The organism is Herbidospora galbida (assembly GCF_005233835.1).
Classification (GTDB): Bacteria; Actinomycetota; Actinomycetes; order Streptosporangiales; family Streptosporangiaceae; genus Herbidospora; species Herbidospora galbida.
Genome location: NZ_SZQA01000012.1, coordinates 55310 through 111551 on the forward strand (window position 1 = coordinate 55310; position 56242 = coordinate 111551).

Below are 56242 nucleotides of genomic sequence, written 5' to 3' on the forward strand. Positions count from 1 at the left end.
ACCAGCGGCGCGCGAGGGTCGCCTCGTCTTCGGCGGGCAGGTCGGGCAGCGGGCGGGGTGGGCGGCCGATGCCGACCGAGGTGAGGAAGCGGTCGACGGCCACGCAGCAGGCCGCCTGGTAGTGGACCTTGGGGGCGCGTCGCCTGTTTCGGCCCACGGGGCGGTCGAGGTCGCCCGGTTCGGCGGTGCGCGGGTCGAGGTGGCCGAAGCCGGCGTGCAGGAACAGGTGGGCGAAGACCCAGGCCCAGAGGTCCGATTCGGCCCGGATGCGCGGATTGAACCGGACCGCGTCCGGCTGGATGTCGGCCCAGACGCCGTTGGGCAGGTCTTCGTCGTCGGTCAGGCCGATGCGCAGGGTGCGGAACAGCGGGTGCTGCGCGGCGTCGCGCCAGCCTAGGTAAACGGCGACGCGCCACGGGTCGGGTTTGCGCTGCTTGGCCATCACGCCCGCGCCGCCGCCAGGCGAGGCAGGTCGCGGCCGACCTCGATGAGGAACCACGACGGCAGCACCGGGACGCCGTTGTCGTCGGTCGCGATGACCAACTGGGCGCATTCGAGACTGATCTCGGCCAGTTCGATGAGCAGGGCCTTGGCCCGGAACGCCAGCCTCTGCAGGGCGGGGGAGGCGTGCTTCTTGGACGCCGGCAGGTCTTTGGCCAGCCGGGCCCGGAACGCCTCCGACAGGAAGAACAGCAGGTCGCGGTCTTGCGGGTCGCGCGGCCAGGCGACCTCGCCCTTGAGGACGGCGTCGAGGTCGAAGGCGTGCCTGACCGTCTTCACGTAGGCGCGGAACGCCGACGCGTGCACCGGCGACAGGATGCCGTGGGCGAGCACGGCGAGCGTGTCGCCGTCGACGGCCTCGCCGTAGGCGTGCAGCGCGTCAGAGAGCATGTGCCACCCGCGCGGCGTGGAGAACGGCTCCTCGGTCTTCGGCGGCGGGCTCCACAGGTGATCGGGCCGCTGTACGAGATGGTCGACCACCCACCGGTGCACGCCGTTGGCCGAGGCCCAGACGAGCCAGTCGTCGACCGAAGCCCGCAGGTGAAGGTGGATCATGCGGTTGACCAGCGCCGACGGCATCGGCCGGGCGAGCGCGTTGTCGGTGGCCCGGTTGCCCGCGCCGATGACGACCGACCCCTTGGGCAGCTCGTAGGTGCCGATCCGCCGGTCGAGGATGAGCGAGTAGAACGCCTTCTGCACCTCGGCCGAGGAGGCGTTGAGTTCGTCGAGGAACAGGCAGTAGGGCTCGTCGCGGGCGATCGACTCGGGCGGCGCGAACCGGCTGCGGTCGCCGACGATCTGTGGCACGCCGATGAGGTCTTCGGGCGCGAGCTGGGTGCCGAGCAGCGTCACACATTCGAGCCCCAGCGACTCGGCGAACGCCCTGACCAGTGAACTCTTCCCGATGCCGGGGGCACCCCAGAGGAAGACGGGACGCACCAGGGCGACGTTGAGCAACACCTCGGGAAGCGCGGCCGGCGTGACGGTGACGGTGGCCTGCATACGCACCAGCTTCTCGAATCACCTGATCTCCGGCCATCGGTTTTATATGCGGTGTGGGCGACGCTGGGAGGCCTGAGGGCCGGCCTTGAATGGTTCGGGCCGTTCCCCCAGGCCGTCCGTCCCCGCGGGCGCCCTGGTCAGCCGCAGTTGGTGCCGCGCTTGCCGCCCTCGGTTCCGGTGATGCGGCCCATCCAGTCGACGCAGCGGCCCGCCGCCGAGATGTAGATCGGGCCCGCGTAGGAGGTGTAGTTGCCGCCGTCGTACTGCGGCCAGTGGGTGCCGACCGGGTGGAGGCCCAGCCCGGCCTCGACCAGGACCCGGGAGCCGACGCTGTTCCGTTTGGCGACGACGCAGTTCTTGCCCGTCGAGGAGTTGTAGGTCAGGAACACCGTCCCCTTGGTGCCGATCGGGGCCGAGTTGACGACGCCGTAGCCCGTGCCGCACTCGCCGCCGTAGGAGGCGGCCAGAGCCGGCTGGGCGGACGTGAGGGTCGCGGCGAGCACGGCGGTGGCGCACGCGGCGGTGACGGTGGCCTTCTTGACGAGTTTCATTGGTCCCCTTCCAATGGCTTCCGTTGCGCTTCACGCTGGCACGGGCTTTCGTCCAACCGGTAGCGATCTCCGTCCGGCATTTGTCCGTTGGACATTGGACAAATGAAACCGCAGGTCAGCTCACTCGGACGTCCAGGAAGATCGGGCGTTTGTCGGGGAACAGGAGACGGCCCTCGGCGTCCACCATCTTCCAGAAGATCTTGCAGGCGCCGGCCGTCTTCGGCGCCTCCACCGTCACCCGGATGTCGACCGAGCTCCCCGGCGGGGTGCGGGGGACTCCGACCTTTCTGGGTGCGGCGCACAGGGTGTCGTTCACGCGCATGAGGAAGCGCCCGGCCCACTCGACCTTGCCGGCGTTCTTGATCCGCCAGACCTTCTCGAACGACTCACCCTTCCCGACCAGGGTGCCGTCGGGAATCGTGACATCGGCCTCGAAGACCGACTCGTCGAGGGCGATGGGGGTCGCCACGGACGGCTCCGGCGACCGGCCGCTGAACAGGAACACCCCGGCCACGACGACCGCGCACGCCACGACGGCGGCGGCCAGAACCTTCGGCCGAAACCTCGAAACCGCTCGCGGGCCTGACGCCACCGGCTCCGGATCCCCGGCGCCGGGGCCTTCGGACGATGCACGCGCGGTCGGGCTTGTGGATGGTGACGGACTGCCCTGGGGAGCGGCGGATTCCGCGGGGGACGGTGCGAGATCGGTGGAAGGGACCGAGACTGCGGATGATGGCGCGACGCCTTCGGGAGCGGGCGGGTCGACCCCCTGATGGTGGGAGGCGAGGGCGGTCAGGTCGGTGAGCGCCTTTGTTCTCGTCCAGTGGGTTCGCCACTCCCGTTCGGTCGCCGCCTGATCCTGCCCCAGCCGCCCCACCGCGAGAACGCGGACGAACTCCCAAGTCACGGCCCAGCTTGGCAAGGTTCGCCCCTGGGCCGCCGCGGCGAGGGACGACTTCGAGGCGGCGGCGCCCTGGGCGCACATCTCGGCGAACGACGGGTCGCCGGCCGCGATCTTGAGCTGCCACAGTCGGTCGGCGAACGCCTCGACCGGGCCCGCGTCGGGATCGGGACGGTTGGGTCTGCGTCCGCGCCGGTCTCCCTGTGCGTCTCTCAACTGGCCCCCTGCCCGGTTGGATCATCGACTCGGCCGCCGACACTACCCAACACCGAACTTGACCGGTCGCGGTAAGAAGCGCCCTGTGGAAATCCGTGGCCGCGCCGCGATCGGGGACCGCCCCTGGGCTTCCTATGCTGCAATGGTGACTATCCGTGTTCGCATGGGCTGTGAACCTCACTCTCCGCAGCGGAAGTGGAGAGTGAGGTGAACGCCCAGGTGAGGCTGGCCGCGTCGATCACCCCGGCCGTCGCAGTGCTGGCGCTCGTCGCCGTCTGGGGGCGGGGGCTGCCCGCGCTCGTCGAAGTTGTGGTGGTACTGCTGCTGGCCGGGTGCGTGCTGGCCGCCGTCCACCACGCCGAGGTGGTCGCGCATCGGGTGGGGGAGCCGTTCGGGTCGCTGATCCTGGCGGTCGCGGTCACGGTCATCGAGGTCGGGCTGATCGTCACGCTGATGCTCTCGGGCGGTCCGGGGGTGGCCACGCTGGCCCGTGACACCGTCTTCGCCGCGGTGATGATCACCTGCAACGGCATCGTCGGCCTGTCGCTGCTGGTCTCGGCGCTGAAGCGGGGGACCGCGCCGTTCAAGCCCGAGGGGACCGCCGGGGCGCTGGCCACCGTCATCACGCTGGCGACGTTGTCGCTGGTGCTGCCGACGTTCACGACCAGCAACCCCGGGCCCGAGTTCTCGGGGCCGCAGCTCGTCTTCGCCGCCGTGGTGTCCTTCGGGCTGTACGTCTTGTTCGTCTTCGTCCAGAGCGTCCGGCACCGGGACTACTTCGTGCCCGAGGGCGACGACGACTTCCACTCCTACGTCCCGTCCGGGAAGACCGCCCTGACCAGTCTCGGGCTGCTGGTCCTGGCGCTGGTCGCGGTCGTCGGGCTGGCGAAGGTCGAGTCGAAGAGCATCGAGGACGCCGTCTTCGCCGCCGGGCTGCCCCCGTCGGTGGTCGGCGTGGTCATCGCGCTGCTGGTGCTGCTGCCCGAGACCCTCGCGGCCGCCCGCAACGCGCGGCGCGACCGCACGCAGATCAGCTTCAACCTCGCGCTGGGGTCGGCCATGGCCAGCATCGGGCTGACCATCCCGACGATCGCGGTGGCCTCGATCTGGCTCTCCGGGCCGCTCATGCTCGGGCTGGGCGCGGTGCACATCGTGCTGCTGATGCTCACCGCCGTCGTCGGCACGCTCACCGTCCTGCTGGGGCGGGCGACGCTGCTGCAGGCGGGGGTGCACCTCGCGCTGTGCGGCAGCTACCTGTTCCTGGCCGCAGTGCCCTGAGCGGTCAGCGCAGGGCGTCCATGTCGATGACGGTCACCGTGTCGCCCTGCCGGTAGTAGGTCGCCCGGTCACCGAGCACCAGGCTCGGGACGCCGCCGCTCGGGCCGGGATAGAGCATGATGTGCCCGGCCTTACCGCTGGCCAGGTCGTAGAGCGCCGAGCCGCGTTCGCCGTTCGGGTCGGGCTGGATGAGGTGGACGACGTGCCAGCCCCACAGCCGGGCCGACGGCCGGCCGGGGAACGGCCGGGCGGCCGTGCCGTCGCGTCGCCACGCCTCCAGCAGGTCGGCGCACCATTCGGGGCCGCAGCCGAACCAGACCGTCCGGCCGGGCGGCACGGACGCCGTCGGCCGGGAGCCGTCGCGGAGGTTGAGCAGTTCGTCGCGGCCCCGGCTCGCCCACGGCCACTCCATCAGGACGTATCCCGTCGAGTCCGGCACCTCGCTGACGCCGCCGCCGGACAGCGGGACCTGCCGGACGGGCGAGTCGACCGTCGACCAGACCACCATGCCGTTGGCGATGCCGAGACCGGTGAGCGACGACGGCGACGGCTCCAGGGCGGCCAGCTTCAGGGGTTCGCCGCCGGTCAGCGGCACCGACCACAGGGCGCCCCCGCTCCACCAGACGGCGTGCCCCTGGCCCGCGATCAGATTCGTCGTGTACGCGTTCACGGTCGCCAGCACGCTGAAGGCGCGGCGCGTCAGGTCGTACAGGAGGATCGTCTCCTGCTCGCCCTTGCCCACGACCAGGTCGCCGACGACGTCGGTGGGGGTGAACGCGAGCCCGCCGGGGCCGTCGGCCGGGACCTGGTGGACGGCCTGCGGCCACACCCGCTCGATGGGGGCGGCGGGCGGGGCGGCGTACGGCCCGGCGGGTGCGGGCCGGTCGGCGAGGCCGCGTACCGCGAGCATGATGCCGCTCGCCACGACGACGAGGGAGACCGCGACGGCGACCGGCGCGAGCCAGCGCAGTGAGAACGACCGGTGCGGCGGCGGCACGGGGTGGGTGAGGCCGTCGTCGGCGACGGTCGCGGCCTTCGCGGCGAAGGCGTCTTTCAGCAGGTCTTCGATGTCGCTCATCCCGACGCCCTCAGCTCTCGTTCGAGGCGGTTCAGCGCCCGCATGACAGTCGAGCGGACCGTGCTCTGGCGCAGGCCGGTCACGTCCGCGATCTCGGCGTCGGACAGGTCGAGGTAGTAGCGCAGCACCAGCGTCTCCCGCTGCCGGGCGGGCAGCCGGGTCACCGCGGTCAGCACCTCCTGGCGGGTCTCGCCCAAGAGCGCCGCCGTCTCGGCCGACTCGGCCGGCACGAGCGCCGGAGGCGGTTTGTGCAGGGCCACCCTGCGGCGGCGCAGCGCCGAGCGCGCCCCGTTGAGCACGCTCGACCGGACATAGGCCAAGGTCAGCACGCCCGGCCGGCGGCCGTGCAGCCGGGCGAAGACGTCTTGGACGATGTCTTCGGCGGTCTCCCGGTCGCCCACCAGCAGCAGCGCGAGCCGGATGAGGTCGAGCCTGTTCTCCCGATAGAGGGTGACCAGAACATCGCCCGACTCCTGGAGCATGTCACCCGTCATGTCTATAGAACGCCCGACCCCCCGCATCCGCTGCGCGGGATCAGGCGGTTATCTCAACCGAGCCCCGCATACTGCCGGGGCCGCAGGGCCTGGGTGCGCAGCGCCGACAGCGCCGCCGCCTGGCCCACCGGGGTGAGCTGCCAGGTCGACCGCCAGTCGCACGACACGCGCAGGTCGAGCGCGTCGAGGCGGCGCTGGAACTCGCCCATCGGGCCGCCCAGGTCGCGGGCGCTCACCTGCGCGCCGGCCGCCGAGCGCCAGCCCTCGCCGTTGACCACCTCGGCGACGCGTTCGCACAGGTCGGGATAGCTGTACGCGGCCCCGTCGGCCAGCAGCATCAGCGCCGACTCGCGGATGGAGACCTCGAAGTCGTGTTCGCCCTTGGCCGGGGTCAGCAGGGTCGCCGTAACGGCCGTCCACAGGAGGTCGGGGTTGTCGGCCAGCTTCCGGCCCGCCGAGGTCAGCACGAGTTTGCGGCCGGTCCGCCGGACCGCCTTCAGCTCGCTCATCATGATCTCGCGGAGCATCGTCAGGGTCGGCACGTCGGCCTCGCCCCGGACGGTGCCCGACGTCAGCGTGTCCCAGCCGAACAGCTCGACCGACTCGACCACGAGGGCGCGGGCGACGTTGAACTTCTGGGTCAGCGGCACCCCGCCGGTCTCGGCCCAGTCGAGCAGCCACCACAGCGAGGCCAGATGGGGCTCCTCGGGCGGCGGGACGGGCGCGTGCAGCCGCACCTCGAACGGCTGGGCGAGGTCTCGGCGGGCCCGGCCCCGGCCGAGGACCCACCGGTTGAGGCGTTCGCCGTGGACGCGGTGGAGCCAGCAGTCGCCGCCGAGTTCGGGGCGCGGGCTGTTCAGCCACCGCCGGGTGAGGTCGAGGCGGCCCTTCAGGAACGCCTTCGCGCCGGGCTGCGGCAGCTCGCCCGACACCAGGGCCAGTTCGAGGGCGGCCGCGCAGGCCACGTGGGCGCCGAGTTCCTCCGGACCCATGATGGAGCTCCAGCTGAGCTCCGGTACGTCGGGAGGGAGGACTCCGGTCGCCTCCACGGCGTCCTGGTAGGCGGCGGTGCCGGCCTCCTCGCCCTCGCGGGCGTAGACGCGCAGGATCCGGGTCGTGGTGGGCGAGTCGCAGAGGGCGGCGTATCTCTCCATGCCGCCCAGCTCGAACAGGCGCCCGAGGGCGCGGGCGATCCCGTGGCGGTCGCCCGTCACCTTGATCGGAAGGGCGTACCAGAGGAACTCGCAGACGTCGAGCTGGCTGATCGTCTCAAGGGCCTCACCGCCGGTGAGCCACTCCACGGCGACACGAGCCGAGTCGGCGACATCCGGCTCGGCTCGCTCCAGCTCGGCGAGGAGGGCCGCCACGTCAGGTGCGGGCATGACCCGCAGTCTGCCGTATGGCACCCACCGTTGACGACGACCGAGAGACACTCGGGACCACCCCCCTAGTGACTCACGATACGGACCGCCCCGCCAGAGGTCAGATCCAGCCCTTCTTGTACAACATCCGGTCATACCAGTCTTGGTACGGAAGGAGCTCCGCCGACAGCACCGGATAGAGCCACCAGAAGTTCAGCAGCGACAGCAGGGCGAACAGGCCGACCGCGATCGCGCCGGCGCGTCGCCGCTGCAGCGGAGCGGTGGCGGGGCCGATGAGCAGGCCCGCCGCCAGCACGATGGCCAAGATCATGAACGGCACCATCGGGATGGCGTAGAAGAGGAACATCGTGCGGTTGTCGGCCCAGGCGAAGTAGAACCAGGGCAGCCAGCCCGCCGCGTAGCCCAGCAGGATCGCCCCGGCCCGCCAGTCGCGGGTGGCGACGTACCAGGCGATCATGGCGATGAGGGCGGCGAGACCGGCGTACCAGATGATCGGGGTGCCGGTGCCGAGCACGGCCCACGAGCAGCTGTCGGCGCCGCAGCCCGAGGGCGACTCGTAGAAGAACGCGACCGGGCGGGTGAGCAGCGGCCACTGCCACGGCTGCGACTGGTAGGGGTGCGTGGTCTCCAGGCCGGTGTGGAACGACAGGATCTGGGTCTGGTAGTCGAGCCACGAGCGCATCGAGCTGAACACGAAGTTCTGCCAGCCGCCCGAGGTGGCCTCGGCCCAGTTGCGGCCGTAGCCGCGTTCACCCGCGAACCAGCCGACGAACGAGACGACGTACACGACCAGAGACAGGATCGCGACCCAGGCGAACGCGAGCGGCACGTCGAGCTTCAGCGTCGCCAGCACCGGACGGCGCAGCCCGACCGCGCGGCGGGCGCCCAGGTCCCACAGGACGGTCATGATGCCGAACGCGGCGATGAACAGGATGCCGGTCCACTTGGTGGCCAGCGCGGCGCCCAGGCACAGCCCGGCGGCCAGCCGCCACGGGCGCAGTCCCAGCTTGGGGCCCAGATCGCCGATGGGGGAGTTCTCGTACCAGTCGGCCAGCCGTTCGCGGGACTTGTCGCGGTCGACGACCAGGCAGGCGAACCCGGCCAGCAGCCAGAACATCAGGAAGATGTCGAGCAGCGCGGTGCGCGACAGCACGAAGTGGAGGCCGTCGACCGCCAGCAGGAACCCGGCCAGGCAGCCCAGCACGGTCGAGCGGGTCATCCGGCGGGCCAGCCGGGCCAGCAGGAAGATCGAGATCGTGCCGACCAGCGCGGCGGCGAACCGCCAGCCGAACGGGTTCAGCCCGAACATCCACTCGCCGAGGGCGATCATCCACTTGCCGAGCGGCGGGTGGACGACGTAGGAGCCGCAGTCGACGACGTTCTGACAGACCTTGAAGATGTTGTCGTCGCCGCGCAGCATCGCCTGGTTGGCCGCGTCGCCGTCGAGGAACTGGGTCTCCACGCCGTATTTCAGCGTCGACCAGGCGTCTTTGGCGTAGTAGGTCTCGTCGAAGACCACCGCCTTCGGCACCTCGAGGCGGTCGAACCGCAGGAAGCCGCCGAACAGGGCGATGAGCGCGGGGCCGAGCCAGGCCCACAGCCCGTCGGCCGGCATCGGCGGCAGCAGCCGCTCGCGTACGGAGAGCACGCGCTCCTCCGGCTCAGGCTGTTCGGGCGCCTTGTCAGCGAAATCTGTCACGGCCACGGCGACACACTACTGGCGACACGCCGTCACGAACACGACGAACACCCTGATTCCTGACCCCACCGCACGCCGACATCTGAACCGGCGAACCACCGAAAGTGCGGCGACCAGTGCGGAGGAGGGAGGGACCAGGACCGTCGCGCGCCACAACGCCGCAGCGCGCCGACGCCTGGACTGACGGAGCGCCGGGAGCGAAGCGACCAGAGCGGAGGACGGAAGGCGTCGGATGAGAGCGCGGGGACCGTCGCGCCGGAGGCGCGGCCGACACACACCAGCGTGAAGCTTTCATACTGAGGGGGTGACTGACTACGGGACCCTCGTGCTGGCCGGCGCCCCCATCGGGCAACCGGGCGACGCCTCGCCGCGACTGCGCGCCGCTCTGGAGAGCGCCGACGTGATCGCCGCCGAGGACACCCGGCGGCTGCGCCGGCTGGCCGGCGACCTGGAGGCCGAGATCACCGGGCGGATCGTGTCCTACTACGACCAGAACGAGGCCGCCCGCGCCCGAGAGCTGCTCGGCCACCTGCTCGAAGGCCAGAAGGTGCTGGTCATCACCGACGCCGGCATGCCGGGCGTGTCCGACCCCGGCTACCGGCTGACCCGGCTCGCCGTCGAGGCGGGGGTGCGGGTGACCGCCCTCGCCGGCCCGTCGGCCGTCACCACCGCCCTGGCCGTCTCGGGGCTGCCCAGCGACCGGTTCTGCTTCGAGGGCTTCCCGCCCCGCAAGGCCGGTGATCGCGGACGCCGGCTGGAGAAGCTGGCCGGCGAGGAACGCACCATGGTGTTCTTCGAGGCGCCCCACCGGCTGGAGGCCTCACTGCTGGCCATGGCCGAGGCGTTCGGCGCCGACCGGTCGGCCGCCGTCTGCCGCGAGCTGACCAAGACCTATGAAGAGGTGCGGCGCGGCACGCTCGCCGAACTCGCCGCGTGGGCCCCCGAGGCCAAGGGCGAGATCACGATCGTGGTCGCCGGGGCGGTCGCCCGGGAGGTCTCGGTGGACGACCTCCTCGGCGAGGTCGCCCGGCTGGAGGCGACCGGGGTCACCCGGAAGCAGGCCATCGCCGACGTGGCCAAGGAGGCCGGGGTGTCGAAGCGCGACCTCTACAACGCGGTGCACTCGGCCTAGGCCGCCACCGGTTCGTCTGCGAGGGGTTCCCGGGCGCGCCTTCTCGGCAGCCGCGCGTTCCGCAGCGCGATCGCCGCCGCGAGGCAGGCCAGCGGCACGGCCGGGAGCAGGTAGCGGTAGTCGAACTCGGCGGTGGCCGCCGGGGCCAGCACCAGGCCGGCCGCCCCCAGGAACGGCAGCAGCACCGGGCCGCCCAGGGTGCGCCAGCGCTGCACCACGCCCACCAGCCCGGCCAGCAGCAGCAGGCCGAGGATCGTGCCCGGCAGGCGTACCACCGACTGGTAGCTCATCATGAACGTCGAGAAGGGGGCGACCTTCACGGTGGCCGCCTCGCCGTTCTCGTAGCGCGTGGCGTCGCCGTTGGTCGTGCCCCGGTAGGAGCTCCACGCGGGGAGCTTCGTGGTGGTGTTGTTGCTGAACTCGTAGAGGCCGAAGGTCTTGTTGTCGGGGAAGACCGGGCGGCCCCACTGGAAGGCGCGGAAGAAGTCTTTGGCGATGGCGGCCAGGTAGTCGAGCGGCTGGGCCATGATCGCGCGTTTGGCGAACTCGCTCGCGATGCGGTTGGTCTCGGCGTCGAACTTCCGGCCCGCGCCGAAGACGTGGAGCTGGTTCTCGTTGTCCCACCAGAGGTAGGCCTGCGCCGACTTCTCACGCTCGGCCACCGGCGTGTTGATGCACAGCAGGGCCAGGTCGAGGTCTTCGCGCGGGTCGAGGCCCATCTTGTCGCAGTCGGCGAACAGGGCGGTGCGCATGTAGAGGATCACGCCGTCGCTCTGGGTCATCGCGAAAGGGCCGTTGACCGCCTTGAACCAGCCCATGTAGCCGATGACCGGGATCACGCAGGCGGTCAGCATGGCCGCGATCGGCTTCCAGCCGACCCGCTTGATCAGCATGAACGCCACCACGAGGGCCAGGATCGGCAGGCCGATGCTGCGGGTCAGCGCCGTCAGCGCGAGCAGCCCGCCGACCGCCGCGCCGACCTTCCAGGTCATCGACCGGTGCCAGAGCACCAGCACGATCACCCCGGTGACCAGCAGGGTGAACATGGCGTCGCTCATGATCAGCTGCTCGAGCTGGATCTGGTAGGCGTCGAACAGCACCGGCACGGTGGCCAGAGTCGCGGCCCACCCGGCCATGGCGAACCTTTTGACCAGCAGCGCATAGATCAACCCGGCCGTTGCCAGGCCCATCAGGTGTTGCGTGAGGACAACCAAGGTGAAGCTGTGAAAGGGTCGGAGCAGCAGCATCCAGAAGGCGTAGCCATCCGGTCTGATCGGGTGGGGCCTCGGGTGGAGCGCGACCGACACGTAGTCGTAGGAGTCGTTGAACCACATCGCCGGGCCGAAGCCGAGCATCGTGACGAGCCGCAGGAGCGCGCCGACCGCGAGCGCGGCGGCGAACCAGCGATGATTGCGCAGCGTGACGACGAGACGCTCCTTCCAGGTGACCTGGGGGGCGCCTGTGACGGCGGGTTCCGCGACCGCGACCATGGTTACAGAATGCCAGGGGTTTTCGGGACTTGACCCGCCCCCCTTGGGGCAGACGGCATCATGGTCTGATTACTGACCGGCGATCACAGGTGTAAACGGCAGGGGTAACGAACGTGGAACTGACAGTGGTCATGCCGTGCCTCAACGAGGCGGAGACCGTGGAGGTGTGCGTAACGAAGGCCCTGGCCTGCATGCGCGAGAACGGGATCGACGGCGAGGTGGTGATCGCCGACAACGGCAGCACCGACGGCTCGCAGCAGCTCGCCCGTGACGCCGGCGCGCGGGTCGTGCACATCGACCAGAAGGGCTACGGCAACGCCCTGATCGGCGGCATCCGCGCCGCGCGCGGCAAGTACGTGATCATGGGCGACGCCGACGACTCCTACGACTTCACCAATCTGATGCCGTTCGTCGAGGAGCTGCGCAAGGGCGGCGAACTCGTCATGGGCAACCGCTTCAAGGGCGGCATCGCCCCCGGCGCCATGCCCCCGCTGCACCGCTACCTGGGCAACCCGGTCCTGTCGTTCGTGGGCCGCCTGTTCTTCCCCAGCGCCATCCAGGACTTCCACTGCGGCCTGCGCGGCTTCCGCCGTGACTCGATCCTCAAGCTGGGCCTGCAGACCGGGGGCATGGAGTTCGCCTCCGAGATGGTCGTGAAGGCCACCCTGCAGGGCCTCGACGTGCGCGAGGTGCCGACCACCCTGGCGCCCGACGGCCGCTCCCGCCCGCCGCACCTGCGCTCCTGGCGCGACGGCTGGCGGCACCTGCGCTTCCTGCTCCTCTACAGCCCGCGCTGGCTGTTCTTCATCCCGGGCCTGGCCCTGATGATCTTCGGTCTGGTCGTCGGCGCCGCGCTGACCTTCGGCCCGGTCTACATCGGCCAGCTCGCCTTCGACGTCGACACCCTCGTCGGCGCCTCGGCGATGGTGGTGATCGGCTTCCAAGCGGTGCTGTTCGCCCTGTTCACCAAGGTGTACGCCGCCGAGGAGGGCTTCCTGCCCGAGTCTCCGCGCATCAGGAAGCTGATCGACATCGTCACCCTCGAACGCGGCCTCATCATCGGCGGCCTGCTGGCCCTCGCCGGTCTGCTCGGCCTGGTGGCCTCGCTGGCCCACTGGGGCGGCAAGGGCTTCGGCGAGCTGATCCCGGCCGAGTCGCTGCGTCTGGTCGTGCCGTCGGCGACCGCCTTCATCATGAGCTTCCAGACGATCTTCGCCTCGCTCTTCATCTCGATCCTGGGCATCCGCCGCTCGCGCGAGACCCCGGCCGACATCGCCGCCTCCGCCGCCGAGGAGGCCGCCGAGGCTGTGAATAAGCAGCCGACGCTGTAGTCGGATGCCTCTAGGCTTGGAGGCATGTCTCAGCACATCTTGACCGCCGTCGCGTGGCCCTACGCCAACGGGCCACGCCACATCGGGCACGTCTCAGGGTTCGGCGTGCCGTCCGACGTCTTCAGCCGCTACCAGCGGATGGCGGGCAACAAGGTGCTGATGGTCTCGGGCACCGACGAGCACGGCACGCCGATCCAGGTCCAGGCCGACAAGGAAGGCGTCTCCGCCCGGGAGCTCGCCGACCGCTACAACCGGGTCATCGCCGAAGACCTGACGGCCCTCGGCCTCTCCTACGACCTGTTCACCCGCACGACCACGCTCAACCACTACGCCGTCGCCCAGGAGATCTTCCTCGGGCTGCACAAGAACGGCTACATCTTCCCGAAGACCACGATGGGCGCGGTCTCCCCGTCCACCGGTCGCACCCTGCCCGACCGCTACATCGAGGGCACCTGCCCGATCTGCGGCTACGACGGCGCGCGTGGCGACCAGTGCGACAACTGCGGCAACCAGCTCGACCCGATCGACCTGATCAACCCCAAGTCGAAGATCAACGGCGAGACGCCGAAGTTCATCGAGACCGAGCACTTCATGCTCGACCTGCCCGCCTTCGCCGACGCGCTCGGCACCTGGCTGCAGGGCAAGCAGGGCGAGTGGCGGCCCAACGTGCTGAAGTTCTCGCTCAACCTGCTGGGCGACCTGCAGCCGCGCGCGATCAGCCGTGACCTCGACTGGGGCGTGCCGATCCCGCTCGACGGATGGAGCGACCGCAACGACAAGCGCCTCTACGTCTGGTTCGACGCGGTCATCGGCTACCTGAGCGCCTCGGTCGAGTGGGCCCGCCGGTCGGGCGACCCCGACGCGTGGCGGGCCTGGTGGCAGAACCCCGACGCCCGCGGCTACTACTTCATGGGGAAAGACAACATCGTCTTCCACTCCGAGATCTGGCCGGCGATGCTGCTCGGCTACAACGGAGAGGGCGCCCGGGGCGGCGCGGCCGGGTCGCTGGGGCGGCTCGACCTGCCCTCCGAGGTGGTGTCGAGCGAGTTCCTGACCATGGAGGGGCGCAAGTTCTCCTCCTCGCGGTCGGTCGTGATCTACGTCCGCGACTTCCTGGAGCGCTACTCCGCCGACGCGCTGCGCTACTACATCGCGGTGGCCGGCCCCGAGAACCAGGACACCGACTTCACCTGGTCGGAGTTCCTCAACCGCAACAACGGCGAGCTCGTCGCGGCCTGGGGCAACCTGGTCAACCGGTCGATCTCGATGGCGTCCAAGAACTTCGGGAAGATCCCCGACGCGGTCGACCTGACCGACGCCGACCGGGCGCTGCTGGCGCGGTCGAAGGCCGCCTTCCCGGCGGTCGGGGCCGAGCTCGGCCGCTCGCGGTTCAAGAACGCGGTGACCGAGGCGTTCGACGTGGTCCGCGACGCCAACCGCTACCTGGCCGAGCAGGAGCCCTGGAAGATCAAGGACGACGCGGTCCGCCAGGGCACCATCCTCCACGTGGCGCTCCAGGTCGTCGACGACGCCAAGACGCTGCTCACCCCGTTCCTGCCGAACTCCTCCAACAAGATCCACGAGATGCTGGGCGGCCAGGGCGTCTGGTCGGGCATGCCGGAGATCCGCGAGGTCGACGAGCCGGGCGGGCGCTCCTACCCGGTCATCACCGGCTCCTACGACGGCGCGGCGAAGTGGGAGCACAGGCCCGTCCAGTCGGGCACCCCGCTGGCCCCGCCGAAGCCGCTGTTCGCCAAGCTCGACTCGAAGATCGTCGACGAAGAACTGGCCAGACTGGAAAGCTGATGTCCGTTCCGCTCCCCGAGGCGCTCGGCGCCGAGGTGTTCGACAGCCACTGCCACCTCGACATCATGGTCGGGGAGCGCAAGGCGTCGTCCGGTGACCCCGTCGCCCTGGCCGCGCAGGCGGCCGGGGCGAGCGTCGACCGCATCCTCGACGAGGCCAGGTCGGTCGGGGTGACCCGCCTGGTCACGATCGGCTACGACCTGCGCTCCTCCGAGTGGGGCGCCGAGATCGCCCGCGACCACGAGGGCGTCTACGCCGGCGTGGCGATCCACCCCAACGAGGCCCACGCGGCGACGCCCGAGGTGCTCGACCAGATCGAGGCGCTGGCCCGGCTGCCGCACGTCCGCGCGGTCGGCGAGACCGGCCTCGACTTCTTCCGCGACTGGGCGTCCAAAGACGACCAGCACGCCTCGTTCCGGGCGCACATCGAGATCGCCAAGCGCACCGGCAAGGCGCTGGTGATCCACGACCGCGACGCCCACGATGCGGTCCTCGAGGTGCTCTCCTCCCAAGGTGCTCCCGACGTCGTGGTCTTCCACAGTTACTCGGGCGACGCCGAGATGGCCAAGCGCTGCGTCGAGGCGGGTTATCACCTGTCGTTCTCGGGCCCGGTCACCTACAAGAACGCCGCCTACCTGCGCGAGGCCGCGAAGGTCGCGCCCGCGGAGCTGATCCTGGTCGAGACCGACGCGCCCTATCTGCCGCCGACCCCCCACCGGGGCAAGCCCAACGCGCCCTACCTGATCCCGCTCACCCTGCGCTGCCTGGCGGAGGTGAAGGGCATGGCGCCGGAGGCGCTGGCGGAGATCATCAATGTGAACGGTCCGCGCGTTTTCGGTGATTGGTAATGGGATGTCACGGTACGGTGTGAGTTGACCATGGCGCTTCCGGAAGGACGCATCCGTGTATTCCCCGACGTTGGAGAGCCCCGCCACGGGCAGCCAATTGTCGGGCTGGGAACACCCGGTCGAGAAACCCGCTGAAACGCCGTCCCGGTTGAGGGCGCTGGTCCGTCCGTGGCTGGCCGTGCTGTGCGCCGCCGCGCTGGGGGCCTCGGTGGGCGTGGTCACCGGGGTCGGGCTGGCCCGCGAGATCACCCTCGACGTCGACGGCAAGCTGACCACCCACCGCTCGTTCGCGGCCGACGTGCGCGGCGCTCTGAAGGCCGCCGGGGTGCCCTACGAGACGGGCGACATGGTCTCGCCCCCGCCGTCGGCCGAGATCGGCGACGACATGACGATCGTGGTCAGGCACGCCCGCCCGCTGACGCTGAACCTCGACGGGACCTCCAGCACCCATCTGACCACGGCGCTGAACGTCCAGGACGCGCTCGAAGAGCTCAAGATGAACCCCAACAAGCTGCAGCTGTCGACGACCCGGCTGCGGCAGATCCCGGTCGAGGGGTTCCAGCTGAACGCGCGGTCCCAGCGCAAGGTGACGATCGTGGCCGGCAGCATGCGCATCGAGACCACGACGACCGGCCGGACCGTCGAAGAGGTCCTGGAGGAGTCGAGCGTCGAACTCGGCGAGGGCGACAAGGTGTCGCCCGGCCTGTCGACCTTCCCGCCCGAAGACACCGTGATCCGGGTGACCCCCGGCCTGCCGCCCCACACGATCCCGATCTCGCCCGACGTGGCCGCGCTGAACTGGGACGCCCTGGCGCGCTGCGAGTCGGGTCCCGACCCCAAGCTGGTCTCCGGCGGGCGGTTCGGGCTCTACCGGTTCAGCCTGGGGATGTGGCGGGCGGTCGGCGGCGAGAAGCGGCCGGTCGACTGGCCGAAGGCCGAGCAGACCTACCGGGCGCAGCTGCTCTACCAGCGCCTTGCGGGCGACTGGAAGCGCGCCTGGCCGGAGTGCGGCGACCGCCTCTGAGCTAGTGGACGGCATGGCCGTAGTCGACCGATCCCGCCGGCGCGGGGGCCGCCGCCGAGGTGAAGACCGCCCCGACGCCGTCGCGGTCGGGTGCGCCGATCAACAGCCCCGAGGCCCCGTCGGCCGCCAGCGACCAGCCGTAACGCTGGCCCGGCTGGGGCGGGACCGGCAGCGCGGCCACGGTTCCGTCGACGGTGCCGGTGTGTACGCCCCCCGTCGCCCCCTTCGTATAAGGGTGGCCCATGGCGAGCCTCCCGTCGCCGGTGAACGCCAGGGCCCAGCCCAGCCCCGTCGTGCCGGGCACGGTGATCGCCCTGACGGGGGAGAGGCCGGCCCAGAGCTGGACCATGCCGGCGTCCTTCGGCCCGGCGAGCGGGGCGCCCGCGGCCAGGTAGTCGGTGCCGCCGATCCGGGTGGTCGCCAGCGTCCAGCCGAAGCGGTTGCCCGCTTCTTCCGGCACGTCCTTGGTCGCCTGCCCGAGGTCCCACTTCTTGGTCGTGTACGGCGCCCCCGCCAGCACGTTCTGGACGACGACCACCGTCCCGGCGTCGACGATGCCGCTGGCGACCTGCACGCCCGTGCCGTCGTTGTCCTCGTAGGGCACGCCGACGGCCAGGTCGGGCCGGGCCGGGTCGCCGTGGAAGGCCAGCGACCAGCCCCACATGTCGCCGACCTCGCCGTTGCCGATCATGCCGTCGGACTCCTGGTTGACGCGCACCCGCCCGTCGGGGGTTAAGAGGTGCACGGCCCCGGCGTCGGTCACCGGGTCGTCGGCGTGGGGTTCGCCGACCGCCAGCACCGCCCCGCCCGGCCGGTCGGCCGTCGCCAGCGACCAGCCGAAGTGGGCGTCCTTCTCGGGGTCCTGCGCGGTCACGGTCCGGACGCCGCCCGCGCCGAACACGTAGACCGCGCCCTGGTCGGCGGCTCCGGCGTAGGGGGCGCCGACGACGACGTCGAGACAGCGGTCGCCGTCGACGTCGGCGGTGGCCACGGCCCAGCCGAAGCCGGTGCTGGGCTCGCCGCCCGGGGCCTTGAGGGTCCGGCCCCCGAAGGTGACGGTCTCGGCGAAGGGGTCGCCGACGGCGTGGCCCGCATCGGCGCACGGCGCGGCGGAGGCCGTACCGGAAGGAAGGAGGGCGGCGCCGAGCAGGAGCGCGGCGAGCAGCCGGGTCACAGAGCCACCTCCAGGCCGCCGCCGAACTGGAGCCGGGCGGGGACGCGGTCATCGGGGAGATCGAACACGAGCATGCCGTCGGAGCGCCCGCCGGGCCGCAGCCCGCTCGGCAGCGGCGTGGAGAGACGATGGGCCCGGTAGGTCGCGCCCGAGTCGTCGAGCAGCACCGGCGTGGCGGTGATCGCGACCAGAGCGCCGCCGGTGTTGACCATGCTCCACGGGATCACGCAGAACGCCCCCTGCGAGGCCGTGACCCCTTCGAAGTCCGGCAGCCCGCAGCGCGGATCCCGCGTGACGACCAGGTCCACCCCGAACCCCGCGCCGACGGTGATCCGCTTGCCGACGTCGCCGTCGGCGGCCTGCTGCGCGGCGATCTGCACTGCGGTCCGCGGCTCGTTGTCACCCGACACGACCAGCACCCCGACGCTGACGACGAACGCGACGAAGATCACGACCGCCGCGATGAGCCAGCGGTCGGAACGGGATCGCGGTGGTTTGACCGGTGGTCCCTCGGTGGTGTCCGGTTCGTTCGCGGCGACGACGGTGACCGGCTCGGCGCGGGACAGGGCGGCGGTGCGATCGGCCGCCGCCCGGTCGGCCACGAGAGGCGCGGAGACCGGCTCCTCCTCCGGCGCCGCCAGGTCGGCCGGTTCGGGGAGGCTCTGCTGGAGGGTCCGGTTCAGTTCCTCCACCGGGATCAGCGGCTCGGCCCGCCGGACCTCCGGCTCGCGGGCCGAGACCGGCGGCAGGGCGCCGCCGACCAGGGCGATCAGCAGGTCCTGGGCGGTCGGGCGGCGCGTCGGGTCGGGGTCGGTCGCCAGGCGGACCAGCTCGTTCAGCGGCTCGGGGAGCGCGCCCAGGTCGGGGCGGCTGTTCAGGACGCGGGCCGCCAGGGTCACCATGTTGCCCTGGCCGTAGGGGTGGCGGCCGGTGCCGGCGTACGCCACCAGGCAGCCCCAGGCGAAGATGTCGGTCCACGGGCTCACCGGCTCGCCGCGCACCTGCTCCGGCGCCCACCAGCCGGGGCTGCCGAGGAGCTCCCCGGCCTGGGTGAAGTCGTGGGAGGCGTCGAGGGCGCGGGCGATGCCGAAGTCGATCACACGGGGGCCCGACAGCGACAGGATCACGTTCGCCGGCTTCAGGTCGCGGTGCACCAGGCCCGCCACGTGGATGGCCGCCAGGGCCGCCGCCACGCCCAGCGCCACGCCGTGGAGCGGTCCCGGCTCAAGCGGGCCCTCCTGGGCGATCTGCCGGTTCAGCGGGGTGCCGGCGATGTACTCGGTCACCATGTAGGGCCGCCCGTCGGGGGTGTTCCCGTTGTCCAGCACCTGCGCGGTGCAGAACGAGGCCACCTTGCGGGCGTTCTCGACCTCGCCGTGGAAGCGGGCCGCGAAGGCGTCGTCGGCCAATTGGGAGCGGACCACCTTGAGCGCCACCAGGCGGTCGTCGGCCACAGCCAGGTAGACCGTGCCCATGCCGCCCTCACCCAGGCGGCCCAGAAGCCGGTAGGTCCCGATCGTGGCGGGATCGTCGGGGCGGAGCGGCTCTGCGCCGGTCGGTTCCATCTGAGGGCTCTCCTACGGCCTGTGCGTATCTATGGGGAGTTCGGGGCAATCGCCAGCATGGATTGCCCCCGGGGGTCGCGAACAGGTAAATCGACGCGTTCGGATGCCCGACACTGGTTGCATGAGTCTGCTCGGGCCCGTTGAGGTGCGCACGCTTGCGGAGAAGTTGAACATCCGGCCCACCAAGAAGCTCGGGCAGAACTTCGTGATCGACGGCGGCACCGTCCGCAAGATCGTCAGAGTCGCCGAGGTGTCGCCCGACGACGTCGTCATCGAGGTCGGGCCGGGGCTCGGGTCGCTGACGCTGGCGCTGCTGTCGGAGGTCGCCGAGGTCGTCGCCGTCGAGATCGATCCGGTGCTGGCGCGGCAGCTCCCCGAGACGGTCACGGTCATGCTTCCTGACTACGCCGACAGGCTGCGGGTCGTCCAGGCCGACGCCTTGCGCATCACTCCGGATGACCTGCCGGCCCGGCCGACCGCGCTGGTCGCCAACCTGCCCTACAACGTGTCGGTCCCGGTCGTCCTGCACCTGCTGCAGATCCTGCCCGAGCTGCGCCGGGGCCTGGTGATGGTGCAGGCGGAGGTCGCCGACCGGCTGGCCGCCCGGCCCGGCTCCCGCGTCTACGGGGTGCCGTCGGTCAAGGCCGCCTGGTACGCCGACGTCCGCCGCGCGGGCCCCGTCGGGCGCAACGTCTTCTGGCCGGCCCCCAACGTCGACTCGGGCCTGGTCTCTCTCGTACGTCGTGAGCCTCCGGCCACCACCGCCACCAGACAAGAGGTGTTCGCCGCGATCGACGCCGCGTTCGCCCAGCGGCGCAAGACCCTGCGCGCCGCACTGGCGGGCTGGGCGGGCTCCCCGGCGCTGGCCGAGGAGGCGCTCGTGAAGGCGGGGGTCGACCCGCAGGCCCGGGGCGAACAGCTCGACGTGGCCGACTTCGCCCGGATCGCCGAACACCGCCGCTAGGCTCCCGTCACGTGATTACCGTGCGTGTGCCCGCCAAGGTCAATCTTCAGCTCTCCGTCGGCCCGCTCCGCGACGACGGCTTCCACGACCTCGTCAACGTCTTCCAAGCGGTTTCCCTGTACGACGAGGTCACCGCATCGGAGTCAGACCGGGTCGAGATCGTCTGCGACCACGCCGACGTGCCGCTCGGGGCCGACAACCTGGCCGCCAGGGCCGCCCACGCGCTCGCGCCGGGCCGGGGCGTGCGGCTGGAGATCAAGAAGACCATCCCGATCGCGGGCGGCATGGCCGGCGGCAGCGCCGACGCCGCCGCCGCGCTCGTCGCGTGCGACGCGCTGTGGAACCTCGGGAAGACGCGCGAGGAGCTGATGGAGATCGGCGGCGCCCTCGGCAGCGACGTGCCGTTCGCGCTGCTGGGCGGCACCGCCGTCGGCACCGGCAAGGGCGAGGTCCTGAGGCCGATGGTGGCCGCGGGCACCTTCCACTGGGTGTTCGCGCTGGCCGACGGCGGCCTGTCGACGCCGCAGGTCTACGGCGAGTGCGACCGCATCAGGGAGGCCACCGGCGAGCAGGCTGCCTGGCCGAGCCTGAGCGGCCCGCTGGCCAGGGCCCTGGCCGACGGCGACGCTGCGGCCCTCGGGGCCGCGCTCGTCAACGACCTGCAGCCCGCCGCCATCATGCTGCGCCGCTCCCTCCACCGCACCCTCGACGAGGGCCGCGAACTGGGCGCTCTCGGCGCGCTCGTGTCGGGCTCCGGGCCGACCTGCGCGTTCCTGGCCGCCGACGAGATGCACGCGCGGGAACTCGCCGTCTCGCTCACCAGCTGCCGTGAGGCCGTCGTGGCCTCCGGACCGGTGCCGGGAGCCGCGATCGTCTAGATAGGCTTGGCGGGCGATGAATCTGGTCAATCTCGAATCCGTCTCCCATGCCTTCGGCCCGAAGGCGCTGCTCACCGGGGTGTCGCTCGGGGTCGAAGCGGGCGAGCGCATCGGTGTCGTCGGGCGCAACGGTGGCGGCAAGACCACCCTCGTCTCGATCATCGCCGGTGAGCTCACCCCCGACAGCGGGCGGGTGACCCATACGCGCAACCTGCGCGTCGGGGTGCTCGCCCAGCGCGACCTCTTCGATCCCGACGCGCCGATCCGCGACATCGTGCTCGGCGAGAAGGCCGAACACGAGTGGGCCGGCGACGCGCAGGTCCGCGAGATCCTCGCCAACCTGCTCGGCGACCTCGACCTGTCGGCCCACGCGGGCGCCCTGTCCGGCGGCGAACGCCGCCGCACGGCCCTGGCCAAGCTGCTCATCGGCGACCACGACCTGATCGTGCTCGACGAGCCCACCAACCATCTCGACATCGAGGCCATCGCCTGGCTCGCCGGCCATCTGTCGGCGCGCAAGTCGGCCCTCCTCGTCGTCACCCACGACCGCTGGTTCCTCGACGCCGTCTCGACCCGCACCTGGGAGGTCATCGACGGCGGCGTCGAACGCTACGAGGGCGGTTACGCCGCCTTCGTGCTGGCCAAGGCCGAACGGGCGCGCATCGCCCAGGCGGCCGAAGACCGGCGGCAGAACCTCATGCGGAAGGAGATCGCCTGGCTGCGGCGCGGCCCGCCCGCCCGCACGTCCAAGCCGAAGTTCCGCATCAACGCCGCGGAGGCGCTGATCGCCGACGTGCCGCCGGCCCGCGAGACCGTCGAACTGCTCAGGTTCGCGACCGCGCGCCTCGGCAAGACCGTGTACGACCTGGAGAACGTCACCCTCCACGCCGGTGGCCCGAACACGGGCCCGCTCGTGCTCGACCACTGCACGTGGCAGTTCGGCCCCGGCGACCGCATCGGCCTGATCGGCGTCAACGGCTCGGGCAAGTCGACCGTGCTGCGCCTGCTGTCCGGCACGGTCACGCCCGACGAGGGGAAGCTGGTCCAGGGCCGCACGGTCAAGCTGGCCCACCTGTCGCAGGAGCTCGCCGAGCTCGACCCGACCCGGCGCGTGCTGGAGACGGTCGAGGAGATCCGCAAGTACATCACCGTCGGCAAGAAAGAATGGACCGCCTCCCAGCTGCTCGAACGCCTCGGCTTCAAGGGCGAGGCGCAGTGGAAGGTGGTCGGCGACCTGTCGGGCGGCGAGCGGCGGCGGCTCCAGCTGCTGCGGCTCATCATGGACGAACCCAACGTCCTGCTGCTCGACGAGCCGACCAACGACCTCGACATCGAGACGCTGACCGAGCTCGAAGACCTGCTCGACGGCTGGCCCGGCACCCTCGTCGTGGTCAGCCACGACCGCTACTTCCTGGAGCGGGTCTCCGACCGCACGGTCGCGCTGCTGGGCGACGGCCGGCTGTCGATGCTGCCCGGCGGGGTCGACGAATACCTGGAGCGCCGCGCGGCCGGAACCGCGGTCTCGGCCCGCGCGGCCTCTGCGGAGCCCGTGGCGGCCGTGGAGACCCCGGCCGAGAAGAAGGTCTCCCAGAAGGAGCTGCGGGAGCTGCAGAAGGAGCTGAGCCGGCTGGAGCGGCAGCTCGACAAGCTGTCGGAGCGTGAGGCCAAGGTCCACGCCCAGATGGCCGAGGCGGCCAGCGACTTCGAGAAGCTCGGGAAGCTCGACGCCGAGCTGCGCGACCTCGGGGCCCAGAAGGAGGCCACCGAGCTCGAGTGGATGGAGCTCGCGGAGCGCATCGGCGAGTAGGCCCGACACATGAGAAGGAGCCCGGTTGGCCGACCGGGCTCCTTCTTTAGCTTCAGATGACTTGGGGCACCAACCGAGTCATCTCAGCACTACGTGGTGGAAGATCAGACGATCTTGCCGGACCAGAGAGCCGCCGCCACCTTGTAGACGCCGTAGGTCTCACCGTCGAAGTACGGGGAAACCGAGGTGTCGTAACGGTTGTTCTTGTCGGTGTCAGCGACACCGATCGTCACACCGTTCAGGTAGCCGAGGCGACGGGCGCTCTTGTACTGCGACAGCCACGACGAGCCCAGCGAGCCCTCGCCCGTGAAGGACGACTTGACCCCGATGATCTCCTCAGCCTTGATGTCCGAGGCCTTGGCCGCGAACGTCTTGCCGTAGGTCCACTTCAGGGTGTGGCCGGTGAAGGCGTGGTTGCCGTCCGGGTGCTTGCCGCTCGGGTAACCGAAGACGTAGACCGACTGGCCGACCTTCTGGTTGTACGCCAGACCCTGGCCACCGACGTTGTCACCGAGGCGACCGACGTCCTTGAGGCCGATGGACAGAACGATGCCCTTGACCTTGTAGTCCAGGTCGTAGTTGATCCAGAAGGTCCGCTTGATGTACTTCCACGAACCGTTGATCTGCTTCGAGTAGACGAAGGTCTTGCCGTCGTTCAGCCAGTACGAGTCACCGTCGTTCTGGGTGCCAGGAGGCGAGCGGAACTCGGCCTGGCTGATGAACGTCTCGTTGACGCCGAGGCCCGACACGAAGGTGGTGGTCTTCGGGTCGTCGTTCTGGCCGGGGACGTTCTTGAACTTCCAGTGGCTGACTTCGACCTTCTTGCTCTCCGGCGAGCCGACCGGAACGATCTTCCAGTGGTCGATGTACTCGATGATCTCGAGCTTGGAGTAGCCGGTCTCCTTCTTCGCCTCCAGCTCAGCCTTGGCCTTCTCGGCCAGGGCCTTGGTGGGGTAAGGCTTGGAGACCCAGTCGACGTCGGTGCCGCCGGCGACGGGGAGCACACCGTTGTACACGTTCACGAACGCGTAGTTGCGGTCGCCGTCCTCGTAGACGTCGAAGTCGTAGTGCGTGAAGGCCTGCTTGCCGACGTAGATGCCCCACGGGGTCTTGCCCTGGTAGTAACCGGGGATGAAGACCCACTTGTCGAGGGTGGCCTTGTTGGACGCCGTGTCGTAGACGCAGTGTCCAGCGGTGGCGACGAGGTTCTTGTAGCTGCTCTGGAGCGAGGTGCCGGTGCACCAGTGCGGCTGGCCGTCGGCGCCGATGAAGAACACCTTGCCCGAGGTCTTGGGCAGGTTGACGTTCTTCGAGACGCTGGTGGTCTTCTTCTCGTCACCAATGGCCGGGACGATGCCGGGCTTCGTGTCGGCGGTGGGGCCACCGGTCGACACGTGCTTGCCGACAACCTGAGTCTCGACGTCGTAAGGCGTGGCGCCGATCAGGTTGGCCTTCGCCTCGCCGTACCAGAAGGCCGCGACCTGCTGGGCGGCAAGGTTGGTGTTGGCCAGGCTGTCGGAGGCGACGTCGCCAGCAGCCTGCGCCGGAGCGGCCACGACCGCGGAGGCAAGCAGCCCCGCGCTCAGACCGCCCAGAATGAGCGTGCGCTTCATGTGGAACTCCCAGGTCTGTCGTGGGACGTCACTTGCGCCCCATGCGTCAGGAAAGGAACGTTCAAGAAGCTATAAGACGGAAAGAGGGTGTGAAAGCAAAAAGACCAACTGCCCGGGGCGGCTGGGGTGTGGAAACTTGCTGTAAACCTGTGGGGTTCCTGTGAAGATTCCGTTATTTCCGCTGATCGTGGGGCATGTCGATCGGTCACCCCATGGATCGATCCAGCTCGGGCGTGTGACGTAAATCACACCGCTCTGAGGGGAACCAGATCGAGGGTTAACCCCGTCTTAGTCCGCCACGACTACGCGGAGTCGCTGGTGTCGAACGGCACGAGAAGGGTCCGCAGGAGCCCGGAGAGATCTTGCTGCTGCTGCCGGCCGAGGGCCGCGAGTAGTTCCTGCTCCCGCCTGAGCAGGTCGGCGAAGGCCGAGTCGACGCGTTCGAGCCCCTTGGCGGTCAGCCGCACCAGCACGCCACGCCGGTCGTCGGGATCGGGGTTGCGGGTGACGAACCCCGCGGCGGCCAGCCGGTCGATGCGGTTGGTCATGGTCCCGGACGTCACCAGAGTGGCCCGCAGCAGCGCCCCCGGGCTCATCTCGTAAGGGGAGCCGGCCCGGCGCAGCGCCGTGAGGACGTCGAACTCCCAGGGCTCCAGCCCGTGCTCGGCGAAGGCGGCCCGCCTGGCCCGCTCCAGATGGCGGCTCAGCCGCGACACGCGGCTCAGCACCTGGAGAGGCGTCACGTCGAGATCGGGGCGCTCCTGCCGCCAGGCCGCGACGAGCCGGTCGACTTCATCCTCGGCTGAGCTCATGGATGACGAGTCTAGCTTTTCTTGACGTCAAGACATCTCTCTTGATATCAAGTATCTCTATGTCGAGAGAAATGCCGCAGCGCGCCGAGGCCTGGACTGACGGAGCGCCGGGAGCGCAGCGACCAGAGCGGAGGAGGGAAGGCGTCGGATATGAGCGCGAGGACCGCCGTGCCGGAGGCGCGGCCATGACACGGTGGGATCCTGCTGTCTACGGGCGGTACGCCGATGAGCGGTCCAGGCCCTTCTACGAGCTCACCGGGCGGATCAGGGCCGAAGACCCCCGCTACGTCGTCGACCTCGGGTGCGGCACCGGTGACCTGACCGTGTCGCTGGCCGCCCGCTGGCCCGGCGCCCGGATTCACGGGGTCGACTCCTCACCCGAGATGATCGCCAAAGCTCCTGAGGGCGCCACCTTCGAGGTCGCCGACGTGCGCGACTGGCGGGCGGCCGAGCCGGTCGACGTGATCGTGTCGAACGCGCTGCTCCAGTGGGTGCCCGAGCACCGGGACCTGCTCGTGCGCTGGGCCCGGGAGCTGAACCCGGGCGGCTGGCTGGCCTTCCAGGTGCCGGGCAACTTCGCCGCGCCCAGCCACCAGGTCGTCAGGGAGCTGTGCCAGAGCGCCGAATGGGCCGCCGAGCTGGCCGACCTCGCCTGGCGCGACCCGGTCGACTCGGCCGGGGAGTACCTGGAGCTGCTGGCGGGGCAGGGCCTGACCGTCGACGCCTGGGAGACCACCTACATCCACGTCCTGCAGGGCGACGACGCGGTGCTCCGCTGGGTCACCGGCACGGCGCTGCGGCCCATGCTGACCCGCCTCGACCCGGCGCGTCGCGAGCGCTTCCTCGCCGACGCCGGCCGGGCCCTCGCCGAGGCCTATCCCCGCCGCGACTACGGCACCCCGTTCGAGTTCCGCCGCATTTTCACCGTGGCTCACAATTGATCACCCCCCGGTGATCAATCGCGCCGTCCACTGCAAAATCGCAAACTCGCATACTCCCCAAATTGGCACCGCCGCAGCGCGCCGACGCCTGGACTGACGGAGCGCCGGGAGCGCAGCGACCAGAGCGGAGGAGGGAAGGCGTCGGATGAGAGCGCGAGGACCGCCGCGCCGCAGGCGCGGCCATATATCGGTGGGGAATCGTTTAGAACTTCTCCAGCCCACGTCTCGATAGGCGATTTGTTCACCTTCAGGTGGCATCATGGCCGCAATTCGGCCGTATCCCGTTTACCTGGAGGTGCTGGTGGCGATCGAGATCGAGGACAAGTTCGATGTCCCAGACGAGTTCGTGGTGCCGGATCTGCTCGGCGTCAAAGGCGTCGAAGCGGTCTCCGGGCCCAAATCGCACCAGCTCGTGGCCGTCTACTTCGACACCCCCGATCTGCGGCTCGCCACCCGGGGCATCACCCTGCGGCGGCGGCGCGGCGGCGACGACTCCGGCTGGCATCTGAAGCTGCCGAAGGCCGCCGGGGTGCGGCAGGAGATCCAGCTGCCGCTCACCCGCAGCGCCAAGATCGTGCCGCCCGAGCTGGCCGCCCAGGTGCTCGTCTACACGCGTGGTCACGCGCTCGTGCCGGTCGCCGAGCTGGCCACGAAGCGGTCGGTGACGCGGCTGCTCGACGGCGACGAGCAGGTGCTCGCCGAGGTCGCCGACGACCGCGTCAAGGGGACCGTCTACGGCGAACCGCCGCGCGTCGAGCGGTGGCGGGAGGTCGAGGTCGAGCTCGTCAAGGGTGACGAGGCGCTGCTGAAGCGGGTGGGCAAGCGCGTGATCAAGGCGGGGGCCGCCACAGGTGGCTCCGCCAACAAATTGGGGCGGCTGCTGGGCGAAGCCGTAAGGAAACTGCCGAAGTCGCCTGCCGAGGGGACGGTCGGCGCCGCGGTCTTCGCCTACCTGCGGAGCCAGACCGACGCGCTGATCGCGCAGGACGGCCGGGTGCGGCGGCAGGAGGAGGACGCCGTCCACAAGGCGCGCGTGGCGTGCCGGCGGATGCGCAGCGCCTACAAGGCCTTCTCCTCGATCGTGACCGAGTCGGACGCGCTCCAGGAGGAGCTGCGCTGGCTCGGCGAGGTGCTCGGCGAGGTGCGCGACCTGGAGGTCATCCAGGCCCGGTTCGGCAAGGAGCTCGACGGGCTCGACGACCACCTGATCGTCGGTCCGGTCCGGGCCCGGCTGCTCGACGACCTGAAGCTCCAGGAGCAGGAGGGCTACGAGCGGGCCCGCGAGGCCATGAACGGGGAGCGCTACTTCGCGCTGCTCGACGCGCTCGACGAGCCCTACGTCTTCACCGGCAGGGCGACCCGCGAGGCCGGCCCCGAGCTGGCCAAGATCGTGGCGAAGGAGTGGAAGCGGGTCCACAGGAAGCACGCGACCGCCCAGGCCATCGACGACCCGCACGAGCGCGAGATCGCCATGCACGACGTGCGCAAGGCGGCCAAGCGCGCCCGCTACACCGCCGAGGCGGCCGGCATGGACGACGAGGCGGCCCGCGCCGAGGCGATCCAGGAGGCCCTGGGCACCTACCAGGACGGCGTGGTCGCCCAGGAGACCCTGGAGAAGGAGGCCGCCAAGGCCCGCGAGGCCGGCGAGGACACCTTCACCTACGGCGTGCTGGCCGGCCTGGAGCGCGCCGCCGCCGAACGCGCCCGCGACCGCTTCCCGAAGCTGTGGAACAAGCTCACGTGACGTAGCGGTCGACGCTGACCAGTTCGCCCTCGGCGTGGTGGAGGACGGCGAACCCGCCCTTTCTCAGGTGGGTGTCGCCGATCCGACCCTCGCAGAGGGCGCCCAGCAGGTCGGGGAGGACCTTGCCGTGGCTGCAGACCGCCGCCGGTTCGGTCAGCTTGCGGACCAGCCGGAGGGTGTCCTTCGGGTCGTAGCCGCCCTCGGAGAGCAGCTTCTCCTTGCGGATCGACAGGCCCGAGGCGGTGGCGTAGGGCTTGAGGGTCTGGGTGCACCGGCGGCTGGGCGAGCTGACCAGGCTCCGCGGGGCGTACGCCGTCAGGGCCGCGGCGACCGCTTCGGCCTGGGCGAGGCCGTCGGCGTCGAGCGGGCGCCGGTCGTCGTGGCCCTTCCACTCCGAGCGGCTGCCCGCCAGGCCGTGCCTGACCAGGATCAGCGGCACCGTCACCAGCGGGGCCGCCGTCAGCGCCCGCAGCAGGCCCGCGTCCCACTCGTAGGTGAGCCGGTCGCGGGCCTCGGAGAGGGGCATCCAGACGACCTCGTCGACCTCGTCGACCGCCGTCAGGTCGCTTTCGCCGCTGACCCGCGCGGCCCAGTAGTCGACCCGCTTGAGCCGGCCGTCCTTCAGATAGTGGACGGGCGGCAGCGAGCGGCCCAGGACGACCGACAGGCCGGTCTCCTCCCGGACCTCGCGCAGCGCCCCGGCGATGACGTGCTCGCCCGACTTGAGCTTGCCCTTGGGGAACGACCAGTCGTCGTACTTGGGCCGGTGCACGAGCGCGACCTCGGGGGAGGCCTCGTCGCCGCGCCAGATCACGGCGCCGGCGGCGTGGATCACGTCGGTCATTTGCCGTCGTCCACGGTCCGCCAGCGTCGCGTGCCGATGAGATGTTGCTGCAGATCGGCGCCGCCATTTTGGCGAAGCCAACGGCCATCTGAGGTGAGCCACCATGTGTCCGTCCCGTCGGAGAACGCGCGGTCGAGCAAGTCGGCGATGTACGACCGGTGCTGTGCTCCGGTCACCTTCACCAGGGCCTCCACCCTTCGGTCGAGGTTGCGTCGCATCAGGTCGGCGCTGCCGATCCACATCTCGGGCCGCCGTCCGCCGCCGAACTCGTAGATGCGGGAGTGCTCCAGGAAGCGCCCGAGAAGGCTTCTGACCCTGATCGTCTCCGACAAACCCGGTACGCCCGGCCGGAGGGTGCAGATGCCGCGGACCCACAGGTCGATCGGCACGCCCGCCTGCGAGGCCCGGTAGAGCGCGTCGATCACGGGTTCGTCGACGAGCGAGTTGGTCTTCATCCGGATCCGGGCCGCGCGGCCCGCCTTGTGGTGGGCGATCTCCCGGTCGATGCGGGCCAGCAGGCCGTGCCGCAGCGAGTGGGGCGCCACCAGCAGCCGCCGGTACGCCGAGTGGTTGGAGTAGCCCGTGAGGTGCATGAACAGGTCGGTGACGTCCTCGCCGACGAGCGGGTCGGCGGTGAGGAGGCCGAAGTCCTCGTACATGCGGGCGGTCTTCGGGTTGTAGTTGCCGGTGCCGATGTGGCAGTAGCGGCGCAGTTCGCCGTTCTGTTCCTGGCGCACCACCAGGGCCAGCTTGCAGTGGGTCTTCAGGCCGAGCACGCCGTAGACGACGTGGCAGCCGGCCTTCTCCAGTTTCCTGGCCCACGAGATGTTGGCGTGCTCGTCGAACCTGGCCTTGATCTCGACCACCACGACGACCTGCTTGCCCGCCTCGGCGGCGTCGATGAGGGCGTCCACGATCGGGGAGTTGCCGCTGGTCCGGTAGAGCGTCTGCTTGATCGCCAGCACCTGCGGGTCGGCCGCGGCGTGCTCGATGAACCGCTGCACGCTGGTGGAGAAGCTGTCGTAGGGGTGGTGCAGCAGGATGTCCTTCTCCCGCAGCATCGCGAAGATGTCGTCGTCGGCGTGGATCACCTCGGCCGGCACGAACGGCCGGTAGCTGAGCTCGCCCCGGTTGTGGGTCGGCCCGAGGTCGGCGATCGTGTGCAGCCCCGACAGGTCGAGCGGGCCGGGCACCCGGTAGATCTCGTGGTCGTGTACGCCCAGCTCCTCGACCAGCAGGTCGAGCACCTCGGGCGTGATCGTGTCCTCGACCTCGATGCGGACCGGCGAGCCGAACCGGCGGCGGCGCAGTTCGCGCTCCAGGGCCTGCATCAGGTTCTCGGTGACGTCCTCGTCGACGTCGAGGTCCTCGTTGCGGGTGACCCGGAAGACATGGTTCTGGACGATCTCCATGCCCTTGAACAGCTGGCCGAGGTGGGCCGCGATGACGTCCTCAAGGGGCACGAACCGGTCTTTGGACACCTTCACGAACCGGGGCAGCTGCGGGGGCACCTTCACCCGCGCGAACACCGTGTTGCCGTTGACGGGGTTGCGGACAGTGACCGCCAGGTTCAGCGACAACCCCGAGATGTTGGGAAAGGGGTGGGCCGGGTCGACGGCCAGCGGCGTCAGCACCGGCCGGATCCGCTCCCGGAACAGCTTCCGCATGACCGTGCGCTCGTCGCGCCCGAGGTCGGCCCAACGGACGATCTCGATGCCCTCGGCCACCAGTTCGGGCACGATCGTCTTGTGGAACAGGGCCGAGTGGCGCTGCACCAGGACGTTGGCGATCCCGTTGATGCGCTCCAACTCGTCGCTCGGCTTGAGCCCGCTCTGCGCCCTGAGCAGGAGTCCGGTGGCCATCCGCCGTTTCAGGCCCGCGACCCGCACCATGAAGAACTCGTCCAGGTTGCTCGCGAAGATCGCCAGGAACCGCACCCGTTCGAGCAGGGGGAGCTTGGGGTCCTCGGCGAGTTCGAGCACACGTTCGTTGAACTGGAGCCAGCTCTCCTCTCGGTTGAGGAATCGCTCGTGAGGGAGGGGGAGCTCCTCCGGGGAGATGGGCACGGAAATTTCGGCGGACATGTCCTGAATATGCCCGAGTTTGTTGAACGACGTGTTAACTTCCCCGCAACGAAATCGCCAGTCTCAGGCGTCGCTCTCGCGGGCACGTGCGAGCTTCTCGTTCTCTCTCGCCTCGCGGGCGCGGACCTTCTCCTGCTCCCGGCGGAGCTTTTCGGCCTCTTTGGCCTCGCGCTCGCGCTGCTTCTCGGCCTCGCGCCAGAGTCTCTCCTGCTCCTTGCGCTGACGGCTGAGCTCTTTGGGGTCCATGCGAGGTTCGAGCGGCAGGGGCGGTGCGAGCACCAGCCCCCGCGACGCGTTGGTCAGCGCCGGGGCCGGGTCGAGGTCGCTCAGCCCGTTCCAGCACAGGTTCACCAGGTGGGCGGCGACCGCCTCACGGCTGGGCTTGCGCACGTCGAGCCACCACTGGCCGGTGAGGGCGACCATGCCGACGAGCATCTGGGCGTACATGGGCGCGGTCTTGGGGTCGTAGCCCCGGCCGGCGAACTCGTCGGCCAGCACGTCTTCGACCTGGCTGGCGATGTCGCTGATCAGGCTGGCGAAGGTGCCGGTGCCGGAGGCGGCGTGGGAGTCGCGGACCAGGATCCGGAAGCCCTCGCTGCTCTCCTCGATGTACTGGAGCAGCGCCAGGGCGGCCCGCTCCAGCTTCACCCGCGCGTGGGTCGCCGACAGGGCCTGGGTGACGAGGACGAGCAGGCGCTGCATCTCGCGGTCGATGACCACCGCGTAGATGCCCTCCTTGCCGCCGAAGTGCTCGTACACCACGGGCTTCGACACGCTGGCGTGTGCGGCGATCTCCTCCACCGAAGTGCCGTCGAAGCCCTTCTCCGCGAAGAGGGAGCGACCGATCTGGATCAGCTGCTCGCGCCGTTCCGCGCCCGTCATTCGCCTGCGGGATCTGGATTCGGTCACGGCACCATAATGGCGGGCCGTGAGAGTGACGGCACAAGCACGCCCTCACACGGCCCTCGGTATGGATTAGGCAATGCGCTTCGCCGCCAGCCGTTCGGGGTTGGGCCACCGCACGTCATAGGCCCAGCCGAAGCGCTCGAAGATCTTGATCAGACCGGCGCTGAGATCGACCTGACCTTTCAGTACGCCGTGGCGCGCGCAGGTCGGGTCGGAGTGGTGCAGGTTGTGCCACGACTCGCCGAACGAGGGCAGCGCCAGCCACCAGACGTTGCGGGACTTGTCGCGCGACTCGAAGGCCTCGTCGCCGAAGACGTGGCAGATCGAGTTGATCGCCCAGGTGACGTGGTGGAGCAGGCCGATGCGGACCAGGGTGCCCCAGAAGAAGGCCGTCGCGGCTCCCTGCCACGACCAGGTGATCAGCCCGCCCAGGATGGCCGGCAGCGCCAGCGAGGTGATGGCCAGCACCGGGAACATCTTGTGGAACTTCACGATGTCCGGGTCCTTGACCAGGTCGGGAGCGTACTTCTCGCGGTTGGCGCGCTCTGCTTCGAAGAGCCAGCCCATGTGGGCGTACATGAGGCCCTTGGTGACCGCCCAGAACGAGGTGCCGAAGCGCCACGGAGAGTGGGGGTCGCCGTCCTTGTCGGAGAACTTGTGGTGCTTGCGGTGGGTGGCGACCCAGTCGAGCACCGACATCTCCAGCGACATGCTGCCCGCGACGCCCAGGGCGATCTTCAGCGGCCGCTTGGCCTTGAAGGAGCCGTGGGTGAAGTAGCGGTGCAGGCCCACCGTCACACCGAGCCCGGTGAACATGTAGAAGACGAACGCGATGATGACGTCGACCCAGCTCAGCCAGCCCCAGGCCCATGCCACCGGCACCGCGAGCGCCAGCGCCACCAGGGGCAGGCCCACCACGGCGCCGAACGTGATGATCTCGGGAGTGGTCTTCCTCTCGGGGTCCATGTCAGGTTTGGGCTGCTTGGGCCCCGGGCGCTCCGAGACTACGGTCATGAAGTACCTCACGATCTGTGGTAGGTAGTGCCGGTTACGCCACCGTAACCTACGCCATCGTAAGTTAGGAAGTCCTAAGTCGAGAATGGGGAGAAGGTGTATCGTGGGCGGCCATCTCATGGCGCGAAACTGTCTTGCCGACAAAGCCCCTGGTCTGCTATGGCGTGGCACGTTCCGGAAGTGACGCTTAACCACCATCCTTTCCGTGGGTGTGCCCGGTAAGCTTGGTGGCGATCCGGCGTTGGGTAATTGGCAGCCCGCCAACCTTTGGAGTTGGTTTGTCCTGGTTCGAGTCCAGGCGCCGGAACCAAATTGCGTCTCAGGTAAGCTCACCTTGTCGAGCGGGTGACCGTGCGGCATCCGTCAGCTGACCGTTTCGTTCGCGGATCCGAGGGAGCTCCCACAGTGAGTGCGCCGCGCCCGGCCGCCGTCATCGTCCTCGCCGCCGGCGAGGGCACCCGGATGAAGTCCGCCACCCCCAAGGTCCTTCACGAGGTCTGCGGCCGCACACTCGTCGGCCACATGCTGCACGCCTCCCGGGAGCTTGAGCCCGAGCGGCTGATCGTGGTGGTGGGGCACGCCCGGGAGCAGGTCGCGGCCCATCTGTCGGCCGCTTTCCCCGAGGTGACTCCGGTCGTCCAGGAACAGCAGAACGGCACCGGCCACGCCGTCCGGATGGTGCTCGAGAACGTCGGCGTGATCGAGGGAACGGTCCTGGTCGTGTACGGCGACACGCCCCTCCTGCGCGGATCGACGCTGGCCGGGCTGCTCGACCGGCACTCCGCCGACGGCAACGCGGTCACCGTGCTGACGGCCCACGTGCCCGACCCGACCGGCTACGGCCGCATCGTCCGCGGCGACGACGGCGCGGTCCTCGCGATCGTCGAGCACAAGGACGCCACGTCCGAACAGCTGGCCATCGACGAGATGAACTCCGGCGTCTACGCCTTCGACGGCGCCCTCCTGGCAGATGCCGTCAAGCGCGTGTCGACCGCCAACTCCCAGGGCGAGGAATACCTGACCGACGTGCTGTCGATCCTCCGCGAGGAGGGCCACCGCGTCGGCGCCCACGTCGCCGCCGACCACGTCGAGGTCGAGGGCGTCAACAACAAGGCCCAGCTCGCGTTCGTCCGCCGGGTCCTCAACGACCGCATCCTCCACGATCACATGATCAACGGAGTGACGATCGTCGACCCGGCCTCGACCTGGATCGACGCCGATGTCAGGCTGGAAGCCGACGCCGTCATCCACCCCGGCACCCAGCTCCACGGATCATCGTCCGTGGGCGCGGGCGCCGAGGTCGGCCCGGCCTCCACTCTGACCGACACCGTCGTCGGCGCGGACGCCGTGGTCCGCAACGCCGTCTGCGACTCGGCCGAGATCGGCCCCGGAGCGTCGGTGGGCCCCTTCGCCTACCTGCGCCCGGGAACGCGGCTGGGCGCGAAGGGCAAGATCGGAACCTACGTCGAGACCAAGAACGCCGTCATCGGCACCGGCTCCAAGGTGCCCCATCTGAGCTACGTCGGCGACGCGACGATCGGCGAGGGCGCCAACATCGGCGCCGCGACCGTCTTCGTCAACTACGACGGCGTCGACAAGCACCACACCACCGTGGGCGACCATGCCCGCGTGGGCAGCGACACCATGCTCGTCGCGCCGCTGACGATCGGCGAAGGCGCCTACACGGCCGCCGGCTCGGTGATCGTCAACGACGTCCCCCCCGGCGCGATGGCCGTGGCACGCGGCCGTCAGCGCAACGTCGAGGGCTGGGTGATCCGCCGCAGGTCCGGCACCAAGTCGGCCGAGGCGGCCCAGCGGGCCCTCGAAGAAGGTTCATAACAGTTCAAGGCGCGGGTAGACCCGCGTATCACTCGGTTTCCCCGGGGCCAGGAGGAGCAAGTCGCATGAGCGGGATCCAGACCATGGGCCAGAAGAACCTGATGTTCTTCTCGGGCCGGGCATACCCACAGCTTGCCGAGGAGGTCGCGCGCAACCTGGGGGTGGAGATCACCCCGACCTCCCTGCGTGACTTCGCCAACGGAGAGATCTACGTCCGCTACCTCGAATCGGTCCGGGGCTGCGACGCGTTCGTGATCCAGAGCCACACGGCTCCGATCAACCAGTGGATCATGGAACAACTGATCATGGTGGACGCCCTGAAGCGGGCCTCGGCCAAACGGGTGACCGTCATCATGCCCTTCTTCGGGTACGCCCGGCAGGACAAGAAGGGCCGGGGACGCGAGCCCATCACGGCGCGGCTGATGGCCGACCTGTTCAAGCAGGCCGGCGCCGACCGGCTGATGTCGATCGACCTGCACACCTCGCAGATCCAGGGCTTCTTCGACGGCCCGGTCGACCACCTGTTCGCCATGCCGATCTTGATCGACTACCTGCGCGACAAGATCGACCCGGCGACGACGACCATCGTCTCGCCCGACACCGGGCGTGTGCGGCTCGCCGAGCGGTGGTCCGACGCCCTCGGCACGCCGGTGGCCTTCATCCACAAGCGGCGCGACCTCGACGTGGCGAACCAGGTGAAGGTGAACGAGGTCGTGGGCAAGGTGCGCGGCCGGACCTGCGTGCTGATCGACGACATGATCGACACGGGCGGCTCGATCTGCAAGGCGGCCGACGCGCTGTACGACCACGGGGCGACGAACGTGATCGTGGCCGCGACCCATGCGGTGTTCTCCGACCCGGCCGTCGATCGGCTGAAGAACTCGGCGATCTCCGAGGTCATCGTGACGAACACGCTGCCGATCTCGGAGGAGCAGCGCTTCGACAAGCTGACGGTGCTGTCGATCGCGCCGCTGATCGCCAGGGCCATCACCGAGGTGTTCACCGACGGCTCGGTGACGAGCCTGTTCGAGGGCGACTCGTAGTCGAGGGCGCGGGCTTCCTCGCTCCCCGGTGCCGTGCCGGGGAGCCTTCAGCCGGAAAGTCGGTGTCGTTGACCCCGGCTGGGGAACGGCCACGGAATGAACTCCGATGTCGACCTCATGGCCAGCGCGGGCGAGTGTTTGGAGAAAGCACGAAGCTCGGCCCACGGGCGCAACGCCCACTTGGTGCTCCACGACGGCCCGCTGCGTCAAACGCTGATCGCCCTGACGGCCACCTCCGAACTGGCCGAGCATGACGCGCCGCCGGCCGCGAGCCTTCATGTCCTGACCGGATCAGTCGTCCTCAACGGAACCACGCACCACAGCGGCGCGCTGATCCCGATCCCGCACCACCGCCACAGCCTGAGAGCAGTGGAAGACTCCGTTGTGCTTCTGACCACGGTCACCGGAATCTGACCCAGGCCACCGGGTCGGGGCGGGTCGGGCCTTGCACTAGGCTGGAGAGAGTGCCTGTAACGCCTTCCGCTAGGGCGGGTGAGGGGTGGCGCTAAATCCGAATCGAGATCCCTAGGAGATCGTCGTGTCCGAAGTCAAGATCGCTTCCGAGCTGCGTGACCAGTTCGGCAAGGGCGCCGCTCGCAAGATCCGCCGCGCCAACCAGGTGCCCGTCGTCCTCTACGGGCACGGCACCGAGCCGCGTCACCTCACGATGCCCGGCCACGACCTGCTCCTCGCGCTCCGCACGCCCAACGTCCTCATCCGCATCGAGGGCGCGGTCAACGAGCTCGCTCTGCCCAAGGGCGTGCAGCGTGACCCGATCAAGGGCTTCCTGGAGCACGTCGACCTGATCCTGGTTCGCCGGGGCGAGAAGGTCACCATCGAGATGCCGGTGACCGTCTCCGGCGACGTCGTCAACGGCGCCATCCTCGACCAGCAGCTCGTGCAGATCTCGGTCGAGGCCGAGGCCACCAGCCTGCCGACCGGTGTCGAGATCGACGTCGACGGCAAGGACGTCGGCTTCACCGTCACCGCGGGTGACCTCGACCTGCCGAAGGGCACCACCCTCGCGGTCGAGCCCGACACGCTGGTGCTGCACGTCATCGCCGCGCCCACCGCCGACCTGCCCGAGGAGGGCGAGGCCGCTGCCGAGGCGCCCGCCGCCGAGGCCGGCGACGAGGCCGCCGAGGGCGAGCCGGCTGCCGCCGCCGAGTAAGGCGTTTCTGTAAGGTCCCCCACAGGGAGACCCTGTGGGGGACCTTTCCGTGTGAGGAGACATGCAGTGGACCGCTGGCTGATCGCCGGGCTGGGCAATCCCGGGCCCGAGTACGCCGGGAACCGGCACAACGCGGGCTTCATGGTGGCCGACGAACTGGCCGCGCGGGTCGGCGGGCGGTTCAAGGCCCACCGCTCACGCGCGGAGGTGCTCGAAGGGCGGCTGGCCGGGGTGCCGGTGGTGCTGGCTAAGCCCATGACGTACATGAACCTGTCGGGCGGGCCGGTGAAGGCCCTCGCCGACTTCTACAAGACCGGGCTGAACCTCATCGTCGTCCACGACGAACTCGACGTGCCCTATGGCGCGCTGCGCGCCAAGAAGGGCGGCGGCGACAACGGGCACAACGGGCTGAAGTCGATCACGAAGGCGCTGACCGCCGAATACCTGCGGCTGCGGTTCGGGATCGGGCGGCCTCCGGGGCGCATGGACACGGCCGTCTACGTGCTGAAGGACTTCGCCACCGCCGAGCGCAAAGACCTGCCGTTCCTGGTCGACCGGGCGGCCGACATGGTCGAGTCGCTGATGGTCGACGGGCTCGAACCGACGCAGAACAAGTTCCACGCCGCCGACCTCAACCCGGTCAAGCCGCCGCGCTAGCCCATTCGGGGGTCCACGTGCCGGCTCCGGGCCGGACCCTGCCCAGATGGTCGCGCAGGTCGGCGAGCGCGGCGTGCGGGTTGCCGCGCCGCCAGATCAGCGAGTGGGGGTAGACCGGGGTCGGATCCTGTACGGATATGCGACGCAACCCCTGCTCGGAAGGCCAGACCAGCCGGGTCCGCTCGCCCACGAAGGTCGCCAGCGACGGCGACCCGGCGAGCGTGTCGAGCAGCGGCTCGGTGCCGAAGCCGGGCCCGGTGACCTCGATGCCGAGCCCGAACGCTGTGCCCAGCGCGTCGTAGTAGGCGGCCCACTCGGTCCCGGCCACGATGCCGGGCATCCAGATCCGGTGCCCCGCCAGGTCGGCCGGGGTGACCGACGGCGCGTCGGCCAGCGGATGGCCCGGCCCGGTGAGCAGTTGCACGGGCTCGTCGAACACCCTGACCGCCCCGATGTCACCCGAGAGCCGCGACCGGTCGACGGCGCGGAACGACGCGTCGATCGAGCCCGAGGTGAGCGCCTCGACGGCCGCGCCCGCGTCGAAGAGGGTCACGACGTCGAGCTCGACCTCCGGACGCGCGCGGTGGAACCCGCCCAGCACCGAGGCGGGCGCGAGCCGCCGCCCGATCACGTCGACCCGCAGCGCCCGGCGGCCGGGCCGGACGCTGGCGAGCGCCCGTTCCTCCACCCTGAGCAGCTCGCGGGCGTGCGGCAGGAAGGCCTGCCCGTCGGCGGTGAGCCGCGCCCCCGTGGCGGTTCGGGTGAACAACCGCACCCCGAGGCCGCGCTCCAGCGTGGCGATGCGCTTGGACACGGCCTGCTGCGTGATCGACAGGTCGTCGGCGGCGTCTTGGAACCGGCCCGCGTCGACGACGGCAACGAAACTGCGCACGACGTCCAGATCCACCACCGCAGGCTACAACTCCGCGTTGTGCCCGCCGGACCGATGGTTGTTTGAGGGGATCGGCGGCGGCCGATTGGATGACCGTCGTGGATCGGCGGTTCGGGTGGGTGTGGGCGGCGTACGCGGTGAGCGCGTATGGCACGTGGCTGGGGTTCGGGGCGTTTCCGCTGATCGCGGTGCTCGTGCTCGACGTCGGGCCGGCGCAGGTGTCGGCACTGTCGGCCGCCGGGCTGGCCGTGGGGGCGGTGGTCGCGGTGCCGCTCGGGCCGTGGGTGGAGTTCCGGGTCAAGCGGCAGGTGATGGTCGCGGCGGACCTGGTCAGGTTCGCGGCCCTCGCGAGCGTGCCCGTCGCGTACATGGCCGGGTGGCTGAGCTTCGCCCAGCTCGTCGTCGTCTCGGTGGTCGCCGCGGCGGCGAAGATCGCCTTCAACGCCGCCGCCGGGGCCTACCTGAAGGGGCTGCTCTCCCCGCCGGACCTGCTCGTCGCCAATGGGCGGCTGGAGTCGACGATGTGGTCGGCCAGCGTGGTCGGCCCGCCGCTCGGCGGGGCCGCGATCGGGGTGTTCGGCCCGGTGGTGACGGTGCTGGCCGACGCGGTCAGCTATCTGGTGTCGGCGCTGTGCGTCCGGGCGGCCGGCGGCGGCGAGCCGCCTCCGGCGCCGCGCCCGGGACGGCTTCGGCCCGCCGACCTGCTCGACGGGTGGCGCGAGATCCTGGCGCACCGGGCGCTGCGGCGGCTGTTCTGCACCACGGTCCTGTTCAACGGCCTGCTGCTGGCCACCGAACCGCTGCTGGCCGTCCTGCTGCTCGACCGGCTCGGCTTCACCCCGTGGCAGTACGGGCTGGTCTTCGCCCTCCCGTGCCTGGGCGGCCTGGCCGGGGCGCGGCTGGCGCGGCGGCTCGTGGCCCGGTTCGGCCAGAGCCGGGTGCTGCGCGTGGCGGGCCTGCTTCGGACGTGCTGGCCCGTGTGGCTGGCGTTCGTGCAGCCGGGCGTGCCCGGGATCGTGCTGGTGATCGTCGTCCAGTTCGGGCTGGTGTTCTGCTGCGCGGTGTTCGCGCCGGTGCTGGCGACGTACCGGCTGGAGCGGATCGCCCCCGACCGGGTGGCCCGCACCCTGACCGCCTGGTCGGTCACCGGCAGCCTCGCCGTCGCGGCGCTGACCGCGCTCTGGGGCCTGCTGGCCGCCGTCGTCGGTCCCCGGGAGGCCGTCGCGGCGGCCGGGGTGCTGATCCTTCTGACCGGGTTGTCAGGGAAGCCCTGACGCACTAATTTGTCAGGGTATCCCTGACGAAGAGGAGCGTCCCATGACGGTGGAAGCGCGTATCCGGTGTTCCTTCTGCGGCAAGGCCGACACCGAGGTCGAGCGGATCGTCGCCGGTCCGGGCGTCTACATCTGCGACCAGTGCGTCGGCCTGGCCGTCATGGTCATCGAGCAGAGCGCCGCCCTGGCAGAAGAGGGCGAGCCGAAGCCGAAGCTCCCCATGTGGAGCTCCCTGTCCGACGACGAGATGCTCGGCCACATTCCGCGCGTCGCCGCCCACATCGACGCCACCGAGGCCGACCTGGTCGCCTGGGTGCGCGAACTGCGCCGCAGGGGCGTCACCTGGACGAAGATCGGCGAGTCCCTCGGCATCACCCGCCAGTCGGCCTGGGAGCGCTTCTCCGGCGAGGAGTGAGTTTCACCCCTTCCATTCCATGATGTTCTGGAACAGGTCTGCCTGTTCTATCGCGTCGTCGAGGGCGTGATGTGAGTGCGGATGCGTGGAACGTAGCTCTTTCGGCATCTGTCGTTTCGACGACCAAGTGAGGGGAACACCCGCTTTCGCGGCATACAGGGTCTTGATGTCGAGCGCCCTCGAATGCCCGAACGGTGAATCGCCGGCGAAATTGATGAAGTACCAGTACATCCACATCCAGTCGAACGACAATGGAAACGCGACTAACACCGGAGTCGTCCCGTCGCATACCTTTCGCACCCACGCCGCCGCCGACCTCATCGCCTCTCTGGGGTCGCGGCCCTCACGGAGCAGCAGGTCACGGTCGAGGCCGCTGACCTCCAGCGCCGATGGCACGAATTCGTCGCTGATCGGCCGCAGTTCCGCGTAAAAGGTGGTCAGGGTCGGATCGTGCCGGGTGAACTCACGCCCGAGCCGCCGGCCCGCGACCGTCATCCCGAAACTCACCATGGAATATGGGCCGGGAATGGGGCCATCCGCCTCGATGTCGACGGAAATGTACGTCTCGGCTTTCACTGAATTCTCCCAGGAGCTGGCGCTAGCATTCCTGCGGTTGTTAAACGTTCGGTAAAGGGGGCTTGTGGGTGACAGTCGTCGACCGGCCGAGAACGGCCGTGAAGCGCATGGGTCCCGGGTGGGCGGCGCGATATCGGGCCACGGTGATCGTCTCCGACATTCTGTGCGCCCTTCTCGCCGGTGGTCTGGCGGTCGTCGTCCGGTTCGGTGAGGTTACTCCCTACGTCGAGCCTTACGCACTGTCAAGCGCGGCGTTGCCGCTGCTGTGGGTCGTCGTCATCGGGCTGAGCCGGGCCTACGAGCCGCGCTTCGCGGGGGTCGGGTCGGAGGAGTTCCGGCGGGTGGCGCGGGCCGGGGTGATGCTGACCGCCGCCGTCGCCGTGGTGGCGTACGTGACCAAGATCGACGTCGCACGGGGTTACGTTATCATCGCGTTACCACTGATGACCGTTTTAACGCTGCTCGCCCGATATGCGCTGCGGCGCAGACTGCACCGTAAGCGGACCAAGCTTCAGTGCATGCGCCGGGTCATCGCGGTGGGCCACCAGGGGTCGGTCGCCGACCTCGTGCGGCTGCTGCAGAAGGAGCGCTACCACGGCATGCACATCGTCGGGGCCTGCCTCCCCGACGGCGACTGCGCCGAAGAGGTGGGCGTGCCCGTCCTGGGCGGGTTCTCCGACGTTCCTCTCGTGGTGGCGCAGGCCCAGGCCGACACGGTCGCGGTGCTCGCCTGTCCCGAGCTCGACGGCTCGGCGCTGCGGCGGCTCGCGTGGCGGCTGGAGAAGTCGCGGACCGATCTGGTGGTGGCGCCGGCGCTGATGGAGGTCGCGGGGCCGCGTACGACGATCAGGCCGGTGGCGGGGATGCCGCTGCTGCACGTCGAGCACCCCGAACTCGCCGGCGGGCGGCGGCTCGTCAAGAACGTCTTCGACCGCGTCGTCGCGGGGCTGGGCCTGCTGGCGGTCTCGCCGCTGTTCCTGGTCATCGCGGTCGCCGTGCGGGTGACCAGCCAGGGGCCGGCCTTCTTCCGGCAGACCCGGGTCGGCAAAGACGGCCGCACGTTCACCATCGTCAAGTTCCGCACGATGGGCGTCGACGCCGAGAGCCGCAAGGTCGAGCTGGCCAGCGACATCGACGGCGTCCTGTTCAAGATCAAGCACGATCCCCGCGTCACCCGCGTCGGCGCCTTCCTGCGCCGCCACTCGCTCGACGAGCTGCCCCAGCTCGTGAACGTGGTCAAGGGCGACATGTCCCTCGTCGGACCCCGTCCGCCGCTGCCCGAGGAGGTCGCGCGCTACGGCGACGACGTCCGGAGAAGACTTCTCGTCAGACCCGGCATGACCGGCTTGTGGCAGGTCAGCGGCCGATCGGATCTGTCGTGGGAGGAAGCGGTACGGTTGGACCTGCGCTACATGGAAAACTGGTCACTCACCCTCGACCTCCAGATCATGTGGAAGACGTGGTCGGCCGTGGCACGCGGATCGGGAGCCTACTAACCAGTGATGACGATCAGAGACGATCACTCGCTCGCCGGAGACCTCGCGATGGAGGCGGGTGAGAAACTGCTCCGCCTGCGCGCCCAATACGGGTTCGACGACGCCAAGGCGCTCAAAGACGCCGGCGACCGCTCGTCGCACGAATTCCTCGTCGAATCGCTCGAACGGCTGCGCCCGAGCGACCACATCCTGTCCGAGGAGGGCGAGCGCACCAACCCGGCGCGGCTGTCGGCCAACCGGGTCTGGATCGTCGACCCGCTCGACGGCACCCGCGAGTTCTCCGAGGCCGGCCGCACCGACTGGGCCGTCCACGTGGCGCTGTGGGAAGACGGCAGACTCGCCGCCGGGGCGATCGCGCTCCCGGCCCAGGGCGCCACGCTGACCACCGCCAACCCGCCGAAGCTGCCGGCCGGCAACGGCCAGCGCCCGCGGATCGCGGTCTCCCGCACCCGCCCGCCCGAGTTCGTGCAGAAGCTCGCCTACCTGGTCGGGGCCGACCTCGTCCCCATCGGCAGCGCCGGCGCGAAGATCGCCGCCGTGCTGACCGGTCAGGTCGAGGCCTACGTCCACGCGGGCGGGCAGTACGAGTGGGATTCGGCCGCTCCGGTGGCCGTCGCGCTGGCGGCCGGAGCCCACGCGAGCCGGATCGACGGGTCGGAACTGATCTACAACCAGGCCGACCCCTCGTTGCCGGATATCCTTGTTTCCCTACCGGACTTGGCGCCGACCCTGCTCGCCGGGATCCGTGATCTTCACCAGTAACTCGATAAGGAACCGTTTTGCTTCAGCATGACTACACGACGTCACAGCTTGACGTCCTCGAAGCCGAGGCGATCCACATCATGCGTGAGGTCGCGGCCGAATTCGAGCGGCCCTGTCTGCTCTTCTCCGGCGGCAAGGACTCGATCGTCATGCTGCGCATCGCGGAGAAGGCCTTCTGGCCGGCGCCGATCCCGTTCCCGCTCATGCACGTCGACACGGGCCACAACTTCCCCGAGGTGATCGACTACCGCGACCGGCGGTCGGCCGAGCTCGGAGCGCGGCTGGTGGTGGCGTCCGTACAGGACTCGATCGACGCCGGCCGCGTGGTCGAGGAGACCGGGCGGCGCGCCTCGCGCAACCGGCTCCAGACCACCACCCTCCTCGACGCGATCGAGGAGCACGAGTTCGACGCCGTGTTCGGCGGAGCGCGCCGCGACGAGGAGAAGGCCCGCGCCAAGGAGCGGGTGTTCTCCTTCCGCGACGACTTCGGCCAGTGGGACCCGAAGAACCAGCGACCCGAGCTCTGGAACCTCTACAACGCGAAGATCCGCAAGGGTGAGCACATCCGGGTCTTCCCGCTGTCGAACTGGACCGAGCTCGACGTGTGGGACTACATCCGCCGCGAGGGCATCGAGATCCCGTCGATCTACTTCGCGCACACCCGCCGCGTCTTCGAGCGCGACGGCATGTTGCTGCCCGACGCCGACGTGGTGCAGCGCGGCGACGACGAGCCGCTGTTCGAGTCGATGGTGCGTTATCGCACGGTCGGCGACATGACCTGCACCGGCGCCGTCTCGTCGAGCGCCGCGACGGTCGACGAGATCATCGCCGAGATCGCGGCCACCCGGATCACCGAGCGCGGCGCGACCCGCGCCGACGACCGCGCGTCCGAGGCCGCCATGGAGGACCGCAAGAAGGAAGGCTACTTCTAATGGACATCCTTCGTTTCGCGACGGCGGGCAGTGTCGACGACGGGAAGTCCACCCTGATCGGGCGCCTCCTGTTCGACTCCAAGGCGATCTTCGAAGACCAGCTCGAAGCGGTCGAGCGCACCAGCCGCGACCGGGGCACCGAATACACCGACCTGTCGCTGCTGACCGACGGCCTGCGCGCCGAGCGCGAGCAGGGCATCACGATCGACGTGGCCTACCGCTACTTCGCCACGCCGAAGCGGAAGTTCATCATCGCCGACACCCCGGGCCACATTCAGTACACCCGGAACATGGTGACCGGCGCCTCGACCGCCGACCTGGCGATCATCCTGATCGACGCGCGCAAGGGCGTGCTGGAGCAGTCGCGCCGTCACGCGTTCCTGACGACGCTGCTGCGGGTGCCCCACCTGGTGCTCGCGGTCAACAAGATGGACCTGGTCGACTACTCCGAGGAGCGGTTCGAGGAGATCCGTGAGGAGTTCACCCAGTTCGCGTCCAAGCTGAACGCGAGCGACCTGACCTTCATCCCGATCTCCGCCCTCCACGGCGACAACGTGGTCTCCCGGTCCGAGAGCATGCCCTGGTACCAGGGCCCGTCGCTGCTGCACCACCTGGAGCACGTCCACATCGCCTCCGACCGCAACCTGGTCGACGTGCGGTTCCCGGTGCAGTACGTCATCCGCCCGCACAAGACCGAGTTCCACGACTACCGGGGTTACGCCGGTCAGGTCGCGGGCGGCGTGCTGAAGCCGGGCGACGATGTCATGCACCTGCCCTCCGGCCTGACCACGAAGATCGCCTCGATCGACACCTTCGACGGCCCGGTCACCGAGGCGTTCGCGCCCATGTCGGTGACCCTCCGGCTCGAAGACGACATCGACATCTCGCGCGGCGACATGATCTGCCGGCCGAACAACCAGCCGCAGGTCGCCCAGGAGATCGAGGCGATGATCTGCTGGATGGCCGACACGACCAAGCTCACCCCGCGCACCAAGCTGACCATCAAGCACACCACCCGGACCGCCCGCGCGCTGGTGAAAGACCTTCACTACCGGCTCGACGTCAACACCCTGCACCGCGACGAGACCGCGACGAGCCTGTCGCTCAACGAGATCGGCCGGGTGTCGCTGCGCATCACCCAGCCGCTGTTCGTCGACGACTACGCCCGAAACCGGCAGACCGGCGGATTCATCCTGATCGACGAGGCCACCAACGGCACCGTCGGTGCAGGCATGATCCTCTAAACCCGGGCCTAGGTAGATCCTTGGCCGTTCGGTGAACGCTTAGTTACTCTCCGCTGTAGCGTCAGCACGTTCCGTATCCACTTCGGGGGTCGTGCACGTGTCTGACGCTCAGCCGATGATCTTTGTTGGAGGGCTGGGGCGCAGCGGGACGACGCTGCTGGAGCGCCTTCTCGGGGAGCTTCCCGGTGTCGCGCCGCTCGGCGAGGTCGTCCATCTGTGGCACCGGGGGGTGCGCGCCAACGAGCCGTGCGGTTGCGGGCGGCCGTTCGCGCAGTGCCGGTTCTGGCACGAGGTCGGTGACCGCGCCTTCGGGGGCTGGCGGCCGGCCAAGGCCGACCGGCTGCTCGAACTGCGCCACAAGGTCGACCGCACCCGCCGCGTTCCGGTCTTCGTGCTGGGCCTGATCAGCCGTGAGGCCCAGCTGACCGAGTACGTCGCCGCGTATCACCGCATCTACGCGGCGGCGGCCGAGGTCGTACGCGGCCAGGTCGTCATCGACTCGAGCAAGCACGCCTCGCTGGCCTACTGCCTGTCGGCCATCCTCGACCTGACCGTCGTCCACGTCGTGCGCGATCCGCGCGCGGTGGCCGCGTCGTGGCGGCGCAAGGTCGCGCGGCCGGAAGACGGCCGGCCGATGGCCCGGTGGTCGCCGGCGCGCACCGCCGTCCACTGGTTCGTGCAGAACCTCGCCTACGAGGTGCTGCGCGGCAAGGGCGTGCCCATCGTCCGGGTCCACTACGAAGACCTCGTCGAGGAGCCGGCCGACACGCTGCGCGCGCTGGCCGGCAAGCTCGGGCTGCCCGCCGACCACGAGGCGCTCGCCTTCATCACTGGCCGCACCGCCCGGCTCGGCGTCGCCCACACCGTCTCGGGCAATCCGATGCGTTTCCACGTGGGCCGCGTGCGCTTCCGCGACCGGCGCCCCGACCTGCCCTTCCCTCATCGCTGGGCGGTCACGGCGCTGACGTTCCCCCTCCTTCTCTGGTACGGCTACCGCCTCAATTACTGAACTCCCGATCGGAGGCCAACGATGACCTCGACCGTCGGCGTCGTCATCCCCACCCGTGGTGACCGTCCCCTGCGAGCGACGATCGAAGGCGTGCTCGCCAACCGCCCCGCGGCCGTCGTGGTCGTGGTCGACGGGGCGCCGTTAGATTCCGTCGACGACGACCGGGTGAAGGTGCTGCCCAACTGCCTGAGCCCGGGTCTGCCGGGGGCCCGCAACACCGGGATCGCGGCGCTCGACACCGATCTGGTGGCCTTCTGCGACGACGACGACGTGTGGCTGCCCGGGAAGCTCGACGCCCAGGTCGACCTGCTCGTCCGGACGGGGGCGGAGTTCGCGAGCTGCGGCATCGAGGTCGAATACGGCTCGCGCCGGGTGACCCGGCTGGCCGGGACGGCCGAGATCACCGCCGCCGACCTGACCCGGTCGCGGATGGTGATGGTGCACGCGTCGACCTACGTCTTCCGGCGCGGCGCCCTGTGGGTCGACGAGAGCGCGCCCGCCGGCCAGAACGAAGACTGGGACCTGGCCATGCGCGCGGCCAAGCGACAGCCGATCGCCCACGTCGACCGGCCGCTCGTCCGGGTGCGGTGGGGCAGGTCCCACTACGCGACCCGCTGGGCCGACCGGATCAGCGGCCTCGAGTGGATGCTGGCCAGGCACCCCGAGATCGCCGACGACGCCCGGGGCGCCGCCCGCATCTACGGGCAGCTGGCCTTCCACCACGCCGCGCTCGGGCGGCGCAAGGAGGCGCGGCGGTTCGCCGCGCTCGCCTTCCACTCGCGGCACCGGGAGCCCCGGGCGGCGCTGGCGCTGGCCGTGGCGGCCGGGCTCGTCTCGGCGCCGGCCGTGCTGAGCGCGCTGCATACCCGCGGTCACGGAATCTGATGCGCACGCGCATCGTCGCGCCGCCCAAACGGCGGCGCGTCTCCGTGGGCGGGGTGGTCGTCGACCGGCTGACCGAGATCGAGGTGGTCGACCGGGTGATCGGGGCCATCCGGCGGGGCTCGGGCGGGCATCTGGTGACGCCCAACGTGGACATCTGCCGGGCGTGCGCGCGCGACCCGGCGCTGCGGGCACTGGTCCTGCGGGCCTCCATCGCGGTCGCCGACGGGATGCCGCTGGTGTGGGCGTCGCGGCTGCTCGGCAAACCGGTGCCGGCCCGGATCACCGGGGCCGACCTGATCTGGTCGCTCTCCGAGGCGGCGGCCTTCTACCGGGTGCCCATCTACCTGCTGGGCGGGCCGCCCGGGGTGGGCGACCGGGCCGCCCGCGCGCTGTGCGAGCGCTACCCCGGGCTGTCGATCGCCGGGGTCGACGCGCCGCCGTGGGGGTTCGAGGAGGACGCCGAGCAGTTCGCCGCCGTGCGCGACGCGCTGACCTCGGCGCGTCCGCTGCTGGTGTTCGTCGGGCTGGGGTTCCCCAAGCAGGATCTGCTCATCGAGCGGCTGCGGGGCGACCTGCCCGAGACGTGGTTCGTCGGCTGCGGGTCGGCCATCGCGTTCGCCGGGGGCGCCGTGGCGCGGGCCCCGGTCTGGATGCGCGACCGCGGGCTGGAGTGGCTGTTCCGGCTGCTCAGCGAGCCGTCGCGGCTGGCCAGGCGCTATCTCGTCGACGACCTGCCGTTCGCGGTGCGGCTGCTGACGGTGTGCGCGGTGCGGCGGCTCTTCACCTGAGGGTCAGCCGGCTGACCCTCTCGGCGTCGGCGGCGGACAGGCGCGACCTGGCCGCCGCCGTTCGGCTGTCGGTGGGGCGGAACGCCGTCTTCGAGGTGCCCCGCCAGGCGAAGCCCGCCTCCTCGGCCGGGCCGGTGCACGACCGGGTGATCGTGGCGGCCGACCGGTCGGTCCAGGGGATGCCGCACCATTCGTACAGGCTCCGGAAGCCGAAGTGCGGATCGGCGGCCAGTTCCTCGTAGCCGACCACGCGGATGTTGGGGTGGCGCATCTGGAGGACCGACTCGTGCGCCGCCTTCCACAGGGCCGCGATCCTGGCCAGCCGGTCAGGAGGCGCCTGCGCCAGCGCCGACAGGTGGGGGTGGTCTCGGAGGAGGAGGGGCTGGTCGAGCAGGTCGGCCGGGTTCGCGGTCCAGCCGAGGTGCTCCCAGCTGCCGGCGAACGTGACCGGGTCGCGGGTGAGGATGACGACCCGGCAGTCGAGGCGGTCGGCGAACCACTCGGCCGACCAGAGCGCGAACGGGTCGTCGAGGAGGGCCTTGCGGCCGGTCAGGCGGCCGTGGGTGAACGACGCGGCGTATTTCAGGTACCGGGCGGGCGACGGCGGCCAGGGGAGTTCGGCGTGCCAGCGGAACCGCAGGCTCACCGTGTCCTGGAACGGCTTCAGCCAGGCCGCCTCGTTGTCGCGGCAGATGTACTGGAAACGATGCTCGACCCGCGCGTTCAGCACGCCACGGTAGGGGCGTTCGGGGTTGAGCGGCTCGTTGACGTACACGAGCTCGCCGGAGGCGCAGAGCATGCGGCCGGCCCACGAGGTGCCGCTGCGGGGGAGGCCGGTGACGAGGATCATGCCGTCGCCCTGGCGAGCTGGGCGGCCGGCACCAGGTTCTTCACGAGGACCCCTCCCGCCCAGCCGAGCGCCGCGCCGAACGCGCCGTGGGCCGGGACCAGCAGCAGATCGAGCACGACGGTGACGGCCAGCGCGGCGGCGACGTTGCCGAGACTGGCCCTGGTCCGCCCCGAGGCGATCATGACGACGTCGGCCATCCCACAGGCGGAGGCGACCATCATCGTGACGGCCAGCACGATCGCGACGTCGGCCGCGTGGGCGTAGCCGTCGCCGAAGACCTGGAGGATCTGGGGGGCGAAGACGGCGTACCCGATCCAGAGGGGCCAGGTCAGGGCCATCTGGGTGCGGGCCGCCCGCCGATAGAGGGCCCGCGCCGCCCGCGGCTCTCCCTGGGCGAACTTCTTCACCAGCTCGGCCTGTACGCCCTGCGCCAGCCCCTGCCCGACGAGCTGCCCGACCACCTTGAACCGGGTCGCGGCGACGTAGAACGCGGCCTCGGCGGGCCCGGCGAGCAGCGCGACGATCACGACGTCGAGCCGCTGGAAGACGGCCTGCAGCGCGGCGGCCAGCGACCGGGGCGAGGTGTGACTCCAGAACTCCGGCCACGTCGTCCGGGTCTCCACGCCCCGCAACCTCAGGGCGGCGAGCACGACCACCGGGACCGCCGGGATCCCCCAGGCGACGACGAGCCAGGGGGCGGACAGCCCGGCCGCCAGCGCGCCACCCACGAGAAGGAGCTGGGCGAGCGGCTGCACCAGCCCGCTGAGCAGCAGCGTCTCCCGCATCGCCCCGGCCCCCCTGGTGGCGGCCACCAGCACGTCGGCCACCACGACGAACGGCAGGACGAGCGCGAGCGCCGGCTCGGCGCCGGCGAGCACGACGGAGACGGCGAGCGCGCCGGCGATGACGGGGACCAGCGCCACGGTCAGCAGCGGCCGGGCGGTCGTGGCGACACCCCCCTCGCGCTGGCGGGCGCGGAAGTAGATCAGGCCGTTGCCCGTGTCGAGGCGTAGGACCCCGGCCAGCAGCAGTCCCAGCGTCGTCGTGGTGAAGAAGGCGCCCGCCTCCGCCGGGGGCAGCGTGCGGGTGATCAACAGGGTGACGGCGAACTGGGCGGCCGCGGTGGTGCCGGCTCCCGCCAGGCCCGCCACCGACCTCAGACGCGCCATGAAGGGGTCGCGTCGAGCCACGACAGCAGCAGGGCGTCCCACGGCAGGAAGTGCTCCGACAGGCGGGTACGCAGGGCGCGGGGGATCGGCGCGTGGGTCCGCGAGTTGTGGCGGTCGAAGACCGGGTCGGCCATCGGGGGAAGGCCGAGGAAGGACAGCAGGTCGTCGTACACGGGCATCGGGTCGGCGAAGAAGCGGCCGCTGTCGATGACCTTGACGCGGTCGCGGGCGATCACCGGTTCGAGGCGGGCGAGCTGTTCGGCGTAGCGGCCCCGGGCCAGGTAGGCGTGGTGGCGGTGCGCGTGGCTCGACGACAGCGGGGCCGCGCACAGCCGGGCGCTCTCGCCGGCCAGGCGTTCGGGCTCCAGGTCGACGGCGCGGGCGAACGACGGCTCCGACTCGAAGCCCCGGGCCAGTTCGTGCGCGTGGGCGGAAATGGCACGTTCCACCGGATCCCGGACCAGCACGATCAGCTTCACGTCGGGCAGGTCCCAGGCGATCCTCGGCCCGGCCAGCGGGTGGAACAGGTAGTAGGGGGACGACTCGAACGCCAGCATGCCCGGCCGCCGCAGCGGGAAGTGCGCCCGATACCAGGCCAGGCCGCGTCCGTAGGCCATGTCGAAGTAGTGGACGCCCTTGCGCAGCACCGGCTTGGCCACCATCGGGTGCTGCGACAGCGCCCGGTAGAGGGAGGTGGTCCCGCAGCGCTGCGCGCCCACGATGAGGAACGAGGGGAGCATCCGGGCGCCCCCGGTGAGCCGCCCCGCCGTGATCGACACGGCGTGGGCGGTGGTCTTCAGGGCCTTCACGTCAGGGATTCCAGCCCGTCGACGGCGGGGTTCAGCCACTTCGCGGGCGAACCGAGCGGCTCGTGGCCGGCGGCGCGGTGGCGTTCGGCCAGGGTCATCAGGTAGGCGGCGGCGGTCACCCGCGCGTCTTCGTAGGAGATCCCGAAGGGCTCCAGCAGCCGCCCCGACTGCGCGACGCACGCCTTGGCCGCCGACGCCGGGCGCATCCGCCGCAGGGCCGTCTGGAAGAAGTAGTGCAGCGTGTCGAAGCCCGGCGGCACGCCGGTGCCGAACCGCTCCCAGTCCCAGACCAGCAGCCGGTCGCCCATCGGGGCGACGTTCCACGGCGAGAAGTCGCCGTGCCAGGCGCCCTTGCCGAGCGCGGCGATCTCCTGGGCGGCGGCCGCGAGCAGGTCGGCCGACGGCCTGCCCTTCGTGACCGGCAGTGGGGTCAGCACCAGCACGTCGAGGTCGCGCCACGTCCCGTGGTGCATGACCTTGGGCGCGACGACGACGTCGAACGGGTGGCGGGCGATGGCCCGCAGCGTGTCGGTCTCGTGGCGGATCAGGTCTTTGGTGTGCGGCTGGTCGCCGATCTTCACGAAGGCCAGGAGGCCGGTGTCGTCGTGCAGCTCCAGGACGGGTTTGCGGTTGGCCCGGCGGGCCGGGCGGACGTGCAGCGTGGCCCGCACCCGGCGGCCGAGCACGTCGCCGAGGTGCGTCTCGATCGTGTCCGGCCCGTCGGGGACCAGCACCCGCCCGCCGACATGCCATGGCGCGCGGGGCACCAGCCGCCGGGGGACGAGCCGGCTCGGCACCAGAGTCCGGGCCGAAGTGGTGGTGGACGGCGGGAACAGCAAGGAGATCACCTCATCCAGGTAGCGCAGACGTATGCGGAAGTCCTTCACGTCGCGTTCCGCCACAGGACCGCGAACGAGATCAGATAGAGGGTCAGGGCACTGACGAGGCCGTCGTAGATGAACATGTAGAAGAGGACGAGCAGCATGACCAGGCTTCCCGCCTGCCCGATCGGCGACCGATCATGCCAGTGCCGCCTGAGCGCCCCCGCGAAGAAGCCGACGTAGAGGGCCGCGCCGGTGAACCCCTGGGTGATGAGCAGCAGCCAGAGCTGCCCGTCTGAGCCGAGCGGCGGATGCCCGCACGACCGGCACCAGTCGGTCCGGCCGGTGGTGATCGTGCGGTGGTTGCCGAACGCGTTGCGGGTGTTGCCGTAGCCGATGATCGGCGACGTGGCGGCGACCTCGACGGTGGTGGCGACCGTGAAGGCGCGGATGTCGTTGGAGTGGGGCCGGTCGACCCGCGCGGCCACGACCTGGCCCAGCGGCGAGAACACGAAGGCCGCCCCGGTCACGGCCGCGAGGGTCAGCAGGGCCGCGCGGTTCCGGTTCCTGATGATCAGGTACGCCACCCCGATGGCGATCGCCGCCCACAGCCCCCGGTTGAGCGAGTAGACGACCGGCACCGCGGCCACCGCGACCGCCCCCGCCGCCACCGCCTTGCGCGCCGGCCCGCCGTAGACCCACCAGCCGACGACGAACCAGACCAGCAGGATCGAGACGTTGCCGCCCCACGCGTTGGCCCACTCGAACGGCGCCTCCGGACGGGGAGCGGGGTGCCCGAGCACGTACTGGATCTGCGCGGCCGTCGGGTGGACGAGGTTGGTGACGAAGGCGTGGTCGGGGAGCAGGTGCTCCATCGGCGCGGTGAATTCGAACTCCGGCGCGAGGATCCCCAGCAGCCCCCCGGCCACAGCGGTCAGGAACAGGACCCCGAGCATCCTGACGAGGGTGAGCTGGGGGAGCTCCTCCTTGGTGAGGTTGCCCAGGTAGAGGACGACGACGAAGAGCGCGATGTAGACGGTGAGCCGCATGGTCCAGCCGACGACCCGCCCCATGCCGAACTCGCCGTACGTCCCGGCGGGCGTCGCGTCGAGCATGACCGCGCTGACCAGGTAGCCGACGATGAGCAGCGCCCACAGCCCCATGCCGCGCGGGATCAGGATCGGCCGCCGCAGCCAGAGCACGACCGCCATCGGGACGGCGACCACCACGATGGACAGCCCGCCGAACCCCAGGGCCCACCAGACGGGATAACCCACGAGGAACGCCGCGATGGGCCACGCGGCGGGCGCCAGGCGCCACGTCACAGCAGGTCTCGGCGCTGTTGCGGGATGTCCACGGTCGGGGGCTGCTGCGAGCGCAGCGCGTCGACCGCCAGCGTCCCGGGAGCGCCCGCCGGGTCGACGGCGATCACCCCCAGGACGTCGACGCCCCGGCGCTTCAGCGACTTGGCCGAGCGGATGACCCACGGCGCGCGGATGCGGCCCAGGGCCACGGCCAGCACGGCCGCGTCGGTCGGACCCGCGGTGACCAGGAGGACGCCGCCGCCCGGCGGGAAGCCCTCCTCCAGCGTCCACGCCACGTGGGCCGGTTCGACCCCCAGGCCCTCGACCAGCACGCTCCGGTGCCCGGCCGCCGTCACCACCGCGGCGAACTCCTCGCCCTGGGGAAGCAGGGCGAGGTTGGTCAACCGCTCGACGTCGGCCGGGGTTCGGAGGCGGAGGTCGGAGCGGTCGCGGGCGAAGGCCGCTCCCACGCCGAGCAGGATGCCGGCGAACAGGCCGCCGCCCACGTACAGGGAGGGGCGCGGTTCGCTGGCCGTTTCCGGGGGAGACGCGGGGGTGATCACGGTCCCAGGGGTGACCGCGGTGGTCTTCAGGACGTCGTACCGGAGGGTGAGAGCCGTCGCCTGGCGGGTCAGCACGGTCTGCTGGTGGGCGGCCAGGGCGCGCTGCGGGGTGCCCTTCGGGTGCCGGGACATGGTGACCAGCGCGGTGCTGAGCTGGCTGTTGACCAGGCGGAGCTTGGCCAGGACGGCCCGCTTCTGCTCGGTCAGCAGCGCCTCGGCCGCCGCCAGGCGGTGGGCCAGGTAGGCGTCGGCGAAGGCCTGCGCGCCCCGGGCGGCTCCGGCGGCGTCGGGCCAGGTGAACGAAATCCGAAGAATTCCCGAATTGGGTGGCACATCAACGGATACCTGCCCCCGAAGGTCTTCGGGGTCGCCTCCAATAACGCGTGACGCATTCGTCGCCACCACGGACGATTGTGCGATCTGCGCCTCGGTGTCGAGATTGAGAGCTTCGCGCTGCCGGGCGGTCACCACGTTCTGCGGTTCCCCGAGCCCGGTCGGGGCCACCTGCACCTCGGCCACCCCCAGGTAGGCCGTCGGGGCCGTCCACAGCAGGGCGACACCGCCCATGACACCGAGAAAAAGGCAGGTCAGGGCGATGATCCAGCGGCGGCGGAACACGGAGCCGTACTCCGCGAGGTCCCGGCTGTGCGGCGGTGGCAGGCTCATGTCGGTCTCCGATGGGGGTGAAGCGACTACGAACCCTAGCCGGGTGCGGTGATTACCCCGGTGCTAATTACAGAATTTCTGCTGGCGAATCACGGAACAATAACGGCGATTCGCCGGACATGTCGGAGCTGCGTTCTGGAAAAGGAGGCCACATGTTCTCCCCCGGCAGTGGAAAGGTGAATCCATGCGCTGGGCAATCACGGTGGTCGTGTTGATGATGGCGGGCTGCTCCCTGGCTTCGGGGGACGCCGAACGGACGGTCCCGAAGACGGAGCCGCCGATCGCCGCGCCCTGCGCCGTCACGGGCGTGCTGATCCCCACCTGCGGGGCCTGGTGGGGCATCGCCCCCGAGGTCTTCACCGGCCGGGGCCCCACGCGCGGCCTGCAGCGGGCCGAGCAGCGGATGGGCCGCCGGGCCGACATCCTGCACGTCTACCACCGCGCGGGCGAGCTCTTCCCGACCGACGAGGAGCGCGCGCTCGCGAAAGACCGGCTGCTGCTGGTCAACTGGAAGCCGTCACTGCGCCACACCTGGGCCGAGATCGCGTCGGGCGCGCTCGACCGGCGCATCGACAAGCTGGCCGCGCACATCTCGGCGACCTTCCCGCAGCGGTTCTTCCTGACTATCCACCACGAACCGGAGAATGACGTCCGGCCCGTCGAGGGCATGGCGGCCGACGACTACGCCGCGATGTTCCGCCACGTCGTGCTGCGCCTGCGCGAGAAGGGGGTCACCAACGCGGTCACCGTGATGACCTACATGGGCGCGCCCAACTGGTCGTCGGCGTCGTGGTTCGAGCGGCTCTACCCGGGCGACGCGGTGGTCGACTGGATCGGCGTCGACCCCTACGCCGACGAGCGCGTCACCGACTTCGCCTCACTGGTCGACAAGCGCCGCCCCGACCACCCCGACTGGCCGGGCTTCTACCGCTGGGCCCAGTCACGCTTCCCGGCCAAGCCGATCATGGTCGCCGAGTGGGGGGTCTTCGAGCGGCCCGGTTTCAAAGCCGCCTTCTTCGAGTCCGTACGCCGCCAGATAGCCGCATACCCCCAGATCAAGGCCCTGGTCTACTTCGACTCCCCATGGGCGCCCAGGGGCGACACGCGGTTCGACACCACGCCCGAGGCCGCCGAGGCGTTCCGGCGGCTCGGGCGGTCGGCCTACCTGACCCAGCCGCCGGTCGTGAGGGCGTTCATCACCAGCGAGACCGCCCGCTCGACCGGCAGGCCGGTGGTGTCGATCTCCAGGTCGGCGTCCTCCGGCTCGTCGTAGGGGGCCGAGACCCCGGTGAAGTCGGGGATCAGCCCGGCGCGGGCCTTGGCGTAGAGGCCCTTCCGGTCGCGGCGCTCACACTCCTCCACCGGGGTGGAGATCCAGACCAGCAGGAAGTCGGCGCCGACCTCCTCGGCCATCTCGCGGGCCTCCTCGCGGGTGTGGGCGTGCGGCGCGATCGGGGCGCAGATGGCCAGGCCGCCGTGCCGGGCGACCTCGCTCGCGACGAAGCCGATCCGGCGGATGTTCAGGTCGCGGTCCTCCGCCGAGAAGGTCAGCCCCTTCGACAGCAGCCGCCTGACCACGTCGCCGTCGAGGTAGGTGACCGTCCGGCCGCCCTTCTCCAGCAGCGCGTCGCGCACCCCCCGGGCCACGGTCGACTTGCCCGACCCGGAGAGCCCGGTGAAGAACACCACCAGCCCGCGCCGGTGCGGCGGCCCCGGGATGCGGACCGGAGCCGGGCCTGCGTAGTGCTCGGTGGCGCCGTAGTTGCGGGCGACGTGCTCACGCAGTTCGAGGTCGATCTCGACGTCCTCGCGCGGGGCCAGCGGCACCGCCACCACCTGCGACCCGGGCAGTTCGGCCTGCGCCTTCAGCGCGGCCCGCACCACCGCGGGCCCGGCCTCGCCGAAGATGAGCGGCATCAGCAGGACCGTCGCCTCCAGTTCCTCGGCCGTGGCGGCGACGTCGGCCAGCGCCGGTCCGTCGAGCGGCCCGCGCATGGT

52 protein-coding genes and 1 tRNA gene (2 of these 53 cut by a window edge) are annotated in these 56242 nt (G+C 70.3%); 27 read left to right on the forward strand and 26 right to left on the reverse strand.

Annotated features, from left to right (window positions below; translation table 11 throughout):
• The 4 genes from FDA94_RS41120 to FDA94_RS14570 all read right to left on the reverse strand — a co-directional run.
• Positions 1–442 carry the start of a vWA domain-containing protein gene (locus FDA94_RS41120; RefSeq protein ID WP_137247694.1) on the reverse strand. 1325 nt of this gene lie to the left of the window's left edge, so only the first 442 of its 1767 coding nucleotides appear in the window; the start codon lies at positions 440–442; its stop codon lies off the left edge, out of view.
• Positions 442–1503 (reverse strand): AAA family ATPase, encoded by a 1062-nt coding sequence (locus FDA94_RS14560; RefSeq protein ID WP_137247598.1) that lies wholly within the window; start codon positions 1501–1503, stop codon positions 442–444. Before FDA94_RS14560 ends, FDA94_RS41120 begins: the two co-directional genes overlap by 1 nt.
• A 137-nt stretch (positions 1504–1640) precedes the next feature.
• The gene (locus tag FDA94_RS14565; RefSeq protein ID WP_137247599.1) at positions 1641–2054 is read right to left on the reverse strand and encodes a spore-associated protein A; all 414 of its coding nucleotides are present in this window, start codon (positions 2052–2054) and stop codon (positions 1641–1643) included.
• A gap of 115 nt (positions 2055–2169) precedes the next feature.
• Entirely contained in the window at positions 2170–3171 is a 1002-nt protein-coding gene (locus tag FDA94_RS14570; RefSeq protein WP_137247600.1) for an NBR1-Ig-like domain-containing protein, read from the reverse strand.
• A gap of 207 nt (positions 3172–3378) precedes the next feature.
• On the opposite strand from FDA94_RS14570, the gene FDA94_RS14575 reads away from it, so the two are divergent.
• Positions 3379–4449 carry a calcium:cation antiporter gene (locus FDA94_RS14575; RefSeq protein WP_137247601.1) on the forward strand — a complete coding sequence of 357 codons (1071 nt, stop codon included), beginning with the start codon at positions 3379–3381 and terminating at the stop codon, positions 4447–4449.
• A 4-nt stretch (positions 4450–4453) separates the two neighbouring features.
• On the opposite strand, the gene FDA94_RS14580 is transcribed toward FDA94_RS14575, so the two are convergent.
• The 4 genes from FDA94_RS14580 to FDA94_RS14595 form a co-directional block, all read right to left on the reverse strand.
• A complete protein-coding gene (locus tag FDA94_RS14580; protein ID WP_137247602.1) occupies positions 4454–5527 on the reverse strand; it encodes a hypothetical protein in 1074 nt (357 codons plus the stop codon).
• On the reverse strand, positions 5524–6021 hold the full coding sequence (locus tag FDA94_RS14585; protein WP_246059889.1) for a sigma-70 family RNA polymerase sigma factor: 498 nt from the start codon (positions 6019–6021) through the stop codon (positions 5524–5526). The genes FDA94_RS14580 and FDA94_RS14585 overlap by 4 nt, the downstream gene beginning before the upstream one ends.
• Positions 6022–6074: 53 nt before the next feature.
• Positions 6075–7403 (reverse strand): hypothetical protein, encoded by a 1329-nt coding sequence (locus FDA94_RS14590; protein WP_137247603.1) that lies wholly within the window; start codon positions 7401–7403, stop codon positions 6075–6077.
• 100 nt (positions 7404–7503) lie between these two features.
• A complete protein-coding gene (locus FDA94_RS14595) occupies positions 7504–9108 on the reverse strand; it encodes a dolichyl-phosphate-mannose--protein mannosyltransferase (protein ID WP_342778483.1) in 1605 nt (534 codons plus the stop codon).
• Between the two features lie 298 nt (positions 9109–9406).
• Between FDA94_RS14595 and rsmI the strand changes: the two genes are divergently transcribed.
• Positions 9407–10234: a 16S rRNA (cytidine(1402)-2'-O)-methyltransferase gene (gene rsmI / locus FDA94_RS14600; protein ID WP_137247604.1), complete on the forward strand. Its 828-nt coding sequence runs from the start codon at positions 9407–9409 to the stop codon at positions 10232–10234.
• On the opposite strand, the gene FDA94_RS14605 is transcribed toward rsmI, so the two are convergent.
• The gene (locus tag FDA94_RS14605; RefSeq protein ID WP_212735322.1) at positions 10231–11724 is read right to left on the reverse strand and encodes a hypothetical protein; all 1494 of its coding nucleotides are present in this window, start codon (positions 11722–11724) and stop codon (positions 10231–10233) included. The two genes, rsmI and FDA94_RS14605, sit on opposite strands and share 4 nt — an antisense overlap.
• 113 nt (positions 11725–11837) lie before the next feature.
• Between FDA94_RS14605 and FDA94_RS14610 the strand changes: the two genes are divergently transcribed.
• From FDA94_RS14610 to FDA94_RS14625, 4 genes are read left to right on the forward strand one after another with little or no spacing between them, the layout of a single operon-like run.
• Positions 11838–13055, forward strand: a complete 1218-nt coding sequence (locus tag FDA94_RS14610; RefSeq protein ID WP_212735323.1) for a glycosyltransferase — start codon at positions 11838–11840, stop codon at positions 13053–13055.
• Between the two features lie 24 nt (positions 13056–13079).
• On the forward strand, positions 13080–14861 hold the full coding sequence (metG, locus tag FDA94_RS14615) for a methionine--tRNA ligase (RefSeq protein WP_137247605.1): 1782 nt from the start codon (positions 13080–13082) through the stop codon (positions 14859–14861).
• Complete coding sequence (locus FDA94_RS14620) at positions 14861–15709, forward strand: TatD family hydrolase (RefSeq protein ID WP_137247606.1); 849 nt, start codon at positions 14861–14863, stop codon at positions 15707–15709. The genes metG and FDA94_RS14620 overlap by 1 nt, the downstream gene beginning before the upstream one ends.
• A gap of 55 nt (positions 15710–15764) precedes the next feature.
• Positions 15765–16733 carry a resuscitation-promoting factor gene (locus tag FDA94_RS14625; protein WP_137247607.1) on the forward strand — a complete coding sequence of 323 codons (969 nt, stop codon included), beginning with the start codon at positions 15765–15767 and terminating at the stop codon, positions 16731–16733.
• Between the two features lies 1 nt (position 16734).
• Here the strand turns inward: FDA94_RS14625 and FDA94_RS14630 are convergent, their stop codons facing one another.
• Both FDA94_RS14630 and FDA94_RS41535 read right to left on the reverse strand, forming a co-directional pair.
• Entirely contained in the window at positions 16735–17907 is a 1173-nt protein-coding gene (locus FDA94_RS14630; protein ID WP_137247608.1) for an FG-GAP repeat protein, read from the reverse strand.
• Complete coding sequence (locus FDA94_RS41535; RefSeq protein WP_425460145.1) at positions 17904–19472, reverse strand: serine/threonine-protein kinase; 1569 nt, start codon at positions 19470–19472, stop codon at positions 17904–17906. The genes FDA94_RS14630 and FDA94_RS41535 overlap by 4 nt, the downstream gene beginning before the upstream one ends.
• A gap of 103 nt (positions 19473–19575) precedes the next feature.
• Here FDA94_RS41535 and rsmA point away from each other — a divergent pair, with 103 nt between their 5' ends.
• From rsmA to FDA94_RS14650, 3 genes are read left to right on the forward strand one after another with little or no spacing between them, the layout of a single operon-like run.
• On the forward strand, positions 19576–20436 hold the full coding sequence (gene rsmA / locus FDA94_RS14640) for a 16S rRNA (adenine(1518)-N(6)/adenine(1519)-N(6))-dimethyltransferase RsmA (protein ID WP_246059891.1): 861 nt from the start codon (positions 19576–19578) through the stop codon (positions 20434–20436).
• Positions 20437–20450: 14 nt separating this feature from the next.
• Positions 20451–21314: a 4-(cytidine 5'-diphospho)-2-C-methyl-D-erythritol kinase gene (locus FDA94_RS14645; RefSeq protein WP_137247698.1), complete on the forward strand. Its 864-nt coding sequence runs from the start codon at positions 20451–20453 to the stop codon at positions 21312–21314.
• Between the two features lie 16 nt (positions 21315–21330).
• The gene (locus tag FDA94_RS14650; RefSeq protein WP_137247610.1) at positions 21331–23121 is read left to right on the forward strand and encodes an ABC-F family ATP-binding cassette domain-containing protein; all 1791 of its coding nucleotides are present in this window, start codon (positions 21331–21333) and stop codon (positions 23119–23121) included.
• 104 nt (positions 23122–23225) lie between these two features.
• On the opposite strand, the gene FDA94_RS14655 is transcribed toward FDA94_RS14650, so the two are convergent.
• On the reverse strand, positions 23226–24734 hold the full coding sequence (locus FDA94_RS14655; RefSeq protein WP_137247611.1) for a trypsin-like serine peptidase: 1509 nt from the start codon (positions 24732–24734) through the stop codon (positions 23226–23228).
• A gap of 302 nt (positions 24735–25036) precedes the next feature.
• On the reverse strand, positions 25037–25546 hold the full coding sequence (locus FDA94_RS14660) for a MarR family winged helix-turn-helix transcriptional regulator (RefSeq protein ID WP_137247612.1): 510 nt from the start codon (positions 25544–25546) through the stop codon (positions 25037–25039).
• A gap of 185 nt (positions 25547–25731) precedes the next feature.
• Between FDA94_RS14660 and FDA94_RS14665 the strand changes: the two genes are divergently transcribed.
• Positions 25732–26487: a trans-aconitate 2-methyltransferase gene (locus FDA94_RS14665; protein ID WP_137247613.1), complete on the forward strand. Its 756-nt coding sequence runs from the start codon at positions 25732–25734 to the stop codon at positions 26485–26487.
• 259 nt (positions 26488–26746) lie between these two features.
• Positions 26747–28231, forward strand: coding sequence for a CYTH and CHAD domain-containing protein (locus tag FDA94_RS14670; RefSeq protein WP_246059893.1), 1485 nt, complete (start codon positions 26747–26749; stop codon positions 28229–28231).
• Here FDA94_RS14670 and FDA94_RS14675 read toward each other — a convergent pair.
• From FDA94_RS14675 to FDA94_RS14690, 4 genes are all read right to left on the reverse strand, one after another.
• The gene (locus tag FDA94_RS14675) at positions 28224–29075 is read right to left on the reverse strand and encodes an NUDIX hydrolase (RefSeq protein WP_137247614.1); all 852 of its coding nucleotides are present in this window, start codon (positions 29073–29075) and stop codon (positions 28224–28226) included. The two genes, FDA94_RS14670 and FDA94_RS14675, sit on opposite strands and share 8 nt — an antisense overlap.
• On the reverse strand, positions 29072–31159 hold the full coding sequence (locus tag FDA94_RS14680; RefSeq protein WP_137247615.1) for an RNA degradosome polyphosphate kinase: 2088 nt from the start codon (positions 31157–31159) through the stop codon (positions 29072–29074). Before FDA94_RS14680 ends, FDA94_RS14675 begins: the two co-directional genes overlap by 4 nt.
• 63 nt (positions 31160–31222) lie before the next feature.
• Positions 31223–32068 carry a TetR/AcrR family transcriptional regulator gene (locus FDA94_RS14685; protein WP_246059895.1) on the reverse strand — a complete coding sequence of 282 codons (846 nt, stop codon included), beginning with the start codon at positions 32066–32068 and terminating at the stop codon, positions 31223–31225.
• Between the two features lie 66 nt (positions 32069–32134).
• Positions 32135–33079 carry an acyl-CoA desaturase gene (locus FDA94_RS14690; protein WP_137247616.1) on the reverse strand — a complete coding sequence of 315 codons (945 nt, stop codon included), beginning with the start codon at positions 33077–33079 and terminating at the stop codon, positions 32135–32137.
• 234 nt (positions 33080–33313) lie between these two features.
• Here FDA94_RS14690 and FDA94_RS14695 point away from each other — a divergent pair.
• From FDA94_RS14695 to pth, 6 genes are all read left to right on the forward strand, one after another.
• Positions 33314–33389: transfer RNA gene (locus tag FDA94_RS14695), tRNA-Gln, on the forward strand.
• Positions 33390–33484: 95 nt separating this feature from the next.
• Entirely contained in the window at positions 33485–34918 is a 1434-nt protein-coding gene (gene glmU, locus FDA94_RS14700; protein WP_137247617.1) for a bifunctional UDP-N-acetylglucosamine diphosphorylase/glucosamine-1-phosphate N-acetyltransferase GlmU, read from the forward strand.
• A gap of 65 nt (positions 34919–34983) precedes the next feature.
• The gene (locus FDA94_RS14705; protein WP_062338888.1) at positions 34984–35961 is read left to right on the forward strand and encodes a ribose-phosphate diphosphokinase; all 978 of its coding nucleotides are present in this window, start codon (positions 34984–34986) and stop codon (positions 35959–35961) included.
• 96 nt (positions 35962–36057) lie between these two features.
• A complete protein-coding gene (locus FDA94_RS14710; protein WP_137247618.1) occupies positions 36058–36375 on the forward strand; it encodes a cupin domain-containing protein in 318 nt (105 codons plus the stop codon).
• A 124-nt stretch (positions 36376–36499) separates the two neighbouring features.
• On the forward strand, positions 36500–37132 hold the full coding sequence (locus tag FDA94_RS14715) for a 50S ribosomal protein L25/general stress protein Ctc (protein WP_137247619.1): 633 nt from the start codon (positions 36500–36502) through the stop codon (positions 37130–37132).
• A 66-nt stretch (positions 37133–37198) separates the two neighbouring features.
• A complete protein-coding gene (gene pth / locus FDA94_RS14720; RefSeq protein WP_137247620.1) occupies positions 37199–37789 on the forward strand; it encodes an aminoacyl-tRNA hydrolase in 591 nt (196 codons plus the stop codon).
• On the opposite strand, the gene FDA94_RS14725 is transcribed toward pth, so the two are convergent.
• Entirely contained in the window at positions 37773–38696 is a 924-nt protein-coding gene (locus FDA94_RS14725; RefSeq protein WP_137247621.1) for a LysR family transcriptional regulator, read from the reverse strand. The genes pth and FDA94_RS14725 overlap by 17 nt on opposite strands.
• A gap of 74 nt (positions 38697–38770) precedes the next feature.
• Here FDA94_RS14725 and FDA94_RS14730 point away from each other — a divergent pair, with 74 nt between their 5' ends.
• Both FDA94_RS14730 and FDA94_RS14735 read left to right on the forward strand, forming a co-directional pair.
• The gene (locus FDA94_RS14730) at positions 38771–39955 is read left to right on the forward strand and encodes an MFS transporter (protein WP_137247622.1); all 1185 of its coding nucleotides are present in this window, start codon (positions 38771–38773) and stop codon (positions 39953–39955) included.
• A 43-nt stretch (positions 39956–39998) separates the two neighbouring features.
• Positions 39999–40370: a ClpX C4-type zinc finger protein gene (locus tag FDA94_RS14735; RefSeq protein ID WP_137247623.1), complete on the forward strand. Its 372-nt coding sequence runs from the start codon at positions 39999–40001 to the stop codon at positions 40368–40370.
• Positions 40371–40373: 3 nt separating this feature from the next.
• Here the strand turns inward: FDA94_RS14735 and FDA94_RS14740 are convergent, their stop codons facing one another.
• Complete coding sequence (locus tag FDA94_RS14740; RefSeq protein WP_137247624.1) at positions 40374–40946, reverse strand: 3'-5' exonuclease family protein; 573 nt, start codon at positions 40944–40946, stop codon at positions 40374–40376.
• Positions 40947–41053: 107 nt separating this feature from the next.
• Here FDA94_RS14740 and FDA94_RS14745 point away from each other — a divergent pair, with 107 nt between their 5' ends.
• From FDA94_RS14745 to FDA94_RS14775, 7 genes are all read left to right on the forward strand, one after another.
• A complete protein-coding gene (locus FDA94_RS14745) occupies positions 41054–42442 on the forward strand; it encodes a sugar transferase (RefSeq protein ID WP_137247701.1) in 1389 nt (462 codons plus the stop codon).
• Between the two features lie 6 nt (positions 42443–42448).
• Positions 42449–43204 (forward strand): 3'(2'),5'-bisphosphate nucleotidase CysQ, encoded by a 756-nt coding sequence (locus FDA94_RS14750; RefSeq protein WP_170990936.1) that lies wholly within the window; start codon positions 42449–42451, stop codon positions 43202–43204.
• 17 nt (positions 43205–43221) lie between these two features.
• Positions 43222–44136 (forward strand): sulfate adenylyltransferase subunit CysD, encoded by a 915-nt coding sequence (gene cysD, locus FDA94_RS14755; protein WP_137247626.1) that lies wholly within the window; start codon positions 43222–43224, stop codon positions 44134–44136.
• Positions 44136–45380: a sulfate adenylyltransferase subunit CysN gene (cysN, locus tag FDA94_RS14760; protein ID WP_137247627.1), complete on the forward strand. Its 1245-nt coding sequence runs from the start codon at positions 44136–44138 to the stop codon at positions 45378–45380. Before cysD ends, cysN begins: the two co-directional genes overlap by 1 nt.
• 115 nt (positions 45381–45495) lie before the next feature.
• Positions 45496–46389 carry a sulfotransferase family protein gene (locus FDA94_RS14765; protein WP_062440315.1) on the forward strand — a complete coding sequence of 298 codons (894 nt, stop codon included), beginning with the start codon at positions 45496–45498 and terminating at the stop codon, positions 46387–46389.
• Between the two features lie 21 nt (positions 46390–46410).
• Entirely contained in the window at positions 46411–47274 is an 864-nt protein-coding gene (locus FDA94_RS14770) for a glycosyltransferase family 2 protein (protein ID WP_137247628.1), read from the forward strand.
• Complete coding sequence (locus FDA94_RS14775) at positions 47274–48062, forward strand: WecB/TagA/CpsF family glycosyltransferase (RefSeq protein WP_137247629.1); 789 nt, start codon at positions 47274–47276, stop codon at positions 48060–48062. Before FDA94_RS14770 ends, FDA94_RS14775 begins: the two co-directional genes overlap by 1 nt.
• Here the strand turns inward: FDA94_RS14775 and FDA94_RS14780 are convergent.
• From FDA94_RS14780 to FDA94_RS14805, 6 genes are read right to left on the reverse strand one after another with little or no spacing between them, the layout of a single operon-like run.
• Positions 48055–48912 carry a sulfotransferase gene (locus FDA94_RS14780; RefSeq protein ID WP_137247630.1) on the reverse strand — a complete coding sequence of 286 codons (858 nt, stop codon included), beginning with the start codon at positions 48910–48912 and terminating at the stop codon, positions 48055–48057. The genes FDA94_RS14775 and FDA94_RS14780 overlap by 8 nt on opposite strands.
• Entirely contained in the window at positions 48909–50081 is a 1173-nt protein-coding gene (locus tag FDA94_RS14785) for a lipopolysaccharide biosynthesis protein (protein WP_137247631.1), read from the reverse strand. The genes FDA94_RS14780 and FDA94_RS14785 overlap by 4 nt, the downstream gene beginning before the upstream one ends.
• Positions 50069–50890, reverse strand: coding sequence for a sulfotransferase domain-containing protein (locus FDA94_RS14790; protein WP_246059897.1), 822 nt, complete (start codon positions 50888–50890; stop codon positions 50069–50071). The genes FDA94_RS14785 and FDA94_RS14790 overlap by 13 nt, the downstream gene beginning before the upstream one ends.
• The gene (locus FDA94_RS14795; RefSeq protein ID WP_137247632.1) at positions 50887–51777 is read right to left on the reverse strand and encodes a hypothetical protein; all 891 of its coding nucleotides are present in this window, start codon (positions 51775–51777) and stop codon (positions 50887–50889) included. Before FDA94_RS14795 ends, FDA94_RS14790 begins: the two co-directional genes overlap by 4 nt.
• Positions 51774–53036 (reverse strand): hypothetical protein, encoded by a 1263-nt coding sequence (locus FDA94_RS14800; RefSeq protein ID WP_246059899.1) that lies wholly within the window; start codon positions 53034–53036, stop codon positions 51774–51776. Before FDA94_RS14800 ends, FDA94_RS14795 begins: the two co-directional genes overlap by 4 nt.
• Positions 53033–54244, reverse strand: coding sequence for a YveK family protein (locus tag FDA94_RS14805; protein ID WP_137247633.1), 1212 nt, complete (start codon positions 54242–54244; stop codon positions 53033–53035). Before FDA94_RS14805 ends, FDA94_RS14800 begins: the two co-directional genes overlap by 4 nt.
• A 184-nt stretch (positions 54245–54428) precedes the next feature.
• Between FDA94_RS14805 and FDA94_RS14810 the strand changes: the two genes are divergently transcribed.
• A complete protein-coding gene (locus tag FDA94_RS14810; RefSeq protein ID WP_137247634.1) occupies positions 54429–55517 on the forward strand; it encodes a glycoside hydrolase family 26 protein in 1089 nt (362 codons plus the stop codon).
• On the opposite strand, the gene cysC is transcribed toward FDA94_RS14810, so the two are convergent.
• Positions 55406–56242, reverse strand: partial view of an adenylyl-sulfate kinase gene (gene cysC, locus FDA94_RS14815; RefSeq protein ID WP_137247635.1) — the 3' portion only. It continues 372 nt past the right edge of the window; 837 of the gene's 1209 nt are visible here — the last part of the coding sequence; its start codon lies beyond the right edge, outside the window — the gene reads right to left on this strand; it ends in the stop codon at positions 55406–55408. The two genes, FDA94_RS14810 and cysC, sit on opposite strands and share 112 nt — an antisense overlap.

What these genes read in the sequence shown, in the direction of transcription:
- FDA94_RS14560 (WP_137247598.1), bottom strand. Translation starts at nt 1,503, where the DNA reads ATGCAGGCCACCGTCACCGTCACGCCGGCCGCGCTTCCCGAGGTGTTG.
- FDA94_RS14565 (WP_137247599.1), bottom strand. Translation starts at nt 2,054, where the DNA reads ATGAAACTCGTCAAGAAGGCCACCGTCACCGCCGCGTGCGCCACCGCC.
- FDA94_RS14580 (WP_137247602.1), bottom strand. Translation starts at nt 5,527, where the DNA reads ATGAGCGACATCGAAGACCTGCTGAAAGACGCCTTCGCCGCGAAGGCC.
- FDA94_RS14585 (WP_246059889.1), bottom strand. Translation starts at nt 6,021, where the DNA reads ATGACGGGTGACATGCTCCAGGAGTCGGGCGATGTTCTGGTCACCCTC.
- FDA94_RS14590 (WP_137247603.1), bottom strand. Translation starts at nt 7,403, where the DNA reads ATGCCCGCACCTGACGTGGCGGCCCTCCTCGCCGAGCTGGAGCGAGCC.
- FDA94_RS14605 (WP_212735322.1), bottom strand. Translation starts at nt 11,724, where the DNA reads ATGGTCGCGGTCGCGGAACCCGCCGTCACAGGCGCCCCCCAGGTCACC.
- metG (WP_137247605.1), top strand. Translation starts at nt 13,080, where the DNA reads ATGTCTCAGCACATCTTGACCGCCGTCGCGTGGCCCTACGCCAACGGG.
- FDA94_RS14620 (WP_137247606.1), top strand. Translation starts at nt 14,861, where the DNA reads ATGTCCGTTCCGCTCCCCGAGGCGCTCGGCGCCGAGGTGTTCGACAGC.
- FDA94_RS41535 (WP_425460145.1), bottom strand. Translation starts at nt 19,472, where the DNA reads ATGGAACCGACCGGCGCAGAGCCGCTCCGCCCCGACGATCCCGCCACG.
- rsmA (WP_246059891.1), top strand. Translation starts at nt 19,576, where the DNA reads ATGCCCGACACTGGTTGCATGAGTCTGCTCGGGCCCGTTGAGGTGCGC.
- FDA94_RS14650 (WP_137247610.1), top strand. Translation starts at nt 21,331, where the DNA reads ATGAATCTGGTCAATCTCGAATCCGTCTCCCATGCCTTCGGCCCGAAG.
- FDA94_RS14655 (WP_137247611.1), bottom strand. Translation starts at nt 24,734, where the DNA reads ATGAAGCGCACGCTCATTCTGGGCGGTCTGAGCGCGGGGCTGCTTGCC.
- FDA94_RS14660 (WP_137247612.1), bottom strand. Translation starts at nt 25,546, where the DNA reads ATGAGCTCAGCCGAGGATGAAGTCGACCGGCTCGTCGCGGCCTGGCGG.
- FDA94_RS14665 (WP_137247613.1), top strand. Translation starts at nt 25,732, where the DNA reads ATGACACGGTGGGATCCTGCTGTCTACGGGCGGTACGCCGATGAGCGG.
- FDA94_RS14670 (WP_246059893.1), top strand. Translation starts at nt 26,747, where the DNA reads ATGGCCGCAATTCGGCCGTATCCCGTTTACCTGGAGGTGCTGGTGGCG.
- FDA94_RS14675 (WP_137247614.1), bottom strand. Translation starts at nt 29,075, where the DNA reads ATGACCGACGTGATCCACGCCGCCGGCGCCGTGATCTGGCGCGGCGAC.
- FDA94_RS14680 (WP_137247615.1), bottom strand. Translation starts at nt 31,159, where the DNA reads ATGTCCGCCGAAATTTCCGTGCCCATCTCCCCGGAGGAGCTCCCCCTC.
- FDA94_RS14690 (WP_137247616.1), bottom strand. Translation starts at nt 33,079, where the DNA reads ATGACCGTAGTCTCGGAGCGCCCGGGGCCCAAGCAGCCCAAACCTGAC.
- FDA94_RS14705 (WP_062338888.1), top strand. Translation starts at nt 34,984, where the DNA reads ATGAGCGGGATCCAGACCATGGGCCAGAAGAACCTGATGTTCTTCTCG.
- FDA94_RS14710 (WP_137247618.1), top strand. Translation starts at nt 36,058, where the DNA reads ATGAACTCCGATGTCGACCTCATGGCCAGCGCGGGCGAGTGTTTGGAG.
- FDA94_RS14730 (WP_137247622.1), top strand. Translation starts at nt 38,771, where the DNA reads ATGACCGTCGTGGATCGGCGGTTCGGGTGGGTGTGGGCGGCGTACGCG.
- FDA94_RS14735 (WP_137247623.1), top strand. Translation starts at nt 39,999, where the DNA reads ATGACGGTGGAAGCGCGTATCCGGTGTTCCTTCTGCGGCAAGGCCGAC.
- FDA94_RS14745 (WP_137247701.1), top strand. Translation starts at nt 41,054, where the DNA reads ATGGGTCCCGGGTGGGCGGCGCGATATCGGGCCACGGTGATCGTCTCC.
- FDA94_RS14750 (WP_170990936.1), top strand. Translation starts at nt 42,449, where the DNA reads ATGACGATCAGAGACGATCACTCGCTCGCCGGAGACCTCGCGATGGAG.
- cysN (WP_137247627.1), top strand. Translation starts at nt 44,136, where the DNA reads ATGGACATCCTTCGTTTCGCGACGGCGGGCAGTGTCGACGACGGGAAG.
- FDA94_RS14765 (WP_062440315.1), top strand. Translation starts at nt 45,496, where the DNA reads ATGATCTTTGTTGGAGGGCTGGGGCGCAGCGGGACGACGCTGCTGGAG.
- FDA94_RS14770 (WP_137247628.1), top strand. Translation starts at nt 46,411, where the DNA reads ATGACCTCGACCGTCGGCGTCGTCATCCCCACCCGTGGTGACCGTCCC.
- FDA94_RS14775 (WP_137247629.1), top strand. Translation starts at nt 47,274, where the DNA reads ATGCGCACGCGCATCGTCGCGCCGCCCAAACGGCGGCGCGTCTCCGTG.
- FDA94_RS14780 (WP_137247630.1), bottom strand. Translation starts at nt 48,912, where the DNA reads ATGATCCTCGTCACCGGCCTCCCCCGCAGCGGCACCTCGTGGGCCGGC.
- FDA94_RS14785 (WP_137247631.1), bottom strand. Translation starts at nt 50,081, where the DNA reads ATGGCGCGTCTGAGGTCGGTGGCGGGCCTGGCGGGAGCCGGCACCACC.
- FDA94_RS14805 (WP_137247633.1), bottom strand. Translation starts at nt 54,244, where the DNA reads ATGAGCCTGCCACCGCCGCACAGCCGGGACCTCGCGGAGTACGGCTCC.
- FDA94_RS14810 (WP_137247634.1), top strand. Translation starts at nt 54,429, where the DNA reads ATGCGCTGGGCAATCACGGTGGTCGTGTTGATGATGGCGGGCTGCTCC.